Here is a 57,671-nt window from a genome sequence, read left to right on the forward strand (position 1 = left end):
TGCGCATGGCAAACATCTCAACCACATGGAATTGCCGCTTCGCACCGCTGATGATGGTCTTCTTCGGGGGACCTTGGTCCTTGAACTGGCAGAAGACAGCGCCCAGACGCTATCTGAAACGATCAAAAAGAACGGTGCGCGAATGGATGTGATCACCGTCAACCTGGCCAATGCCCTTCGCAGCCACTACCAATCTGCAAGGACCCGCGCACCAGCAGCCCACCAAAACGAAAACTCCGAAGAACGGCCATCATCCCTCATCAAGCTTGGTCGTCTCCCCGGAAATGGCAAATTGTTCGACATGCCTATCGTTGAAGACTGACCCGAATGACCGCAAGTATGGAAGCCCCGGAGATGGCAACCAAGAGGGACATCCCTGACACAGCGACTGCACCTTCAAACTGGGCGTTCGGACCTCTCCTTCTGCTTGCTCTGCTCCTGGAGGTCCCTTTGGGACTTTGGGGTCTCACGACCGACACGCATTTGGCGGGCCCCTTCGCAGTTCATGCAATCATATGCCTTGCTCTCTTCCTGCTCACAGTTCTGCAACACCACCAGACCATCACAAGAATTCCACGCGGTCGCTTTGATCCAATCGGCATGCTCGTTCTTGCCTGTCTCGGACCGGCCGGGGCTCTCGGCTTGCTCATGAGCGCAGGCCTGCTATGGATCAACAGGGGATCGGAAGAAAAAAACAGGGAATGGTTTGAAGATCTCAGCCTCATAGGTGTGCAGCATGACACCAATGACCTCTACCAGAAAATCATAAACAACCGCACACGACCACTGGGTAACAACAATCTCAAATCCTTTGACGAGATTCTGGCCCATGGCAAAATGGATGAGAAACAAGCGATGCTCGGGGTGATCGCGCTCAAATATCACCCCAGTTTCCTCCCGTTTCTGCAAAAGGCCCTGAAAGATCCAGAAGCGGCGATAAGAATCCAGGCGGCGGCCGTTTCAACCAAGTTGCACACAGATATCAAATCGCGCATGGAACGGCTGTTGAAGAGCCGACACAATTCCCCTTCAGTTGACCAGATCCGCACCACCGTTGACGACTATAGCAGGCTCATTCATTCGGGTTTGCTGGAAGAGCATCAGAAAATCCAACTGATGCAGTCTCTGAAGCTTTTCCTCGCAGAACATGCCTCGGACCCTCAGGCCGCTTTCCTGAAGTCCGGAATCGAGCCCGCTTCTTGGGACAATGACCTCCTGCGGTCTCAAACGGAGGCCCGCTCGATCGGCAAGTTCGATCTGACTGATGACAACGCGAGCAAATCAGACAAACCATTAAACGACGTCCCGCCAAACTCACCCTCCGGAAACAATGGATGAGTGTGACATGGCCTTGATGGAAAACAAAAAGAACAAGCAGAAATCGGTCCTTGTCCGCAGATCGCATCAGCGCGCGGCAGATGAGGCCGGGGATCCAAAAATCGCAAAATGGCATGCCATTGCAAACAAGGATGCAAAAGCTGATATCTGCCTGATCGTCGAAGGATGCTACCCCTTCGTTCGAGGTGGCGTTTCCACCTGGCTCGATTGGCTGATGAGAAACCAGCCGGATCTGACTTTTTCCGTCTTTGCAATCTTTCCCTTCTCCGATTTCCGTAAGGCTCATTACGAAGTGCCCGACAATCTGGTTTCATTTCACCAACTCGGACTTCAGGATTTGGGCAAGGAAAGCTCGTTTGGCCACAAGATCGATAACAAGTCCGTTAAACAGCTCCATGAGGAGATGACGACGGACCTGCTGAACCTGTTTGATGTCGGCGGATTGGAAGACTTCTCACGGCTTAATGCTGCAATACAGGATCCCGCTTCGGGCATTCCCAAATCAGGTTTCATGAACAGCCCCTTTGCATGGCATCTGATCAACAGCCTTTATGAAAGGAAAATGCCGCAAGCCTCCTTCCTTCATTTCTTCTGGGCAGCCCGCGTTCTGCTGGGAGGCATGTTTGCTATCATGCAAAGCGATATTCCCCGAGCCGACCTTTATCATACGATCTCAACCGGATATGCCGGTCTTCTGGCTGCCCGGGCAAAACTGGAAATGAAAAATCCGGTGCTCATTTCAGAACATGGCATCTACTCCAATGAGCGCAGGATCGAAATCCTGATGGCAGACTGGATTGCCGACACGGTAGATACGGGATTGTCACTGCAAGACAAACGCTTCGACTTGCGGGATCTATGGCTCCGCGCCTTCGATTCCTATGGCCGGACCTGCTATCAGGCCTGTGATGAAATCACGACTCTCTTTGAGGGAAACCAGCGAATACAGGAATATTTGGGTGCCCCGACCGACAGGATGCATGTCATTGCCAATGGCATCAAATTCGAGAATTTTTCCTCGCTGGAAAAGCAGGAAGGTCATCCTCCAACGATTGCTCTGGTAGGGCGCGTTGTCCCAATCAAGGACATCAAGACCTTTCTTCGCGCCGTTTCCATCGCTCGCAAGTCTATAGATGACTTGTCCGCTCTTATCATGGGCCCGACCGATGAAGATGAAGACTATTTTGAGGAATGCAGACTGCTCGTAGGAGAGCTGGATCTGGAAAGCTGCCTCACTTTCACGGGGAATGTCAAATTGACGGATTATTTCCCGCAAACAGACCTCATTGTCCTGTCCAGTCTTAGCGAGGCACAGCCTCTGGTTCTGCTGGAAGCCGGCGCAGCCGCCATTCCCTGCATTGCCACTGATGTCGGATCCTGCCGCGAAATCATCGAAGGCCGCTCGGATGAGACGCCCGCCATCGGGGCCGGAGGAATAGTCACTGGTCTGGTCGACGCAGTCAGCATCGCGCGCGCCATCGTCGAACTTCTCACGGACAGTGAGAAGCGGATTGCTCTGGGTAAGACCCTCCAAACGCGGGTAGATCGTTATTATCGATCAGAGCAGTCGGCCCAGAATTACAAAGCGCTTTATGCACGACATGGAATAACATCGGCCCAGTCGGATCCAATTGGAGATCCGCGCGAGCAGGACAGGTGAGCGATGGCAGGCATTGGTTTCAAGTTGCAGAAGATCGCGCGTCAGCAGGGACTATTTTCCGGTTTTTCCGCTTACGGGCATGCTGCGGTCATCGTTGCCGGACCCTGGATTTTCACAATCATTGCCGTCGCGCTCATTTCGATCTCGACCGAAAAAAGGCTCGGCATCGAAAGCCTCGCCAATTTCCGCATCGTGCTGATCTATGCCTTTGCATTGTCGATCATAGCAACCGCTCCAGTGGTTATCATTGCGACCCGCATGGTATCAGACATGTTCCATGCCCGATCTTTCGACAGGGTCAGCCATGTTCTGTTTGCCGCCCTTTTCTTTGGCCTCTTGCTGACAGGGCTCGCCTCGTTTCTGGTGCTAGTGGTCTATTTCAATATTGATCGACACTATTTGCCACCAGCCATATTCATCAATTGCCTCATCGCTCTCATCTGGATCGTGCTGGCCTTCAGTGGCGCGATACGCGATTATGCCGCCATCACGATTGGCTTCGCTGTCGGCTTGTCGATTTCAATCATGCTTGCAATATGGTCCGCTGGGCGGGGGGGCCAGCCGATTGATCTTCTTTGGGCATTCTCGGTCGGGCTCTGTTTTACGTTCTTCTGGATTCTGGTCAGGATTCTCAGAACCTTCCAGGACGCCATTCAAGCTCCCTTCTCTGCATTGCGCCTGATGCTGCGCGTTACACGGCAACATTGGATTCTGGCAGTCGGGTCATTGATCTCCATGATCGCCGTATGGGCGGACAAATTCGTCATGTGGATTGCTCCAACCGGAGAAAAGCTTGCCGTCGGGCTGGTTCATGCCCCCATCTATGACAGCGCCATGTTTCTTGCCTATTTGGTGATCATTCCATCACTGGCATCTTTCATGATTCACATCGAAACCAATTTCTTTCTTCGCTTCAAGGTCTTGCACAAGGCAATCGAAAATCACGCCACTCTGAAACAGATTGAAGACCTCACCAGACAATTGGCAACATCGACCCAGAAAGGATTGTGGCAAATTCTGCTTGTTCAGGGACTATTCTGCCTTTTGGCAATATTCATGGCGCCGCTCATCATCGAGCATTTCAATTTTCAATTCCGCCAGATCAGCATCTTCCGGATCGGCATTATCGGGGCCCTGTTTCAGTTTCTGTTTTTGGCATCCTCCTCTACCCTGTTGTTTCTCAACCAGAACAAAGACTATCTGAAGCTGCAACTCTTGTTTTTATTTCTCAATACAGTTTTCACTGTCGTCACCCTTCATTTCGAGTCTATATATTTGGGATATGGATATTTGGGAGCAAGCGTCGTGTCTGGTCTGGTGGCCTATCTATTGCTCGAAAACCGGCTCGATAATTTGCAGTTTCACATATTTCACATGGCTGCAACGCGCAGTGGTGAGAATGACTGGATGAGATAGACAAATGATGACCATTTTGTTTCGAACAATCGTGGCCAGCTTCGTTTTTGCAAGTCTGATCGACGTATCCTTTGCAGATGGGGAACCGGAAAAACGCCCTGATCTGTTTCAAGTCAAGCATTGGGGATATCAACTCCAAGGCCCGGACTTCGAGGAAATCGCCGCAAGTCCCCTCGACCTGATCGTCATTGATGCTTCCCGGGATGGTTCCAGAGAAGGTGCATATCTCCCTGAAGAAATTGACCAGCTGAAAACCAAACCCGATGGCTCAAGACGCCTCGTGATATCCTATTTGTCAATCGGTGAGGCAGAAGACTATCGCGGCTATTGGCAAGAGGAATGGAACGACAATCCACCTGAATGGCTGGGTGAGGAAAATTCGAATTGGCCAGGCAACTATCTCGTTGAATATTGGAATGAGAGTTGGCAGACCATAATCGAAAAGCAGTTCGACCGTGTGATCGATGCCGGATTTGACGGTGTTTATTTTGACCGCGTCGACATCTATTGGGATTACAGAGAAAGACCAACCTCGGAAGAAGACATCATTGCCTTCGTAAAACGATTGGTCGACAGGGCCAGAGACAAAAACCCGTCCTTTCTTATCATGGCGCAGAATGCCGAAGCCCTGTTCATGCACGACGCATATGCCGCCCTACTCGATGGAGAAGGCAAGGAGGACCTGTTTTTCGGCATCAATGGCGATGAAGTGCCCAACTCGGAGGAAGAGATATACTGGAGCCGCAAATATCTTCTGCAAGGCTATGAAAAAGGTGTTCCCATTTTCGTAATCGAATATCTGCAAGACGAAACCTTGCGTCAGCAAGCCAGAGAAAAAATAAGGCAGCTGGGCTTCCTGCCAATCTTCGCAGAGCGGTCTTTGTCGCTGTTGCCGCAAGAATAGAGAAGCCTCAGGGGCTGAATGCCTGAAAAGAAAAGACGCTTGTCTTCTGCCGCACACATATCCTCGACAAAAGTCCAGAGGCATTGCGGCTGCGCACTCTGCCCCTGACGCTTAAACAGAATAATGTCAGCAAAAAGCAAGCGGTTTCAGTTCATCAACTGGTCAAATGGCAGAAAGTCGAGCATGTCTCCTTTGTTGACGAGCGTATCTTCGGGAATTTTCGCCAACCCGTCAGCCCAGCAAACACTATTCATGATCGCGGATCCCTGACGAGAAAAAGAGTGCAGCTCCATCTTGCCATCCTCACCGACAACCGCTTTCACTCGAATATATTCGCGCCGCTTGCCGGGCTTGGAGCGCTCGAACCCCGCTGGCAAACACCAAACCGGTTTGACGGTCTCGGCCTGTCCTTGCAATTTGCGGATTACCGGCCCGGCAATCAGAAGAAAGGTGACATAGGTCGAGACCGGATTGCCCGGCAGCCCCACGAAAATGGTATTCTTGACATGACCATACGCCACCGGCTTGCCCGGCTTGATATTGAGCGACCAGATCTCAAGATCTCCAAGTGCCTCGATGGCAGCCTTGACATGATCCTCCTCGCCCACAGAGACACCACCCGTTGTCAGAATGAGGTCTGCTGCATCAGCTGATTTTTCAAGCTTTTGCTTTATGGTTTCAAGGTCATCCTCTGCCCACCCCATATCGACCACCTCGCAGCCCAGCTGTTCCAGAAGGCCATTCAGTGCGTAGCGATTGGAATTGTAGATTTTTCCCTGCCCCAAGGGCTGACCGGGATCGGTCAACTCATCCCCGGTCGACAGGATCGCAACTTTCACGGGCTTGAAGACCGTCAATGTTCCAACACCGATCGATGCGGCCATGGCAAGATGCGACGGCGCAAGCCGTGTTCCGGCTCGGACAGCCACATCACCAACCGAAATGTCTTCTCCGATGCGCCGGATATTGTCACCCGGCTTGACGGGTGTCTTGAAGGTGACAACGCCATCCTTTTCCTCGCATTTCTCCTGAATGACAACGCTTTGAGCGCCAGCGGGAACCGCAGCTCCGGTAAAAATCCGAGCCGCCGAATTTGGCTCCATCGGCACCCCGACATCACCGGCGGCAATGCGTTGGAGTACCGGCAAGGAGAGCCGGGACGCATCAGACATCAGCGAGTCGCACCGCACCGCGTACCCATCCATGGCGCTATTGTCTTCGGGTGGAGCATTGGTTGTGGCCACCACATCCCGCGCAAGCACCCGGCCCCGCCCGGCCATCAGATCAACAGTTTCAGTCCTATCGAGTGCGGAAAGACCAGCAAGGATCTTGCTGAGGGCATCCTCGACTTCCATCAATGGTTTTTTACCAGTTTTAGGGGCTTTTTTTTGTGTCATGACAAGCTCTCGATATCTGCAATTTTGTAGGAGTTTGGAGAGATTTGCGAAAGCAAACGGGGGACGTTCACTTGGGCAGGTCGCACTCGATGACTCCCTATCTAATCACTATAAAACTCAGGGTCCTATTCGCAATTACACCAATCTGTTTCATCAGATTGCTTTTCTTTGTCGTCATCAAAGACATTGCGTCCTGGCCAAGCTCTCTTTTGCCCAGGCGACGAGGGCTTCAACATCGGCTTCCAGCTCGACGGCAGCCCCTTGCGAAAAATCAAGCCATGCCTCCAGATTGAGGGCATTGACACCAACGATAATGGGCGTGTCCAGCGATATTGCCTGAGCCATGACATCCCGAAAACCACCGCCCTTCGCCTCGCGCTTTCCATATTTGTTGATCACAAGCAGATCAGCATCACCAAGTCGGCTCGCTGCAAGGCCGGCCGCTTTTTCAAGCGCACTGGTGTCCAGATAACAGCTCTTGGATTGACCAGCGAGATTTTGCGAAACACGGATTCTGGGACCATCGGGCAACACACTGATATACATGTCGCACTTTTCAGCCCCCTCCTTCTCGGTTTCTGATTGAATAGTGCCTGTCACCTTGATCCCGTCGGCAATCAGGCGAGATGCCATTTCCGAGAGGATCTGATTGACGTGAACCGTGCCGCTTTCGGACACCACATAAGCAAATTTCATCTTGGCTAATCACTGCATGGATAGGGGAATGGATCAGACGCCTTTTCCGCATTTGACCGGACAACACAACGATAGAACTTTCACATTTTTCTGTCCATATCGCTCACAGACCGAGGCTCGGGAAAATCCGAGCCGATCACAGAACTGGTTGCGAATTATCCGTCAAGGAACAAGCAGCATTCCGCAAAACCAGCGAAATTTGACAACCCGCCAACATCGGCTAGCGAAGACCTACCGTCATGTTGAGCTGATAATGAATGCCGCGACCGATCATTTCGCCAATAAGAACAATCACGACGCCTGCAAGACCAACTGTCAGCGATAGACCGTCCTTTGTCAGCAGAACCCAGATCCACGAAGCCAAGACGGCAAACAGCAACGCAAAGCGTGCCGCCATCCATGTTGCAAAGTGAGGACAGAGATCCGTAGGCCGCTTGATGGCGGTTTCGATTTCCAGCAAGGACGCGGCCTGTTTGAGAGTGACAAAAAGGGATCCGACAAAGGAAAGTGCCATCACGCCAATCGGGCAAAAGAGGGAGAGACCGGTTTGAACCGGCATGGCAGCCGCGAAGAGACAGGACGCCAGCGCGCTGCCACCCAGCAGCGTTGTCACGGTAAAGGCCACCGGTGTCATCCAGTTATACCAGGTAGGAACGGTGCGAATTCTGTAAAGCGCGATCATGCTGGCAAAAAAGGCCAAGCTGAAAAGGAATGTCAGACTTGTGAGCGACATGATCATCCAGTCACCGCTTGTTCCAAGCCAATCCAGTCCGACCCAATCAACAATCCAGCCCAGCAACCCCAGAGCTGCAAATCCGCCGCCAAAGAATACCTCGTTGGAGAAGGCCGAGCGGCCAACCCGAAAGACGGCATTGATTGCCCGTCGCGGCGAGCCCAGATGCAGGGTCGCGATGGCAAAAGAAGCAATCAGCAACAGCCAGACGGCCAGCATTGCATGATCAAGGCGAAGCATTTGTTCCGGAGTTCCTCCGGCAAACAACTTGTTGAAGAGACACCACCAATAGGCCCCGATTGTGCTTTGCGCTATTACGGTGAAAAAGACCAAAGGCCATTCCGCAAATCCCATGTCACACCTCCTCAGCATTCCCAAGACGACCCGTCCGATCCGCGCCCTGTCGCGCGTTTGGATTAGGCCTGACCACAATATTGGGAGCGGTGAAGATTTCGGGCGGCATCGGGGCTATGGTTGCAAAGCGACCGTAGCGCGCACGAAGCTCTTCAATCGGGCCAAAATCGAGCGCCCTGGTCGGGCAGGACTCGACGCAGACCGGTTTCAGCCCCACCGCCAGCCGCTCGTAGCAACCGTTGCATTTGGTCATGTGGCCTTTGTCGGCGTCATATTGAGGCGCATCATAGGGACAAGACATGTGGCAGAGCTGGCAGCCGATGCAAAGATCCTCATCAACCGTGACAATCCCGTCCTCGGGTCGCTGATACATGGCGCCTGACGGACAGACCTCGACGCAAACAGGCTTTGAGCAATGATTGCAGGCGATCGAGAGATAATAGGAAAAAACCGTTTGTTCCCATGTCTCTCCGATCGCCTGCCAGTCACCACCGCTATATTCGTAGACACGCCTGAAATTGATATCTCGGCTCAAATTCTTGTAGTCTTTGCAAGCCAGCTGGCAGGTCTTGCAGCCGGTGCATTTTTCGGCATCGAAATAGAAGCCATATTGCATTGCCATGCCTCAAGCCCTTTCGATTTCGACGAGATTTGTGTGTTGAGGATTGCCCTTTGCCAACGGGCTGGGACGTTGCGAGGTCAGGATATTGGCTGATCCGCCGCTATCCTTGCCAGATACGTCCGGTTTGAACCAGGCCCCCTGCTCCATGGAGACAACACCGGGCATGATGCGGGGCGTCACCTTGGCCGTGGTCTGGGTTTCACCGCGCAGACTTCTGACCCGGACCCTGTCGCCGTCTGAAATTCCCCGCGCCCTGGCATCGATGGGATTGATCCAGACACTGTCCGTTATCGCCTGCCGCAACAGATCGACATTGTGATAGGTGGAATGGGTCCGGCCCTTGGGATGACGAGCATAGAATTGCAAGGGATAGCTCTTGCGGGTTTCCCTGTCTTCATAGCCTTCCCATGTGGCGACATATTGAGGAAGCGGGGTAATGACATCCCCCTCTGGCAAATCCCAACTGGCTGCGATCTCTGCTAGACGGTCTGAATAGATTTCGATTTTTCCTGATGGCGTCTTGAGAGGATGAGCAAGGGGATCGGCGCGGAAGTCAGCAAGCCCCACCCGCATCGCTTCAGGTGCGCGCCTTTTTATCATTCCCATTTGGCGTGCGGTTTCAAGATCCGGCAGGTCGGGATCCGCTTGCCGCATCGTCTCGTGGGCTTCTTTGAGCCAGTCTTCGAAGCTCTTGCCTTCAGTATAGACGTCTTCAACGCCCATATGCCGGGCAAGCAGTGAGCAGATGTCCCATGCCGACTTGCATTCATACATCGGCTCGATGGCGGGCGAGAGATAAATCGGTCCGCCCATTTCACCCACGGCATAACCGTTTGTGATGATGTCGGATCCCTCGAAATTTGTGATGTCGGGCAACAGCACATCCGCAAATTTTGCGCTCGGCGTCAGGTGATTGTCGATCACCAATATGAATTCGCAAAGACTTTCATCCTCAAGGATTGCGGTCGTTTTCGAAATATCCGAATGCTGGTTGATCAGCGTGTTACCGGCATAGTTCCAGATGAATTTGATGGGCTGGTTCAAGCGCTCTGCGCCCTGAATGCCATCGGCTTTTGCGGTCATGTCCTTGCCGCGCGAAATGGCATCGGTCCACAAGAAGACCGGGATTTTGGCAGAGACCTGATTGTCCGGCAACGGCAGGCCCGGCACTGGATAGCTGTAGTTGCCCGGCTCCTCACCCAGATTGGTTCCGGCAAGCCCGATATTACCAGTAAGAATTGAAAGCATTGCGACGGCACGGGCATTCTGCTCGCCATTGGCCTGACGTTGAAGACTCCAGCCCTGCGCAATGAAAACGGGTCTGGCCTGCCCGATTTCCCGCGCCAGCTTGATGATCCGGGAAGCGGGAATGCCTGTGATGGGGGCAGCCCAATCGGGTGTCTTGGCAATGCCGTCACTGCCTGATCCGAGAATATGGGCTTTGTAGGAACCGTTCGCGGGGGCGTGAGCTGGCAAGGTTGTTTCGTCATAGCCGATGCAGTAGCGATCCAGAAAGTCCTGATCGACAAGATCTTCACTGATCAGGACATGCGCGATGGCCGAGACGAGCGCGGCATCCGTGCCGGGGTGGATGGGCAACCATTCGTCTTCTTTACCCAACATGCTGTCCGAATAGCGCGGGTCGACGAAAATTGTGCGTGCGTTGCTGGTCTTTTTCCATTCCTGGAACTGAAATGTTTCGCTGCCGCCACTCATGCGCAGCTCGGAGGGGTTATAACCGAAAAACACGCAAAGCTTTGCGTTGCCGATTTCCGCGCTCAGACTGCGATGCTGCGCATAATCCTCGCCATAGGTGAAGGGAAGCGCAAAGCGGATCTGGCCGTTCGAATAAGTGTTGTAATAGTCGAGATATCCGCCAATGATCCGCAGGAATCTCTGACAGGAACTGCGACCAGCGAAATTGTATCCCGTACAGCCCGATCCATAATGATAGTAGATCGCTTCATTGCCGTAGGTGTGTATGGTGTCTTTGAGCTTGTCACCGATAATGGCAATCGCCTCGTCCCATGAAATGCGCTTGAAGGCACCCTCGCCCCTTTTGCCCACGCGTTTCATCGGATATTTCAGGCGGTCGGGATTATAGACCCGCTGCCGGGCGGAGCGGCCTCGCAAGCAGCCCCGAACTTGATGAGAGCCGAAAATGTCCTCGCCGGATCCGTCATTGTCTTCTTGCGAAATCCAGCGGATTTTGCCGTCAACCACATGGCACTTCAAAGGGCAGCGGCTGGAACAGTTGGTGACGCAGGCATTCATCACCGTCTTTTCCTCAAGTCCCCCGACCACGTCTAGGATCGAGGTCCGAGGATGAGTATGCAGGAACGGGAGGGGAACGGTCCGCGCCAGTCTCGACCGGCTCTTGCGAGCGAAGTCTTTCAAAGACCCTCTTACGAGCTTGTCCCGTTTGGAAGTCGGTCGTTTCGAAGCCATTGTCCCACGCCCCGTTTCCTACATCATTTTATCGCAAAGTGGCGACATCTGTTGGCCTCAGACAAGACCCAGAAGCCTTGGTAACCACAAGGACAGTTCAGGCAACAGACCAACAAGGATCACAACAACCATGTTGATCAGGATGAAGGGAAGCAATTCCCTGCCCAACTCCCATATCCCGACACGACAGATATTCGATATCGCGAACAGGACGTTACCAACCGGAGGCGTCACATAGCCGATGTTGCTGTTGATGATCATCATGATGCCGAACTGCAAGGGATGAAGCCCCGCGTCAAAGGCCATCGGTCCGATGATTGGCCCGAACAGGATGATCGAGGTTGCCGGATCGAGCCATGTTCCGAGGAACAGGAAGAACAGGTTCACACACAGAACCAAAACAAGCATGTTGCCTTTGATCGGAGTGAAGAGCTGATCGACAAATTCTGGAACATTCTCCATCGCAAAGATCCAGCCAACGGCAGCGGCCCCGGCGATGATAACCAGAAGGCGGGCCGTGTCGATTGCCGATACCTTGAAGGTTGCCAGTACGTCACCGCTTTTCAAGGTGCGCAGGATAAACATCCCGACCACGATTGAATAGATAACCGCAGCTGCAGCTGCTTCTGTTGGCGTGAAGATCCCACCCAGAATACCGATGACGATGATCAGCGGCATGATGATGGCCAGAGAGGCATCGCGCAGACCGATGGCAAGAGCCTTCGGCGTTACTGGCGTGTCGAGCGTTGGGAATTTCCGTTTGCGTGCGATCAGATAGACAATCAGCATGTCGGATCCGGCAATGATCAGGCCGGGAATGATCGCAGCAATGAAGATCCCGCCAACCGATACCCCCATGGTCGCCGCATAGAGAACGGCAATCGTCGATGGGGGAATGATCGGCCCGAGAAGAGATGACGCACCAGTGACAGCGCCGGCAAAAGCACGGGAATAGCCCTGCTTTTCCATCGCAGGTACAAAGATCTTGCCAAGCGCGACCACGTCACCGAGCGCAATACCGGTAATCCCTGCAAACAACACGCTCGAGAGCACATTGACTTGCGCCAGACCGCCACGCATGCGACCGACAACGAGGTTGGAGAAGTTGACAAGGCGATCCGAAATGCCGGATCGGTTCATCAATTCCCCTGCCATGAGGAAGAAGGGGATCGCGACCAGAATGAACGAGTCCAGACCACCGAACATGCGATTGGGCAGCATCATGATCAACGGAACATCCGCCAACAGGAAATAGATTGCCGATGTTGACAGCATGGCAAATGCAACGGGCATACCGATTGCGAGAAAAATCATGAAAACAACAATGAATCCAATGATATCCATGACCGCGCCTCCTATTCTTCTTCGACCAAAAGTTGAACCAGCTCATGTCGATCGGCTTCAACTCTTGGATCTTTAGGGCGCTTACCCGTGAACACGACGATCAGTTCAATGATCGCATTGACCGCTGAATAGATAGCCAGAGGGAGGGCACCAAAGAAAATTGCGAAAAACGCCCATGCCATGGAAATCTGAAGACCGGCAGACGTTATGAAACTTGATCCTACGGCGAAGGGATAGCCGTATGCTGCCAACAGAATGGCAACGGCGAAAGTGCATGCAAAGACGACAAAGCGGGAGACTGCGCGCAGGCGGTCTGGCATTGCATCCTGAAAAGCCCGAATACCCAGATGGTCATCCATTCGCGTAAGCAGGCCAATACCCAGCATGACCATCCACACGAGCAGATAACGTGTCGCCTCTTCGGCCCATGGCAAACCTATGGAAAAGAAATAGCGTGCGACAATCTGGGAAACTGTGATCAGCAGCATCACCATAAGCAAGAATTGGCACAAAGCTTGGATCAGACGGGATAGTACCGCAAGCCCTGACAAGAACCAGTCTAGCATTTCGGAATACCTCATATATTGCGGCAAAATAATCGCTGTGGCGGGCGGGAACCTGCCCGCCACATCTCGGCTTATTCTTACTCAGGTTGGTATCCGAATTTTTTTTCTGCCTTGGCAATTTCGGAATAAAGCAGATCGATCAACTCGGCATCTACTTGCTCCTTGATCATGGGCAAAACCGCAGCTTGGCTCAGTTTCTGGAATTTTGCCTTTTCAGCAGCAGGGACCGGATGAATAGTCATGCCTTCTTCCTGAAGGGTTTCGGTGTCACGCTGTTCGGTAGCTACGCTGACGCCGCGCATTGTGACAGCTGCAACCTTGTAGGCCTGCTTCACAATCCCCTTGTCTTCTTCTGACAGGGCCTGATACCACGCATCATTCACAAGATAGAAGTAAACGAGCAGGATGTGACCATCGAGCGTCAGATGATGCTGAACTTCAAAGAGTTTTGGCTGAATGAAGTTGCCGATCGGGTTTTCCTGACCATTCACCACACCGGTCTGCAAGGCGGTGTATAGCTCGTCCCATGCGACAGGTGTCGGATGAGCGCCAAGAGCTTCCACCATTGCCATGTGAACGGGGTTGGTCATGGTGCGGATTTTCATCCCCTTCATGTCCTCGACCTTGGTGATCGCCTGATCTTTGGTGGAGAAGTGGCGATAGCCCAAGTCAGAATAGGCCAGCGGGCGCAGACCCGTCTGTTTTGCCATGCGATCAGCCAATTCATCACCAAATGGGCCGTCCATGACTTCCCAGGCGATTTCACGGTTTTTGAACAGGTAGGGAATGGAAAGGATCTGGATGTCGGAGAACAGCGGAGCCAATGGCCCGTCTGAACAATCGAAACCCTGAATGACACCGGCACGCAACTGGTTGGGCAGGTCTTCCGTTTTGCCCAACTGCCCCTTGGCGAACAGCTTGACGCTGATCCGACCACCCGAACGGGCTTCGATTTCATTTTTCAACTGGGCTTTTGGCAGCCAGTGGATAGAAATCTCTTTGGGGTTATAGATACTTGGTGTTGCGAATTTCATGTTGATTTCGGCTGCATAGGCGGTGCAAACCGAAAGGCCAACCATGAACGCAAGTGTGCTGGTAGTTTTCGCGAAGATACGTTTCATTTTTTCCTCCCATAAAAACGGATCTTAGTGATAAAGCGGGGTGCTCCTTCTTACTTAATGGTCTGTATGTGTGCGGTTTTTTCTCCTGCGGGTGAGAGTTCAATACCAAAGCCAGGACGATCAGGCGCGACAAAAATGCCATTTTCTGGCTGCAAATCGTGATCAACCATTTCCCGGAGACAGTTTTTCAGAGCAAAGCTGTGATGCTCGTGAATTTCAAAGTTGGGAATGGCGGTTTCCAGGTGGAGAGAGATGGCTGTTGCGACGGGTGAGCCACACACATGAGCCTGAACACCAACATCATAGAGATGAGCAAGATCGCAGATTTTCTTACCTTCAGTGATCCCCCCAACAAGACCCAGATCGGGCTGTATCATATCGATGGATCCGGCTTCGAAATATGGCTGGAACCCCCAACGTGTATAGAGGCGTTCACCTGTTGCCAAGGGAATATTTGTCTGCTGTTTTACCCAAACATGAGCATTGGGCGAGTTGTATTGAGTCGGCTCTTCAAGCAGCGTGATATCGAGATCTTCAAACAAACGCGCCAGTTGCAGAGCACCCGGAGCGCTGGTGAAGGAGTGCAACTCGAGAATGATGTCAACCTCGGGCCCAAGAGCGTCCCGAACCGCTTCCATGCGCGCCCGATATAGCTTTTTGTGAGCTGGATCGATGAGACCACGCATATTGAGTTCTCGTTTCCCGTCAGCCGTTATCATGCAAGGGTCAACCTTGACCGCATCATAACCTTCAGCAAGCGCCTTGGCGGCCGACTTACCATAATCCTCTGGCTTGAAAAGCTCATTGACATGATCGGTCCAGTCAAATTGAAGCTGGCTGGCATAGGTACGCAAAGGTTTGGGCTCGGTCGCGCCGAGCAACTTGTAGACCGGCATGCCAAGGGCTTTGCCTTTCAGGTCCCAAAGAGCGGCATCAATGGCGCTCATGGCACCGAAGACAACAGGTCCGCCCCCTTCTGCCCAGAAGGTACGGCGCAGCATTGTCTCCCAGATTCGTTCATTATTGAACGGGTCTTGACCAAGAATAAAACGCTCACAAAGCTCGGCAATCATGGTTGCTCCCGCAGGTGCTCCGATGCCGTAGGCCATACCCAACTCACCAAGGCCGGTGATTCCGTCATCCGTTCCCAAACGGACCAAAACAGGACGCCATAACTCCATTCCGTCCTGGCCGGTTTGGTCATAGGACAACACTTCGATATTCGTGACTTTCATTTTGTCACCTCCCACGATCAGCTTTCAATTGTATACAACATACACCATACACAATACTTGTCTAGTCAAAATTTTTCGGGTACGATACAAACAGACCTTAAGTTTGGAGGCGATATGAAGAAAATCGAACGTCAATCGATGACAGCAAGGGCGATAGAAATCCTGCGGAGTTCGATCATTGCTGGTGACCTGAAAATGGGTGCACCGTTAATGGAAACGGAATTGTCGGAAATGTTGGGCATAAGCCGTACCCCTATCCGCGAAGCGCTTTCCAAGCTTCAGTCAGAGGGGTTGGTCGTCGTCAGACCCTATCGTGGCACAACAGTTTTTACAGTGACCGGAGATGAGCTCGTTGATCTGGTCGACTATCGTGAGGTCATCGAGGTTGCCGCGCTGCGCCGTGCGATGGCATTTCGGCAAAAGGAATTGCTGATTGCGTGCGAAGACGTCATCAAGAGAATGAAAGTGACTGTTGAAAACGAGGATTTGCGAGCATACCTCATCCTCGATCAGGAACTTCACAACACCCTGGTCTGCTCGAGCGGTAGTCGCTGCCTGATGGATGGATACAGTCTTATCGAAGCAAAAATGGCGGCGCTTCGTACCGCGCTTGCCCAGACGACATCGCGCATCCTGGCGTCTTTCGACTCGCACGAAGAGCTTCTTGAACTCATCCGCAAGAAACGCACTGAAGAAGCCTGCGCGCTGCTTCAGCTCCATGTTCAGGATGGCAAGCAACTGTTTTCATCGGGTCCGGGAGTGATCACGGGCATGACCCCCGAACGCAGCGAGGCCGAGGAGGTTTCCGTAACGGGATAAGATAAGCCAGCTCATCATTAGAAAAAGAGGAAATTAGCATTCCAGGTGGCTCCAGAAGCTGCCGGATGGGTGCCTGCTGGTGCCCATGCCCTTTCGTGCGGCCTTTTGAAATCTCAATCCAGAGTGAGGCCGGATGTTCGGGAACAAGGATGTTTCAGATTGGGAGGTCGAAACAAGTCCATGAGCCGAGATGTCATTATCAGCATTGATGCAGGAACAACCGTAATCAAGGCGGTCGCTTTCACACTTGATGGCCAGCAAATTGGCATGGCCGGGCTGCCAAATCACTACACCAACACCGCCGATGGCAAAGCTGAGCAGGACATGCTGCAAACGTGGAAAACCGTCGTTGACGTGCTGCAAACGCTTATCGGCTCAATCCCCAATTTGGCCACCCGCGTCGCCGCATTGGCCGTCACCGCTCAGGGTGATGGGACATGGCTGATCGACGAAAACGGAACCCCGACCGCTCCCGCTCTCTTGTGGCTGGATTCACGTGCCAGAGACATCGTGCAAGAGGTTGTCACACGAGAGACCTATCCCGAAATTTTCTCCATCAACGGTACCGGCACCAATTCCTGCCAACAAAGCGCGCAACTGGCATGGTTCAAGCGCAACAGGCCGGACATTCTGGCGCGCTCGGCAACGGCCCTGCACTGCAAGGACTGGCTCTATTTCAAGCTGACCGATGTCCGCACAACCGATGCATCGGAAGGAACTTTCACTTTTGGTGATTTTCGTACCCGGCAATATGACCGCGCCCTGCTCGAAGCCTTTGACATTGCAGATCTGGCCCCTTTGCTCCCCCCCATCATGGACGGAGTAAAGCAGTCCCATCGCCTTAGCGCCAAGGCCGCGCAAGAAACAGGCCTTGAGGAAGGCATTCCGGTTGTTCTGGGCTATATCGACGTTGTCTGCTCCAGTCTCGGCGGAGGTCTGTTCGATCCCGAAGGCCGGGCGGGCTGTTCGGTGCTCGGATCAACCGGGGTTCACATGCGACTCGCTCTGACACCTGACGACGTGCGGCTGAATGGTGAATGCAGCGGCTACACCATTCCCTTCCCCCATGAGAAAGCCTGCATACAGATGCAATCCAACATGGCCGCAGCAATCAATATCGACTGGATTGTCGATGTCGCACGCGACGTGTTGGCAACCCGGGGCATCAGGCCTTCCCGAAGCGAGTTCCTTGAATCTGCCGACGAGATCATCAGGGAACAGTCGTCAGGAGGCCTCCTTTACCATCCCTATATTTCTCCATCGGGAGAAAGAGGCCCCTTCATGGAGCCATTTGCCCGAGCCGGTTTCATTGGCATTGACAGCTCAAACGGCTTTTTCACCATGATGAGAGCTGTGTATGAAGGCTTGGCCTTTGCCGCCAGAGATTGCTATTCCGCAATGGGCCCCCTGCCCTCGGAAGTCATACTGACAGGGGGAGCTGCCCGCTCGAAAGCATTGCGCAGCATCCTGGGAGATGTGCTTGGAGCAAAAATCCGGTGTAGCCAGCGCGAAGAAACAGGCGCAGCCGGTGCTGCCATGATTGCAGCGGTCCAGATCGGCCGCTACGCGGATCTCAAAACCTGTTCCGAAGAGTGGGTCGCCCCCTATCTTGGTGACCCGGAAACAACCAATTCAATCCCCGCAGACCACTTCACTTCCCTCTTCCATGCCTACCAGACGAGCCGCGAAGCCTTGCGACCCGTCTGGAAAGACATGGCAGCCTCAGCAAAAGGAGCGCCGCAATGACTTTGAAAATTGCCGTAATTGGCGATCAATTCATGTTAGCGAGTACGTTCGAACAGGCAATCAAAAACAGTTGCTCTGTTCCCACGAAAATTCGCACACTCAATCTCGATTTTCCCGATGTACCGATGCGTCAGGGACGTGAAGAGGACGGAACCGCAGGACTGAAGGAATTCCTCGGAGATCCGGATCCGATTGCCGATTTCATCGGTGATGCGGAATTGCTGGTCACTCATCTTGCCCCGCTTTCAGCAGACATGTTGAAACGGTTACCGAACATCAAAATGGTTGCCGTGGCACGTGGCGGCCCTGTCAATGTCGACATCAATGCCGTGCGTGAACGCAATATCCGCATTGTCAATACACCGGGCCGGAACGCCAGCGCCGTTGCCGAGTTCACAATCGGGGCGATCCTGAGCCAGACCCATAATATCGTGCGCGGACATGATGGCCTGCGCAAGGGCAACTGGCGCGGCGAACTCTATCGAGCCGACATCACAGGTGACGAGCTATGCGACATGACCGTTGGCGTCATTGGCTACAGTGAGATTGGTCGCCTTGTCGTCAAATTCCTGCGCGCCTTCGGGTGCAAGATCCTCATTTCCGATCCTTATGTGGACGTGCTGCCTGAAGATGCCGACTATGGAGTGCGCAAAACCGATCTTGATGAGCTTCTGGAGGCTTCCGACGTCGTCACCCTGCATGCACGACTGACACCGGAAACCAAGGAATTCATCAATGCCGATGCCTTCGCCCGCATGAAAAAGGGAGCGGTTCTCGTCAATACCGCCCGCGGCCAACTGGTTGATCAGGACGCCCTCATCGCAGCCCTGTCATCGGGGCATCTGCATGGTGCGGCCCTCGACACCTTTGCCGTCGAGCCACCGGAAGCCGACTCGCCCCTGCTCTCGCTTGAAAATGTAACCCTCACCCCACATGTCGCCGGCGCATCCCTGCGTACAGTCCGGGTCACAGCCAACAAAATTGCCGAAGAAGTGCGTCGCTACATCGCCAATGAATCACCCGTCAATCCCTGCTAACCAATGGAAACCAGACAATGAATCCAAGAGAACGCGCATTGCGCTCCGAAATCATCGACAAAGCAAACTGGATGAATGACAGCGGCCTCAATCAAGGCACGTCGGGCAACATCTCTGCCCGGTTTGAAGACCGGATGCTGATCACTCCAAGCGGCATCCCTTACGATACGCTGGAACCGGAGTCCATTTGCTCCATGCCACTGGAAGGCGAATATGGCGCATGGGACGGCCCGTTCAAACCATCCACCGAATGGCGCTTCCATCTCGACATCACAAAAGAACGGCCAGATGTCGGTGCCATCATCCACACCCATTCAACCTATGCCGCGACCCTCGCCATGGCGCGCAAAAGCATCCCCGCCGCTCACTATATGGTCGCCATCTTTGGCGGCGACAGCGTCCGCTGCTCGGGCTATGCAACCTATGGCACAAAAAAACTGTCAGAGATGGCCCTTGAAGCGCTCGAAGGGCGCTGTGCATGCCTTCTCGCCAACCATGGTTTGCTCGTTGCCGGATCCAGTCTCGATAAGTCCGCCTGGCTGGCTGTGGAACTGGAAACCCTGTGCCGCCAATATTATCAGACCCTGACAATTGGCGGTCCGGTCATCCTGACAAAGGAAGACATCGACGATGTCATGAAGTCGATTGCGACCTATGGACTGCAAGACAAGGAATAGGAAAGGCACACAAGAAAAAGTGCCAAAAAAAACGAAAAGCCTGGCAGATTGTCAGGCTTTTTCTTTGCAGTTTGAAACCATAGGCCGAAAAGGCATGGTTCCACCTTATTCGACAAGCGGCGATCGATCAGGGAGCAGGTGGCGATAAACGCCACCCGCAAAACCGGATCAGTATTCCATGCGCCACATGTAGCGACGAACACTCAGCGGATGACCGCGGGAGTCGCTGAGAGCCACAGCATAAGTGCGCAGCAGGGCAGTAAACATGATCGGAACCAGATATTCCGCAGCATCGCCCGCAACCTCTTCTACGCCGAATTCCTTGGCGTCCAGAACCAGCAGACGTTTGGAATATTTCTCGGCAAATGCCAATGCGCGTTCATCCATCTTGCGCGTATTCGCAAGGGTTTTCAGAACAATGAATGGCGTATCGAAATCGGTGATTTCAAACGGACCATGGAAATACTCGCCAGAATGGATTGCGGCAGAGTTGACCCACTGCATTTCCTGCAAGAGGCAGATCGCGAAAGAATAGGCGATGGAATAGCAAGAACCGGAACTCATCGTATAAATGACAGGTTCGCGTTTGTAGGATTCGGCCCAGGCTTTTGCCTTTTCCGCATGAGCGGCTTTGACTTTTTCGGCTTTTTCATAGAGCGACGGGATTGCAGCTTTTGCCAGATCGATCTTGGTATTGCCTTCCAGTTCCTTCAGACAGCCCAGAACGAGTTGAACCAGCAGAATGGCATTGTGTTTTTCGCCAACAGTCAGCGGATCAAATTCATAATAGATCGACTGCTCGGCAGCTTCATCAAGCTCGGATTCCGGCTTGTGCGTAAAAGCGATGGTCAGGGCACCGGCTTCGCGGGCATAACGGGTTGCTGCGATGGTTTCCGGTGTGTTGCCTGAATGAGAGCAGGTTACAACAACCGAGTTTTTGCCAAGGCGAACCGGAGCACGCGCGATGAACTCGGCGGAGCTATAGGAATAGGCCGCAATGCCTTTCGCTTCGCGATCCATGACATATTGCCCCTGCATCAGCAGAGCATTGGAACCGCCGCAAGCGACAAAATAAAATTCGGTGACACTTTCGCGCGCTGCAACAGCGGCAATGGCCTCTTCAAGACCAGTTTTTTTTACTTGATCATTCATGGCTAGATCCTTATGACGTTATATGACGTCATATTATTTATTCTGTCGTCGAAGCCAGAGTCAACACTGGTTTTGCAATTGTCGCCTTAAAATACCGAAAAATGCGCCGACAACTCCCCGGCTGGCGTCTGGTATGGGTCTATTTACCCTCGGCTTGTTCGCGAATTTGCCTTTATTGCGCGAACGGCTTGATTTTCTGCACTGCGCGATCCTAAGTTGCTGCATCTGGACCAGAGCTCGTTGATTCAGCGTCTCGACTTCAAGAAACTCGAAATGAGAGTTAAGCGATTGTCTGAAAAATCGAATCCACTTGCGAAAAATGCCGCAGTCCCGCTTTATGAACAGCTCAAATTTGCGCTCAAGGAGATGATTGCGACCTGTGCCCTGGGCCCGGGTGATGCAATCCCCACAGAGTCCGAATTGTGCAAACAGTATGACGTGAGCAGGATCACCGTCCGCCGTGCCATCACGGAACTTGAAGCAGAAGGCATTCTTGAAAAGAGACACGGAAAGGGCACCTTTGTAACCCTGCCCAAGATGGAGACGAGCCTTCTGCATCTTGGCGGATTTTCCGAAAGCTTCGCGTTCCGCCGCTATCATGTCGAGAAGACAATTCTTGAAATGAATGAAGAAGAAGCCGACGAGGATTTGAGCGATCAGCTGGCCATCGACATTGGCGCCCGGCTTATGCATATCAGTCGGCTGATCTCGGCCGACAGCACACCGATCACGATTGAAAGCTCGTATTTTTCGCTTGATATGTTTCCTGGCCTGATGTGCGAAATCCATGATGACACATCGCTCTACAATTTGTTGCAGACCAAATATGGTCGCAAGGTGGAACATGCCAAGCGCGTCATCAATTGCCGTGTGGCAACGCCAAGGGAATGCGAGATCTTTCGGTGCAACAGTGGCGATATCATGTTCGAAGTTGAAAAGACCGTATATGGCGAGGACCGCTCCGCGCCCTTGCAATATTCAAAATTGCTGACACCGAGCGCCCGGATGAATCTGGTCATTGAAATCTGATTTTCAAAAAGACCGGCCAACGGACCAACCAGTGCGCTTTTTCGTGACGTGCGCCCGATCCTCCTTGCCAGCTTTGTGAAAGGTCTCATTTTTCACCCCGTCGAATGGTTGCCAGGCTTCAAACAGATGCGACAGGCATCCACGCCCGCCGCATCAATGAATGTTGAGTTGCAAAAAAAGGGGATCTCCGGCCAGGACCAGAGATCCCGAGGCTGCTGCTTAAAACGAGTAGCTGTAAACTTCTTTTGCATAATCCCGAGTGATGCGATCTTCTGCGAGATCGCGCTCGACCGCTTCTCTGGTCCGCTTGGTCGGGTCGCCATAGCCGCCACCACCCGGTGTCACGATTTCCACGATCTGGCCCGGTTTGAGATCGGCCATGCCTTTGAACTCCGTGCGACCGTCGCCGAAATCGAGATGGGTCATCTCGCCCGGCTTGCCACCTTCCAGTCCCCAGGCACATGAGCTGACACGGGAGGCTTCGACCGAGAAACGGCAGGGCTGTTCGACGCGATAAACACGCCGAATGCCCATGCCGCCTCGGTACTGCCCACCACCGGCAGAGCCATCAACAAGTTCATAACGCATCAGGGTAAGCGGATATTCCAGTTCCAGCGCTTCAACCGGCAGGTTTGAGGTATTGGTCAAATGTACCTGAATACCGGAAAGGCCATCCTTGGTCGGACGCGCTCCGCCACCACCGCCAATGGTTTCGAGATAAACCCAGATAGAGCCATCTTCGCGCTGACCGTTGAAAATGGCACCCGTACAACAGCCATTGCCGGCTGCGGGCACCTTGCTCGGAATAGCCTTTGCAAGTGCCCCTTCGATGATATCGGCAACCCGCTGACAGGCAGCAATACGCCCCTCAACAGCGGCAGGGTGTTTGCAATTGAGGATCGAGCCTTCCGGTGCGGTGACCGTCAGTGGGCGGGCAAGACCCGCATTGGGAAGGATCGTCGGATCAACAACTGCCTTGACAGCGTAATAGCAAGACGCCAGCAGTGAGGTATAGATCATGTTAAGGCCACTACGCACCTGCGGCGGTCCATCAAAGGCAAGCGTCATCTCGTCTCCGGCGACTGTAATGTCGACAGAGAATTCCATGCGTTCCTTCCACTGGTTACTGTCAAAGATGTCCGAGAAAGAATAGGTTCCATCCGGGATTGCGGCGATGCCCGCACGCATCTTCCGCTCGGCATAATCCTGAAGTTGTTCGCCAGCCGCCAGCACCTTGTCCACGCCATATTTGGAGCAAAGATCCTGCATCCGCTGAACGCAAAGGCGGTTGGCCGACATCTGGGCTCGTAAGTCCGACACACGCTCATGAGGGACCTGACAGTTGAGCAGGAACAGATTCTGAATATCCTGCTGCAACTCTCCTGCCTGATAGAGGCGAATCGGCGGGATGCGTATCCCTTCCTGATAGATATGTTCGTGACCAAGATCGGCAAAATCGGAATGGTGGGCAGTGTTCACGGCCCATGCGATCAGTTTGCCATCGACAAAGATAGGCTCCGCCATGACGATATCGGGCAGATGGGTCGCACCGCCTTCATAGGCATCATTGCCGATAAATACGTCACCGGGCTTGATGTCTTCAAGGGCAAACCGTTTCATGATGTTTGGCAGAATGCCGATAAAACTGCCAAGATGCATCGGAATATGCTCCGCCTGACAAAGCGTATTGCCCTTGTTGTCAAACAATGCGGTAGAACAGTCACGACGCTCCTTGATGTTGGTTGAGTAGGAAGCCCTGACGAGGGCTTCTCCCATCTCTTCAACGATGGATGAAAGCGCTGAACCGATGACTTCTACGGTAATGGGATCGATCGTCGTCATTGGGAGATCTCCACAATTAGATTGAGATAGGCATCCACGGAAGCCGTCATGCCGGGCAGGATGACGCTGGTCGTGTCCATCTGCTCGATGATTGCTGGGCCTGCGATCTGATTGCCATGTTTGAGGCCCTTGCGGTCATAGACCGGGCAGGAGACGAAATCGCCCAACTCCTTGAGCCAGACATCCCTTTGATCGATCTTGGCTGCGTCTGCCGATGCACCTTCCTTCGGATAGGACTGAAGTTGAGCCTTCTTGACCTCACCGATTGCTTCCAGACGCAAGGTGACGAGCTGGATCTTTTCGCCCTTGGCGACAAAGCCGAAGCGTTGTTTGTGGACAGCTTCAAAACCTTCTTCGAGCTTCTTGAAGGTATCCAGCGTAACAGGTCCTGCGGGGACTGATACTGACAGCTCGTAATTCTGACCGGCATAGCGCATGTCAACAGTTCGAACCTCCTTGCGGCGGTCCTCTGCAATATTGTCACTGGTGAACCAGTCAAGCGCCTGAAGGGACAATTCCGAGAACCCCGCCTCGACGGCGTCCAGCGAGTCGGCCGTCAGTTCTGCAAGACGGGATATCGCAAAATCGGCGCGAAGATCGGTGAGCAGCAATCCAAGGGCACAAAGAGCACCCGGTGTGAGCGGAATGATCATGCGGGAAATGTCGAGTTCCTTGGCAAGGCGGGCTGCGTGAAGCGGACCGGCGCCACCAAAGGCCATCAGGGTATAGTCGCGCGGGTCATGGCCACGCTGCACGGAAATCACGCGAATGGCCTTGGCCATATTGGCCGTCACGACCTGCAAGATGCCATCTGCGGTTTCCATGACGCCAAGACCAAGCTGATCGGCAAGCTTTTGAACCGCTTCCAGAGCCAGATCACGGCGAACCTTCATGCGGCCGCCCAGAATCTCGACCGGGTTGAGCGTCTGCAACACGATGTTGGCATCGGTCACGGTCGGCTCTTCGTTGCCGTTGCCATAACAGACAGGACCCGGATAGGCCCCCGCCGAACGCGGCCCCACCTTGAGCAACCCGCCTGTATCGACATGAGCGATCGAGCCGCCGCCTGCTCCCACCGTATGGATGTCAAGCATCGGAGCCTTGATCGGATAGCCGTGAACATCGGCCTCACCAGTGAGATTGCAAATGCCGTTCTGCAACAGGGCAACGTCAGAGGACGTGCCGCCAACATCAAAGGTGATGATGTTCGGAAAACCGGCCATTTTGCCGATTTCCTGCGCTGCGACAACGCCGGTGGAGGGGCCGGAAAGCACGGTACGCACCGGCAGATTGGCTGCCGCATCAAACCCGATCACCCCACCATTGGATTGCGTCAACTGCGGTGCAACCTTGAGACCGATTTCATAAAGGCGAGCACGAAGCCGCTCGATATAGCGCTTCATGACAGGGCCAAGATAGGCATTGACCACGGTGGTAGACAGGCGCTCGAATTCACGGAATTCCGGAGCCACCTCATGGCTTGTGGAGACGAAAACCTCCGGCAGCATCTCCGCGACCACCTTTTTGGCCAGCTCTTCATGCTCGGTATTGAGAAAGCCATAAAGGAAACAGATGGCGACGGACTTGACATCCTGCTCGCCGAGCAACTGAACTTCCCTTTTGAGTGCTTCAACATCAAGAGGCAGATCGACAGTCCCGTCTGACTTGAGACGCTCGGGAACCTGGCGGCGCAAATCACGGGTTACAAGCTGCTCAGGCTTGTCGACATCCATGTCATAAAGGCTCGGACGCTTCTGACGCCCCAGTTCGAGCAAGTCACGGAAACCATCAGAAATGAGAAGACCGGTCTTGACGCCGCGCAGCTCAATAAGCGCATTTGTGGCAACAGTCGTACCATGTCCCAGAAAACCCAGCTCACCGGCCGTTGTATCAACCTGTTCCAACCCTTCGACAACGCCTTGCGTGATAGCGCGCGACGGATCGTCGGGAGAAGACGACACTTTCCAGATTTCCAAACGTCCGGTTTCTTCTTCAAACAAGCAGATGTCGGTGAAAGTTCCACCAGAATCCACTCCAATTCTCCAAGCCATTATTTTCTCTTTCTTAATTGGGACTAAGCTGACATTTGCAGCTTCGGTGATTGAGTTTTTCCAAACCGATCGAAGCGAAATGGTGTCGGGTCCACCGTAGGTTTCACTCCCCTCACGATTTGAGAAATGAGTTCACCCGCTCCTGGACCAATACCAAAGCCATGCCCGGAAAAACCGGAGGCGATATGAAGACCGGGGATTTGTTCGATTGGGCCGATAGCTGGCACCGCATCGGGTGTTGTATCGATAATACCCGCCCAATTATGGGTGATGCGGGCCGATGCAAACTTCGGAAAAGCAACGCGCAGGGTCTCAAGCGCTCTGAGATTGTAGGGCATATGGGGATCAGGATCGAGAATGCGCACCTTCTCAAACGGGCTTTCTTCAGAAAACGACCAGGATCGCGGAACCTTCAACTCTGAGAAAAACATTTTTGTGAAGCGCAGATTCAATTCGCGCCAGGTCTTTGCCAGCGCAGGCAGATAATCGAAGAAAAGACGGAAATGATCCGGGGTCAAAGGGGCGATATTGTAGTTGCGCAAGGCAACATAATAGCCACCCTCAGTGGTCTCGCGAAAGGCAAAGTCGCCGCCACCGACGGGCATCGTCGGCACATCGATCACATTCTCTACCCGCGCCGCTGTACCAAGCACCTTGAGTTGGGGGAAATTGAGACCAAGATTACCAAGGAACAACCGGCTCCACGCACCTGCCGACACGATGGCTGCCGAGGTCTTGATCGCGCCATGTTCGGTGACAATTGCCGAAAGCTTGCCAGCGGTTGTTTCAATGCCGCGCACTGCACAATTCTCGAGAAAAGTTGCCCCGAATTTTTGCGCCGCGCGAGCAATTGCGGGGGCTGCCTTTCCAGGCTCCGCCCGACCATCACCCGCAGTATATAATCCCATCCGGAAGCGGGGGGCAATTCCGGGCAGCAAACGGTCCAATTCACTGGCGCTCACCACCCGACTGTCGAGATCGGCCGCCTGCCCTATCTTGCTCCAGTTTGTCAACTCCCGCTCCTCGACGCGGGTTCTGGCGACATAAGTGATACCGGTCTCACAAAAGCCCGTAAAAATGCCGTATCGGGCGTCCAATTGACGCCACAGGCGAAGCGATTGCATCGTCAGAGGCAACTCTGCCTCGTCGCGCCCCATCTGGCGAACCCAGCCCCAGTTTCGACTGGATTGCTCAGCGCCAACCAATCCCTTCTCACAAACAACGACCTTGAGACCCGCCTCGGCCAGGTTGAGAGCCGCTGACACACCTGCAATCCCGGCGCCGATAACGACGACATCAGCGCTTTCCGGTTGGATTTCATCGGCAACTATGCGTTCAAGTAGGGGGACAGGCATCATCAACTCCTCTCTAGAGCGTGTCTTCCAGGCGACAATTGACGAGCATCTCGGCCATTGCAGCATTGTTTGGAAGCTCGATCGCGGTCTTGACAAGGTGAGCAATGGTTTCGGGCTGCGTCATCTCTTCAGGCGTGACTTTTGAGGTGTAAGCGCTCATTTCTGTCTTCACGAAACTGGGACAAAGAGCGGTCACCCTTATCCCCTGATCCCATGTGACATGTCTGGTCGTATGGGTCAGCCCCATCGCTGCAAATTTGGAAATGTTGTATCCGACATGTTCGTTGCGCACCCGCTTGCCGGACATGGAAACGATATTGACAATCCGCCCGTGACCGGTCTTTGCCAGATGAGGCAGACATAAACGCGTCAGGCGCAGCGGCGCCTTGACATTCACTTCCAGCAATTCATCAAGAGCATCTTCATCATCATCCAGTAAACCGAGACGATTTCCATTGCCCGCATTGTTCACGAGCGCATCAATTCGGCCGAAATGTTCGACGGCAGATTGCACCCACTCCTTGGCACTATTTCTATCATATGCATCAAATCTACCAAAATGCATCGTAGAACTCTGCGCCCCATGCTCCTTTTCGAGCATCGAAATATCACGCGCACCAAGAGACAAATAGTAACCATGGCGACGAAGATAGCGCGCAACTTCCGCTCCTATCCCACGATTTGCGCCACTAATTAGAGCAACTTTGGTATTTTCGCGCTGACCGATCATGATTGCGCCCCGTGATAGAATTGAGTTTCAGTGATAGGATATATCTAGAAATTATGATCAGTAAACCAAAATTCGTTCAATTTCTATCGTAACCCACCACGAAAACGTGCAAACACTGCGTAATATTTGAGCAGTAGGGATGTTTTTTTAGCAATTAGTCGATTTTTGATACCGGTGTCAATTCTGCATCTTGACAATATTTGAAATTTTATGGCTGCATGTGGGAGAAATGGGGACACACCTTTCATTTCGCTCTTAAAGAGCCGGAAGCGGAACCACTGGATCGAATGCCGACTGGAGGATAAAATGACGATTTCAAGACGCGACCTTCTAAAATATTCAACCATTCTTGGCGCAGCCACCCTGGTTGGAACACCCGCCTTTTCTGCCGGTGTAAAATGGGACCTGGCTGACGAATATGGCAGCCAGTCCCTGACTGGTCAGGCCTGCAAATTCTTTATCGATGAATTGAAAAAGAAAGTCGGAGATGCCCTGCAAATCACCTATCAGGGTGGCGGAGCACTCGGCTACAAGTCTGCCGACCATTTTGACGCCGTAGAAGATGGGGCCGTTCAGATTGCGATCACCCTGATGACGCAGCTGGGTGGCATCGACCCGCTCTTCAATCTGACGTCCCTTCCCTTCATGGCGCGTTCTCCTGAAGAAGCCATGTTGCTCTGGAAAACAGCGAAACCTGAATATTCGAAAATCTTCGAAGACCATGACATGAAGCTGCTCTGGGCAATGCCAAACGCTCCATCAGGCATTCATGCCAAAATGCCGATCACCTCTGTTGACGCCATCAAGGGCCTGCGCATCCGCACCTATGACGTGAACGGCACCCAGACTTTGGTGAATGCCGGTGCATCTCCGCTTCAGATTGCCTGGGGTGACCTCATCCCTCAGCTTTCCACCGGCGGCATTGACGCAGTCCTGACATCTGCCGATGGCGGCATGCAGCTTTCTATCTGGGACTATGTCTCCGACTTCACCGAAATCAACTATGCAATGGGTCTGTTTGTCTGCCATGTCAACAAACCGGCCTATGACGCGCTGCCTGCCGATGTTCAGACCGCAATCATGGATATCTGTGACGCATGTGACGCCTTCGCATGGAAAATTGTCGTGGATTCCATCGAGAAATCCTACAAGGTCATGAGCGAACACGGCATGACCATCACGCATGATGAAGATGTACCCAATGAAGTCTTTGACCTGCTTCAGGGTGCTGGCAAGAAAGTCCGCGACGAATGGCTTGAACAGGCAGGCGAGAAAGGCAAAACGGTTCTCGACGCCTTCGAAGCCCAGAAATCTAGCTAAGTTGTTACCCGGTGCCCGACATTGTCGGGTGCCGGGCCTGTTTAAGGTCACCAATAAATGTCCACCAACACAGCATTTGACTCATCGGACGAAGAGATGTCTTCCGCAGAGTCACCCTTCAAATTCCCGCCTCATCCAGATGATCCGGCCTGGCTGGCTGTACTGAGCCGCGTGTCCAGCAGCCTGAATTTGTTTTGCGCCCTGATCTCGGCCGTCATTGTTTCTCTCATGACGCTGTTGATCATTGTTGAGATATGCCTGCGCTTTTTCTCTCTCTCCACCTTTATGGCTGACACGCTGGTTGGATATGGGGTTGCGGCAACGACATTTCTCTCGGCCGCCTGGGCATTGGAACATGGTGCGATGATCCGCGTCACAGCCCTGACCAATGTTCTGCCGTCTGCTTTTCAATGGCTGGCGGAAATGTTCTGCCTGGTTGCGACCGAAGCCATTTTTGTCTTTCTGATCAACTATCAATGGCACTCCGTCTATAAATTCTGGGTCCGCGGCACCGTTGGTCAGCACTATATCAAGATCCCGCTCTGGATACCTGAAAGCTTCTTCCTCATCGGCCTGACACTGCTGGGCCTACAGGTGCTTGTAAGACTGCTTCGCGTTCTTGCTGTTGGGCACAAATCTGAAGGGTCGCTCAAGATCTGAGCGATGAAAGGGTAAAAAAATGTCTGTTGCTCTGGCTTCAGTTCTGCTTTTGGCGCTTCTGGCCCTGTTCCTGGGCCTGGGAAACTGGATCTTCGCCGGTCTCCTGCTTTCAGGTGCCGGTGCCATGTGGCTCATCCTCGATTTCCCCTGGGTTCGGATCGGAGCGATTGCCACAAAAGTCATCTCTTCTTCCGCCGTTTCTTGGGAACTGGCAGCCATCCCGATTTTCATCTGGATGGGAGACATCATCTTCCGAACCGATATCTCCGAGCGCCTGTTCCGTGGCCTCGCTCCAATCGTTGCCAAAATTCCGGGTGGCCTTTTGCACACGAACGTCTTTGGCTGCACCCTTTTTGCCGCAATCTCCGGCTCCTCGACAGCAACAACAGCGACCGTGGGCAAGATCACCGTACCGGAGCTCAAGAAGCGCGACTACAGCATGTCCCTCGCAGCGGGCTCGCTTGCCGGTGCAGGCAGTTTCGGGCTATTGATCCCTCCATCCATTGCGATGATCATCTACGGGGTTCTCGCCGAGGTTTCCATTGCCAAGCTCTTTATTGCCGGTATTCTTCCCGGCATCATGATGGCGGCCCTCTATTCGGGATATATCGCGATCATGTCCATTGCCTTCCCGAACATGGCTCCCAGATATGACGGAGACATTTCCCTGCGTGCCATCTTGAAGGGACTGGGAGAGCTGGTCCCCATTGGAGCCCTGATGTTCGTGGTTCTGGGCTCGATCTACTCAGGGCTGGCAACCCCATCCGAAGCGGCCGCCGTTGGTGTTTTCTGCGCCATCGTCATCACGATCCTGACCCGGCAGTTCAGTGTCAAGCTGCTGGTTGAAAGCCTGATGAACACGCTCAGAATCTCCTCGATGATCTGCATGCTGATCGCGTCATCAGCATTTCTGTCAGCTGCAATTGCCTATATGCACCTGCCAACCATGATCACGGAAATGATTGCCAACCTCAATCTGCCACCATATGGCGTTCTGCTAATCCTGGCGGTTCTCTATATCGTGCTTGGCATGTTCCTGGACGGCACATCCATGACCGTGATGACGGTTCCGATCGCCGTTCCCCTGATCATTCAAGCAGGGTATGAACCCCTCTGGTTTGGCATCTATCTCGTTATCATGATCGAGATGAGCACCATCACGCCTCCAGTTGGTTTGAATCTGTATATCCTTCAGGCGCTGACAGAGCGAAGTCTGGGAGCCACAATTCTGGCGGCAGCCCCCTTCTTCCTGTTGCTTTGCATCGGAACGGCCTTGCTGGCGGCATTCCCTCAGATCGTTCTCTGGCTTCCATCAGCTTTATAGTCGGATCGGGCATGTACCAAATGCAATCATCCATTTCCGATTGCCAATTTTGAAAATAGATTCGAGTCAGGGTTGTTTAGCGGTAACTTCCAGGTAATCTACCACTATCAGTCCTGACTCGTCCGCAATAACTGGAGTTTATCTTGGTGGAAGCACCTGTATCCCAAGCAGAAGAGCTGTTACCTGCTGAGCGACGCCAACAACTGATTCAGTGGTTTCAAACCAATGTCTCCGGCACGAACCAGGAGCTGGCACGCAGGTTCAACATCTCGGTTTCAACCGTGAGACGAGATCTGGACTCGCTAGCTGCCGAGGGTATCGTCCGCCGAACCCATGGTGGCGCTGTCTGTATTCGCTCACGGACGAATTTCGAACCCTCGACTGACCTCGCTCGCCGCACTGCGGTTGAAGAAAAAAATTCAATCGTGAGGCACACATTGCAGATGATCGAGCCCAAGCAGAGCATCATCATCGATTCAGGCGCTGTCATCGCCCATATCCTGGCCGAAGAACTCGCCGCCAAGACCATCCCGCTCACCGTCATTACCAATGACCTGTTTGTGGCAACAACACTGGCCTACAAGGAGCATATCAAGCTGATTGTTCCGGGAGGCTCCTGTCGTTTCGGATCATTTGGGCTTCTGGGGCAACCCGGACTCGATTTTCTGGTCGACATTCGGTGCGATTGCTTCTTCATGTCGGCTCAGGCACTCGACATGGAATGTGCATCCGAGACATTGCTCGATGTCATGCTCATGAAACGGGCCATGATCGAGGCGGCAGAGCGAACAATCCTGATGCTCGACAGCAGTCGCTTCTTTGACCGGGCTCTTTATCGAACGGTGCCAATCGAAACATTTGACACCATCATCACCGATGAAGGCCTGAGCGAAGAGGCAATCGAGAAAATCCGTTTGCGTGGTATTAATCTCGAAATCGCAAGATTTTGAAACCGGACAACAAGACAAGATCAGCCCCTCCCCCCTTGCTGTGACATGACATCTCGAAGCTCGGCGGCCCAGTTGACATGAACTCTCCCTTCACCCGAAATTGGCGGCTCTTGCACATGCCCCTTTCCATCAGGTGTCGGGACTGTTCCGCTGGAAAGCATTTCAGATAGACTTAAGGCAAATGCCCCTAAAAGGTGGAGAAGGAAATTATTTTCCATATAGCTGAAAAATGCCTGTTTTTCGATATTGACACCGGTCTCAATAGCAGATTATCTACGAGTCATCATAGTATGTCATAGAGGATCTCAATATGAATGAACAAGTCAAAGCCTACGGATTGGAGGAAGCTATCGCCGCGGTAGCTGCGCATGGCTCCATTACCGAAATCTACTTTGTTGCATGTGGTGGATCCTACGCCCTCTTGCAGGAAGGGCAGTATGTCGTGGACCGGGAAGCGAAATCCATCGCTTCGTTTGGTTACAGCTCTGCGGAGTTTCTGGCCCGCACGCCAGCACGCCTTGGCAAGAACTCGCTGGTTATCACATGTTCCCATTCGGGCAACACACCTGAAACCGTGGCCGCCACATCCTATGCCCGCAAGGCTGGCGCACTGACGATCTCACTGACCAATCTGGCCGGCTCACCACTTGATGAGGCGACCGAAAACACGGTCTTTTATGAATGGGATCCGGTAGCCGTCACCGATAAGCACAATTCCGTCATGCTGTTGCTACTGGTCCTGGGCATTCTGCAAAAACTCGAAGGCAACGACAAGATCGAGCTTGTGAAAAAGGCTGTCCCGGCGCTGCACGAAATGGGAGAAACCCTGAAACAGAAATACGCAGCAGCAGCCGCCGAATTCGGAGAATCCCATAAACGCGAGCCGGTCATTTACACGATGGCTTCAGGCGCCAACCATTCAACAGCCTATGCTTTTGCCATTTGCCTCTTGCAGGAAATGCAATGGGTCCATTCGGCCTGCATCCATTCAGGCGAATATTTCCATGGCCCGTTTGAGATCACTGATTTCGACACGCCGATCATCATTCTCAAAGGCCTCGGGAACGCTCGGAAAATGGACGAAAGAGCCCTCGCCTTTGCAGAGAAATATTCCAAGCGCCTGTCCGTTCTCGATGCCGAGGACTTCGGTCTTGAAGCCGTAGCGGGAGAAGCAGCCGAATATATCACACCAATCATGTTCAATCTGGTTCTACGCCTGTATGCCATCGAACTTGGCGACAGGCGAGGCCATCCGTTGACCGTTCGCCGCTATATGTGGCGCATGGAATACTGATCACTCTAGGGCGGGGGCACCCCCTCTGGCTCCTGCCCACCCCTATCTTCTCACAGCCTTCAGAAAAGGCGAAGCATGTGCAGTTCTGACCCTTTTCGCAAAGTACGTGGTTCACTAGAATACCAACTACATAACAAGAATTGAAAGCCCACTAAATGACCCTCTCCAAGAACAAGGCATCCCTGCTCGGCATCGGCGACAATGTTGTCGATTTCTACAAAGACAGAAGCGAGTTTTTCCCTGGTGGGAATGCTCTCAATGTTGCTGTTCTGGCCAAACGGTTTGGCCTCGAGAAAGCCGGCTATATCGGCCTTGTTGGCAATGATATCGAAGGTGAGCACGTTCTGAACAGTCTCAGGGCCGAAGGAATCTGGATTGATCGCATGCGTCAGGCATGTGGCGAAAATGGCAAGGCAGTCGTGCATCTCGATGAAAAGGGAGATCGTGTCTTCCTTGGCTCCAACAAGGGTGGCATCCAACGCCAACTGATCCTTCGCATGGAAGAAGACGATCTGAAAGCCATTGAAGACTACGGCTGTGTTCACAGTTCGGTTTTCAGCTATCTGGAAAATGAACTGCCCAAAATTCGCGAACGCGCCAACGCCGTGTCGTTTGACTTCTCTTCGAACCTCGACATGACCTACATCAAGCGCGTTGCTCCCTATATCACGATGGCCTTTTTCTCAGGCTCTTCGCTGGATGAAAAAGGAGTCGACGACCTGATTGCAGGCGTTGCCGCATTGGGCGTCGAAACGATTGGCATCACCCGCGGGTCTGATGGTGCCTACTGGCAGGTAGGCGGACAACGCTATCGCCAGGGCATCAAAGCAGTGGAGGTAACCGACACGCTTGGTGCCGGAGACTCCTTCATCGCCGCCTATATCAGCGGCGTTCTCTTGGGACATTCGGTAGAACAAGCCCTGGATGAAGCAGCAAGCTTTGCAGCAGATACCTGCACACGCTTTGGTGCCTTCGGGCACCCTTACAAAGTCTCGTAAAAACCGGTGGGAAGCCATCCCGATCTTGCGATCAGGCATGCATGACAGGCTTCACGGGAAAACAGGATCTAAGGGCGACGACCACACGTCGCCCTTCGTCATTTTGGAGACGTAACCGACTGTCTGTTTATGACTTTCATCTTCATGACATGATGCAGCGCAGGCTCGGCACTGCCTTCAATTCTCTTGATCAGCTGCTCGGCACTCCAGCGCCCCATTTCAGAAACCGGCTGATCGATCACAGTGACCGTAGGCCTCGTCACCTCTGTCCAGTCGGCATTGTGAAAGGCGATGAGAGACAACGCATCGGGCATTTCGATATCCCGCTTCTGAGCCTGTTTGAAGATTTCCAACGCAACAATGCTGTCCGATGCGAGAATTGCCGTTGGTCTCTCCGGCTGGTCCAGCAACTTGCTGATCGAAGCGCCCAAACCAAGATCGGGATCTGAGTTCAAAACGACAAGACTGTTTTCTTCTGCAATTCCCGCCTCCTTACAAGCCGACAGGAACCCATCAATACGACGACCGACCGAGGAAGTCGGAATTCGCCATTTGCCATTGTCCTCCCGGCCTCCTTCGATCGTTGCTGTCACGAAAGCCAGTCGCCGATGGCCAGCCGCAATGAACGCCTCTGTCGCGTTGCGCGCAGCATCAGCATCATCACTGATAACCGTATCAACATCCATGGAAGGGATTTCGCGGTCGAACAGAACAACAGCACAATTGAGTGTCTTGAGATTTTCCAGATGTGCCGTTTCATATCGATTGGCCGGAGCGACGATCAAACCATCCACCTGTTTGCCAACAAGAACATTCACAGCATCCCGTTCCACATCGAAATTTTCGTCAGAATTGGCAAGGATGACATTGAACCCGTTGGCATTCAAAACATCGGTAATGCTTCTCACTGCGATCCCGAAAAACGAGTTCTCGATATCGCCAACAACGACTCCGATGGTCTTCGACTTACCCGTCGTCATCGATCGTGCAAGCTCATTTGCCCTATATTTCAATGCCTTTGCGGATGCATGAACACGCTCGCGTACCTTTTCGCTCGTCACGCCATAACCTCCAAGCACGCGAGCGGCGGTGGACTTGGAAACATTCGCGTGCCGTGCAACGTCGGCCACGGTAACGGATGAGGACTGAAGATTCGTTTTTTTCATAAGTTAAATGCCTACAGACGAGTTGACGTACAGTCAAGTTCGTCATAATCTTTCAATGAGACCGGTCTCAAAATAAAGATCGGCCTAAAAATGCAAAACTCGCAACACTTTTCGACTTTGCCGGTTCCCCGCTTAACCTCCAGGTTCCCGACAAAGTTTTCACGGAGAACAGCATGAAGCTCGTCAATCTATTCGATAAAATTAGCCGCCGTTCATGCCTGACTTTGATGTCTGGTCTGGTTGTTTCCTTTCTTGCAGCTCCTGCCAATGCAGCTGATGATAATCCATACGGTTTTATAGATCCATCTTCTATCATGGTTGGCACCATGTCGGACGCCAAACCATATGCATTTGTCACCGCAGATGGAACCTTCTCAGGCTTTGATGTGGAATTTTTCCAAGACATTGCCAAACGCCTGGGATTTGAAAAAGATCAGGTGACCTTTGTTGGCCAGGACTTTGCAGCTCTTATCCCCTCTGTTGCCAATGGTCGCTTTGACGTGGCAGTCGGCGCAATCGGCACCACCGCAAAACGCAAGAAAGTTGCAGATTTCACAGATGGCTATCTTGCCGGTTTCCTCTCTGTCCTCAGTGCAGACGAAACACTGACCACCATCGAAAGCCTCAAAGACAAACGCCTCGGCATTGTTCAGGGTACCCTTCAGGACGATTATGCCCAGAAACACTTCCCTGACGCTCAGTTGGTTCGCTTCCCGGACAACAACAGCGCTGTCGCCGCTCTGAACAACGGCATGGTCGACGCTCACTTCCTCGACTATGAAGCAGCAAAGCAGTTCGGCGTTAACTTCCCGAGCCTGAAAGTCATGCAGAACTTCGCTTCATTCGACGCACCGGCTGGTTTTGTCGTGCGCAAGGGCAATGAAAAACTTCTCAACGCCCTGAACGAGAAAATTCACGAAGCCATGCAGGACGGCACATGGAAAGAACTGCATACGAAATGGTTCCCCGGCAGCCCAATGCCTGAACAGTATCTGCCGAAAAACTGATACTCAGGCATCAACATAACCAGCTTACCGGTACGCACCGGGGGCAGCATGCTGCCCCCGAAAGCGGCAAAACTATGGGAGAAAGTGGCGGTTCCAAAAACACCACACCCGATTGCCTCCCAACCATGGAGCCCAAATCTTCCTCCGATCTATTGAGGCTTTCTCGCCAAACGGTAACAAACGGGATAATTTATAAATGGATTGGTTAGAAACCTTACGGCGTAGCTTTCTGGACTTTGATGCTATGGCCTCCGTTCTCCCCAACATGTTTTACATCGGGTTGAAGAACACACTTATCCTCGCAGCCTTCTCAACATTATTCGGTGTGCTTATTGGCATCGTGCTTGCGGTCATGGGGATTTCCCGCTCACCCTGGCTCAAATTGCCAGCCCGGATCTATACGGATATTTTCCGCGGTCTTCCCGCAACAGTGACAATCCTGCTGATTGGTCAGGGCTTTGCCCGCATCGGTCGGGAGCTGTTTGGTCCCTCTCCCTTCCCGCTCGGGATCGCCGCACTTAGCCTCATTGCAGGGGCTTATATCGGCGAGATTTTTCGCTCTGGCATCCAGAGCGTTGACAAAGGACAGATGGAAGCCTGTCGAGCCCTCTCGATGAGTTACGGTCAGGGCATGCGCCTCATTGTCGTACCGCAAGGCATTCGGCGTATCTTGCCCGCTCTGGTCAACCAGTTCATCGGCAACGTCAAGGATTCGAGCCTTGTCTATTTTCTCGGTCTGCTCACCTATCAGCGCGACCTTTTCCGTGTTGGTCAGGATCAGGCCGTTGTTACGGGCAACCTGTCACCGTTGCTCCTTGCCGGTATCTTCTACCTGATCATCACCGTGCCACTCACCCACTTTGTCAACTATATCGATGATCGCTTGCGGACAGGCAAGATCACGAAGCAGGCTCCGGTATCAGGGCTTGAGGAAGTGTCAGAGCAGGCTGATGTCTCGGATCGCCAAACCACCCGCAAAGAGAATTTCAAAGGCGGCAGCCTGACGATATCCAACATGTTCATGGCTTATGGCGATGTCGAGGTGCTCAAGGATGTTTCCCTTGAATTTCCTTCCGGCTCCGTCACCTGTATCATCGGGCCGTCCGGGTCTGGCAAATCCACATTGCTGCGCGGCCTCAACCGCTTGGTTGAACCCAAGTCCGGTGCGGTCACCCTTGATGGCAGCGATGTGCTGACCATGCACCCAGAGACATTGCGGCGACGCATAGGCATGGTTTTCCAGCAGTTCAACCTGTTCCCGGACCATACTGCCTTGCAGAATGTCAGCTTGGCCCTCAACAAGGTCAAAAAACTGCCTGTCGCTGAAGCCCGTTCTCTGGCTGAAGAGCGCCTTGCCGATGTGGGTCTTGCCTCGCGCATGAACCACCGCCCCGCCAACCTCTCTGGCGGTCAGCAGCAGCGCGTTGCCATCGCTCGCACATTGGCCATGGAGCCGGAGGTTATTCTGTTCGACGAAGTGACAAGTGCACTCGACCCTGAACTGGTCAAGGGCGTTCTCGAACTGATGACCGAGCTTGGCAGACGTGGCATGACAATGATCGTGGTCACCCACGAAATGGGTTTTGCCCGCAAGGTCGCCGATCAGGTCGTGTTCATGGATGAAGGACGTATTGTCGAGGCTGGTACACCGGAGCAAATCTTCGATAATCCGAAAAATGACCGCCTCAAACGCTTCCTTCAGGAAGTCCTTTAGCCACGGGTTTCTCCGTCCGACCATCTTGCCGACAGGTGCGGTCACGGACAGAAATGGCGCAGACAGACGCTAGAAAACAGAGAAAAGCAACCCACCGGTGTTGCTTTTCTTTTTTTGTGCCTCCATCAGGCGCAGTCTCGCCACCTTGGATCAGACCAGCACAGCTGCCATTACCCTCTGCCTGTTGGCACCACGTCAAGCAAAGCGCACTTCACTGCGATCCAGGTACCGGATCTGTTGTCATGCGCTCCCGCCATTTGCGTTCAGGGGGCAAATGCCAGCCCTCAAAATACGCCATCCGGCTTACGTTCTTCTATGTATTTTGCCGCAATATCCGCACAATTTCACAATTGAAACCATTTTGAAAAATGAATTAACTATATGTTTTTAAATAATAAAATGGACCTATCTGTATTATTGTAGGAAAATTGATCCTGAAATTCCTTCTCCTGTAGGAAGACGGAAGTCTAGTCCCCCGATACTATTCAAACAAGCAGTGATCGCTGCTTCTGTTTCGAAAATCAACCAAAGAGGGAACACCTGACCACTCTCGTTCAAGAGAGCGGTAACGCTACCTCTTTGCCAGAGGAGAATGGTATGAAGATTGGGATAAAATCGTTTGGCGTATATGTGCCAAATTACTATTTGTCCCGTGAGACAATTGGCTTGGCGTGGGAGGCAAAAGGATCAAAAGGCAAGAAAAGCATTGCAAACGTGGACGAAGACACGCTCACGATGGCCGTAGAGGCCGCAATGGATTGCTTTCGGTTCGTCAGTCGGGAAGAGATCAGCTCGCTTTACTTTGCTTCTACGACAGCTCCTTACGCAGAAAAGGCACACAGCGCATTGATTTCCGTTGCGTGCGATCTGGAAAACAACTCTGTTTTTACAAGTGACTTTGCAAATAGCACGCGCGCCGGAACAAGCGCCCTGCTTGCTGCTTGTGACGCAGTAAAAGCGGACGAAGCCAAGAACTCACTGGTTGTCGCCTCGGATATGAGAAAATCATATCCGAAATCCCCCGAAGAAATGACACTTGGAGATGCCGCCGCTGCAATGGTTGTCGGCACCGGCGACGTGTTTGCAACAATTGATGGCACATTCTCGTTCAATGATGAGATCGTCGATATCTGGCGTAATGCCGGGGATCAATACATCAGCGTTGGCGAAAGCCGTTTCGTCGTCGACGAAGGCTATCTGCGTGTCATGAAAGCTGCGGTGGCAGGCATTCTGGAAAAATACTCTCTGGAACCAAAGCATATCGCCAAGGTCGTTTTCTCGGGCGCAAACGCACGCAATGTTGCAAAGCTGGCGAAAAAATGCGGTTTCAGCGCCGATCAGATACAGGACACACTTCTGAATTCAGTAGGCGACAGCGGTACAGCGCAGGCATTTCTGGGCATCGTCAGCGCCCTTGAAGCAGCCGAACCTGGCGAGAAAATTCTCCTTGCGGATTATGGCAGTGGTGCAAACACCTTCATTCTGACAGCGACGGAAAATGTCCGCAAGGTTCACAGAGCCGATACGCTGAAGCGCTTTTTGGAGAACCGGAAAGAATTCGGATCCTATGCGCGTTACCTTTCCTTCCGCGAAATTGCACCTGCAAAACCGGGATCTCCGTTCAAGCTTCCTGCGTCATCATCCATGACCTGGCGTGAACAGAAACTCAATCTCCGCCTGCATGGCAGCCGTTGCACAGAATGTGGAGCTGCGATCTTCCCGATCAACAGGGTCTGTCACAAGTGTGGTGCGGTAGACAAATTCGAAGAATTCCGGGCATCCGATCTGGTGACGAAGATCTTCACATTCTCAGTGGATCAGTATGCCGGCCGCAGCGACGATCCGGTCCTGGTACAGACAGTTACCGAGGGCGAAAATGGTGAGCGTTATTATACAATTATGACGGACTTCAACGTCGAAGACGTCCGTATTGGCATGGAGATGGAATTCACATTCCGCAAGATGCACGCCCTCGGTAACTTCCCCAACTATTACTGGAAAGTCAGGCCCCTGCGCAGGGAGAAAAGGACAAAGCTATGATCAAGGATAAACTTGCCATTGTCGGCATGGGCTGCGCAAAGTTTGGCGAGCGCTGGAACTGCGGCATTCCTGACCTGATGATAGAAGCGGCCTACGAAGCCTTCGAAGATGCTGGCATTGGCCCGCAAGACATCGAAATGTGCTTCTTTTCGAACACCAACGCACCGAACAACTGCTCGGGAACACCGGTAGCCGATACCCTCAAGATGCATGGCATTCCCATTGTCCGGAACGAAAATTTCTGCGCATCCGGTCATATCGCACTCATCGAAGCCTGCATGGCGGTTGCCAGTGGTGTTTGCAATGTGGCGATGGCAATCGGCGTTGAAAAGCTCAAGGACACCGGTTTCGGCGGCCTTGGTACGGGGCGTGGGTTGAGCACCGTTCGTGAAGCAAGACGAACAGCTCCGGGATCCTTCGCACTCGGTGCCGCGCAATATTTCGAAAAATACGGCCTCAGCTACGACGAGGGGCGCCGGATGCTTGCAAGCATTGCGGTCAAGAACCACTCCAACGGCATGCTTGCTCCGCGGGCACATTTCCATAAGGAAATCACCATCGACGATTGCCTCAATGCCCCGATCATCGCAACACCGCTGGGACTTTATGACTGTTGCGGCAACAGCGATGGTGCGGCCTGCGCAATCATCACCCGCACCGATATGGCCAAAAGCTTCCGCGATGACCCGATCTATGTGAAAGGGTTCGGCATCTCGACGGATTCCATACTGCCCCACTATCGCCCAGACTTCAGCTGGACCAGCTTTGAAGCCCTGCGTGTTTCCTCGTCCAAGGCCTATGAAATGGCAGGCATCAAGAATCCACGCGAAGAAATCGATCTTGCCGAGGTTCATGATTGCTTCAGCATTACAGAACTTCTCATCTATGAGGATTTCGGCTTCAGCCCTCGCGGCAAGGCGCGTGAAGACATCGAAGCAGGTTTCTTCACTCGTGATGGCGGTCTTCCGGTCAATGTCGACGGTGGCCTCAAATGCTTCGGCCATCCGGTCGGTGCCAGTGGCATCCGCATGACTTACGAGCTCTACAAACAGCTTCAGCACAAGGTCGACAATCCCAAACGCCAGCTCAACGATGTCCATATTGGTTTGTCCCATACCTTCGGCGGCCCTCCTCAGATCAGCGCAGTCATGATTGTGGGCAACGAGAAGTGACATCTCGAATTACTGAAATATCTATAAATAACTAGGAGTTATACCATGACAACTGGCGCATTGGAGGGCCTGAGAGTACTCGACCTCGGCCGTGTGCTGTCAGCTCCATTTTGCACGGCAATGCTGGGCGACATGGGAGCGGACGTCATAAAGATCGAGCAGCCCGGAAGGGGCGACGACAGTCGCGGTTTCATGCCGCGCAAAGACGACATCAGCACCTATTTCATCAACTTCAACCGCAGCAAGCGCGGCATCACCCTGAACCTGAAAACGGGCAAGGACGTGTTCCTCGAACTGGTCAAGAATGTTGACGTGGTGGTTGAGAATTTTCGCCCCGGCGTGATGAAAAAGTTGGGGCTGGATTATGATGAGCTGAAAAAGGTCAATCCCCGCTTGATCTATGCCGCGATCTCTGGTTTCGGCCAGACAGGTCCATATTCCAGCCGAGCCGGTTACGACACGATGGCGCAAGCTATGGCAGGCATCATGAGCGTAACCGGCTTCCCCGGCAGCGAGCCAACCCGATGCGGAGCCTCTGTTGCCGACATCATGGGAGGTCTGCAAGCCGTCATCGGTATTCTTGCAGCGCTTCGCCATCGTGAAAAATCAGGCGAAGGCCAGATGGTTGACGTTGCTCTGGTCGATGTCTCAGTCGTCGGTCTGTCCAGTGTGAACCAGGTTTACCTCACCACCGGTCGTGTTCCTCAGCGCAATGGCAACAGCTACGAGTCATCCGCACCTGGTGGCGGCTACTCCACCAAGGATGGCTATTTCGTCATGAATGGCAGCGCGCCGAAATTCTGGGCAATTCTCTGCAACGCCATGAACAAGCCTGAATTGATCGAAGACGAGCGCTTCAAGACAAATTCACTGCGCGTGACAAACAAGCATGAACTGGATGCCATCATCACGGAATGGACCAAAACCATGACAACAGATGAGCTCATGGATCTCTTGCTCCCGCTCGGCTTTGCGGTAGCACCTGTCATGACGCTCGATAAGGTTGCCGCTGATCCCCACATTGCCGGAGTTCGACACATGTTCGGTGAAGTGGAACACCCGCAAGTCGGGAAAATTCGGGTGACCAATCAGGCAGTTAAGATGTCTGCTACCAATCCCGAAATCAAACGCTCTTCACCTCTTCTTGGAGAGCATAACAAAGAAATTTATCTGGAAGAGTTGGGTTTCAGCGAAGAGCGCTTTGAGGAAATGCAGCGTGAGGAGATTGTCTAAAGAACCTACGTCTTTAGCACTATAAACCAGATAAATATGTTAGACACGTTCTGAAGGGAGATCGGAATGTCAACAACAGTAGAAAGCCAGGCAGGGACTGGCAAGACTGCGACCAAATCATTGGTTCCAACCTATATGACAAGTCAATCATATGCGGTTGTTGCAGTATGCTTCCTGAGCTGGATGTTCGCTACAATCGGCAACGGTGTTTACTCCGTTGCCAGTCCGATGCTGAAAGAAATGTTCAGCATGGACAATGCTACGGCCGGTATGGTTGTCAGCATCTTTTCTCTTGGGGGCTGGGTCAGTACCCTGTTCATCCCCAAAATCGCCGATAAACATGGCAGACGCATTGGTCTGGCCATCTGCATTCTCATCGTCGTGCTGTGTAACGGTAGCTATGCTCTTATCGGAAGCCTTGGCATGCTGTTTGTCGTTCGCTTCTTCGCAAACTGGGGGAACACGTGTATTTGGGCGATCAACGCATCCTACATTTCGGAAATCGTCCCTGCGCCCAAACGGGGATTTGCAACGGGTATCATGCAAAGTGGTACGCCAATTGGTAACTTCACATCGTCCTTCCTGATCGGCTTGCTGGTCGCGGCGGGCTATGCTTGGCAAACCGCATCTTACGTGTTTCCGATTGCGATCATTCTTCTTGTGCCAATCTTCTTTGTCCTCAAGGAAACACCGACCTGGCTGCGCAACAGAAGTGAGCTACAGCGTGCCAAACAGGAAGCGGCACAGAATGCGGAAGCAGCTGCCGCCGTTGGAAAGACACAGAGCTATGGTGAGCTGTTCAAACCGCAATATCGGAAAAATGTGTTGATCGGCATCGCGATGGCAATGGTTTCCGCCATTCTGGCCTGGGGTAACTCGGCATATTTCGTGCTCAGTCTTGCTGACATGGGCTTCGACGCAGCAACCCGAGTGACGATGCACATGACCCTTTGGGGCGTGGCTATCATTGGGTATGCAACATCTGGCATCATCTCGGACAAGATTGGCCGAAAACACGCAATGTTGCTGTTCCGCACGCCAATGGTTATCGCTCTGGGTGTCATGTATTACATGTATGTGTCCCAGAACATCAACGTACCCGTTGTCTATGCAATGCTTGCCATCGCCGGTCTTGGAATGGGCGGTGTTACCATTCAGATCACCTATACCAACGAAATGATGCCATCTCATGTTCGTACCATGGGCACCGGTTTCGCGATCGGTATCGGTCGCATCACGGCCATGATCGGAGTTCCCATGCTCGGCGTTCTCGCCGACTGGACATCTCTGCCATTCGCCTGGTGGATGGCCTCCATCATTGGCTGGCTGATGGTTCCACTGATCTACTTCGGCGCAGAAACGGCAGGCAAGGATATCGACGCCCTTTCCGAACAGGCCTCGTCGTAACGGTCGGCTTCCATGCGAAGCCGGGATCCTCGCCCCGCAGCGACGGATCCGGACACAAGCTCTCTGCCGAACCGGTTATCCCCGCAAAATCGGTTCGGTGAAGTTCAGCAAGATAGTTTTCGTGACGCGACTGCGACTTTCGTGACAGGAATAGATCTCATGAATTGGCGAGCTGACCAGAATACAAACGGGAGTTGAGCAACGAAATTCTACTCACTTGAGTTTAGAATACTCTTATCCCACTGAAGATCTTCTCGAATAGACTGATTTTTGCTTTAGTCAAGCCAATGGATAATAGAATTTCTATTACCAGCATTCAGTTGTACTCGGAAGACTCTCGCCAAATGCGCGTCTACAGGCAAGTAGCCAAAGAAAACATATCGATCAATTAAGGAGAACGCCAGGATGGGCGACATCAACACAAAATTGCAGCAGTTCGAAAAGGTAAAAGAACTGATCAATGGACCGGAAGCGGAGCTTTTCAAAACCCGTTATCTGGCCCGCTATTTCAGCGGCAACATCACTTTCATTATGGGTGATGCCCCCTTCACTCTCAACTTCCACAAGGGAGAAATGGTTTCAGTGGAATTGGGCAAGCCAATCAATGGCATCCATATCGGACTGGGAGGAAGTGACGAGCAATGGACAGACTTCTTCAGGCACAAGAACTTCCAGCTTGCCACCTCCCCCAAGCACAATCCTCTGTGCTTTGAAATTCTGGGAAGCCCGCTTGCTTATCGGCAAAACAACAACACGATGGCCCAGCTGATGCGCGTTATGGCCAAAGTAATGCAGTAGAACCATCACCCTTCAGGAGAGTACAAAATGGCTATAAGCGGTGGTTATATCACGGTAAACGGCATCAAGACCTATTACGAAACAAACAACGGACCAAAAGACAAACCAACGATTGTCTGTCTGCATACCGCTGGACGCGAGTGTCGCCAATATCACTGGATGATGGACATCTTCGAAGATCGCTACAATATGGTTGCGTTCGACATGCCAGCCCACGGCAAGAGCTGGCCATTGCCTGGCAACAAGGCGATCAACAATCACAAGGACTATTGTGAATTTGCATGGGCATTTATTCAGGCCATGGAAATTGAGAACCCACTGGTCATCGGCTGCTCGGTTGGTGGCAACATGGTCTATTATATTGCCGAACATTATCCGGTCGCCGGCATCGTTTCCATGCAGGGTTCAACCTTCATCAAGGCCCTCTCCGGCTCCTATGGCACCGTCGTGGACCTGCTTGATCATCCCTATATCAGCGTTCAGCATTCCCACTTCGATTTTTCCGAAAGCCTGATCGGTCAGAAATGTCCCGAGGAAGCAAAAGACTTCATCCTGTGGGGCGTGGCCCAAGAGTGCGGCGTAGCCAAAAAGGGCGATCTGTCCATCTACAACAACTACGATGTACGCGGCGATCTGGACAAGATCTCCTGCCCTGTCATGGTCATCCGCGGTGAAGATGACTGGAACGTACCAGAGCATTACTGCCAGGAAGCCATGAAAGGCATGGTCAATTCCAAGAAAGTGGTTTGGAAACCAATACCGGGCTATGGGCACTTCATCATCGTCGAAGCGCCTGAGATCATCTGTGAAGCGATTGATGACTTCATGCAATATGTGGATCCGGCCAGCACCCCGGATTGCGCCTAGAGCCTGGTGCTCCTGATGCTCGCCTCCTCCCCATTCTTGGCGAGCATCAGGTCCTTTTTCTCCAAATTCCCCGCAAGGGAGGAACATAATGAAAATCAAGGATATCGAGCTTTTTCCGCTCCAGATGCCGCAATTCAAGACCACAAAATGGGCCAATGGCAACGTCAGTGTCACAGAACACATCATCGTCAAGATCATTGCAGAGGATGGCACCTATGGCGTGACCGAAGCCATTCCGCGCCCCGGTATTTATGGTGAAACACCGGCTTCGATCTACTATGCACTGACAAAGATCATCATTCCCAAGCTTATCGGATTGGATTCCTTCAATTTCGAAGCCATTTGGCAACAGATGAACGATTTGCCGTTCAACTATGCCACCAAAGGGGCGATTGATGTTGCGCTCCACGATCTCAATGGCAAGCTGCTTGGCATTTCCTGCGCCCAGATGATGGGAGGCCCCTACAGAACGGAAGTGCCCTTGAGTTGGGTCTCCGGTGGCACATGGTTCGATCGTGACATGATCATCGAAGAAACCAAACAACGTGTGGCCGAAGGCTACAAGATGTTCAAGGTCAAGGCTGGTCATGTCAATGAAGATATCGACCTCATGATCGAGCTTCGCAAGGCTTGCCCGGACGACGTGAAATTCCTGATCGATCCAAACCAGCTCTATTCCCGCGAGGATCTCTACCGCGTGGGTGAAGCCTTGACAGATGTAATCGATAGTATCGAGGAGCCAGTTCCTGCATGGGATGACGTCAGCCGGAAGCTCTTCACCGAGCGCTTCCCCAAGATCATGCTGTTGTCTGATGAAAGCACTTTCACTTTCGCCGATACCCAGCGTCAGATGAATCTGGGCGCAATCCAGCGCCTTGGAATCAAGATCCCCAGAACCGGCTACACCATTTCTCGCAAACTGGTGCATTTGGCCGAAGCCAACAATATGCCGGTGCAAGTCAGCACGCAGGCAGAATCCGATTTGGGCAGCGCTGCATGTGTCCAGTTTGCCTCGGCGTTCCGCCAAATTGATTTGCCCTGTGAGATTGGCTACTATAAAAAGGGAATTCAGGAAAGTCTCTTGCTTGACGGGGGCTTAACCGTCAAAGACGGCAAGATGCTGTTGCCGGACGGCCCTGGCATGGGCGTCAAGGTCAACTGGGATCTAGTCAAGAAATACACCGTTTCGATGTAAACAATGGCTCTCTGTCGGCCCCGACGCCGCCAGAGGGCTTTTCTTACTTCGCCATACCGAAAAAAGTCATCCTGTTTGCGGAGAGATCATGAGTGCCACGGTTTCCAAGCTAAGTTCCCTACCCATTCTGGGAAAAGAATGCACCCTTCTGGCTGGCGAGGAAGGGTTGGGCAATATCGTCCGATATGTCACGGTCATGGAAGCACCGGATTTCAACATTCAGACTCTGACCGACAGCGTATTTGTCCTCACCACATTATCGAGCTACTACACCAGCACAGAAAGCATCAACAAGATCATCACTGCGCTCTGTGAGCAGAATGTCTCGGCCATCTGCATCAAACTCGGCCGCTTCATCGAAGAGGTCGATGAGAGCACGATTGAAATCGCCAGAAAATACCACACGCCCCTCTTCACCGTTACGAAAAACGTTCTTTTCCGTGAAGTCATAAGCGAAATCCTGACGGCGATCATCTTCGAGCAACAAAGCACCATCAGCGAGCCTAACGCCCTTAACGAAGACCTCCTGAGCGCCATTCTGCACAATCGGGACATGAAGCAAATTCTGTTGCTCTTGACAGACAAAATCCCTTGCAATTGCTGCTGCCTGAACCATCGTGGCGAAATACTGGCCACGAACTCAACTGACGAAACGGAAATTGACAAAGAAATCATCGATCAATTGCTTCTGAGAATTCAGAAGAGCAAGAAAAAGAACTACGTTTCTTTCCGGGATCACTTCATTTTCCCCTGTGCTGCACATGGACAGATCGTGGGATATCTTGTTGTTTGCGACACGCACAAGATCGTCAAAAGCCGCTTTATTTTCATCAGTCAGGTCGTCTCGTTCCTTGCCATCAAATTCCTGGAAGAATATCTCAGGATCGAAGCGGAACAGAGGATGACAGCCAGGATTCTCGACGAAATCCTGTTTGTTGATCAACCGGATGAAACAGTCATCGCCGAAAAACTGCAATTGCTCGGCATCACGCCAAAAGACCTGCATATCGTCATGTTGTTGTCGGTACGGGACAAGAAAAACAAAATTCAAGCAGACAGCTACCTCGACTACTGGGTCAATTGGCTACGTTACAAATATGATCAGGTCGTTGTTTTCATAAAGGGGTCTGACCTCGTCATTCTGATTTCCTATTCGAAAAAGAAGAAAGTCGACTTCGCCAAACTGGCGCAGCAAATGCGCAAGGAAGTATGCCAGGGGGCCCTGGAAGATCTTGATATCGGTTTCAGCCTGCCTGCCGATGACTTGAGAAAGCTGCCACAATGCTACAGCCAGGCAATTCGCGCGGTTGACTATGGTCGCGCAGTCGAGAGCGAAAACCACATTTATCCCTATCAGAACTATGTCGGCATAGGACTTGTCTCCCACGGTGTCATTTCTGGTGACGGCGAGGTCATAAGAGCAACCATCATCGACCCGATACAACAGTATGACGAAAGATGTAACACCAAGCTCTGGTCTTCACTGGAAGCATGTCTTGAGGAAGACAGTCTTGATCTTGCAGCCAAAAAACTCTGCATTCATATCAGCACCTTGAGATACCGCTTGCAGAAAATCGAACAGCTCACGAATGTGAATTTCTTCATTCCCAAAGGCAGGCAAGCCCTGTATATCGCCTATATTCTGAATATCTCGTATCGTGCCTAAGATCGTCTGAAATGGATCATGGTTCAGCGCGTTTCAATCCGAACACTCCGCCGGGGATATGCGGCCCAAAGCCCGTGGGTCGAGGCAAAAGGATGGATGCCATTGCTTGCATGACCGATGACCAACGTCTCTTCCATGAGAGGCGCACACCGGTGGAGCAATGGACCCCGGACATCACGTAGAGCCCTCAGCAAGCAAGACGTCCTATTTTCTCACGAAAAACACTCCCGAAATTCCCGCTTTTCTAGGATGCCCGTTCCGCAACAAGGGGATATGCTCCAATTATATGAAAAAGTTGGATTTTTAGCGATAGAGAGCCGGTAGAGACAGCATGACATGGCCTGTCTTGCCAACGAGTGGCCAATGCATCATCGCTTGAAACCCGCAAGAGAATTGTCGGAGGAAAATGCTATGCCCTTTCTCGATCTGGACAGGATTGCTCTACGCTATGCTGATGAAGGAGATGGCGAAAAAACACTGTTGTTGATTCACGAAATGGGAGGCTCGCTGGAAAGTTGGGATTATCTGGTTCCACTTCTGACGCCGCACTATCGCGTGATACGTTATGACTGTCGCGGTGCCGGATTGTCCGAGAAGCCACGCAGCCCCTTCACTATTTTCGATTTCACGGCAGACGCAATCGGGCTGCTCGATGCTCTTGGCATTGAAGGACCGGTCATTCCTGTCGGATGCGCTGTTGGGGCTGCGACGGCCCTTCACATGGCTGCAATCCACCCGGATCGGTTCGAGAGAATTGTCTCCATATCACCATCCACCGGGATCTCGGAAGAAAGGCAACAGGCGGTACTTGCTCGTGCAGATCTGCTTGAAAACGATGGCTCTCGCGCCGGTGTAGATGTTGGACTTGATCGCGGCTACCCTTCGGCTTATCGCAAAGACAGGAACCGGTTTACCTCAACGCGCGCACAGCGCATCGGTGCCGACCCTTATGGCTTCGCAGCTACCATGCGAATGCTCGCAGGCCTGTCTCTGGATGAAGACATTGCCAAGGTTTCCTGTCCGTGTCTTTTCATAGCTGGCGAGATCGATGCCGACCGTCCTCCGGCAGCCGTAGAAGCCATCGCCAGTACAGTCAGCAATTCCACATTCCGGGTAATTGAAGGCGGGCATTTCATGGCCATGCACTCGCCCGACCTTCTTGCAGCGGAAATTTTCGATTTCTTGCGTCAATAGACAAGGAAACCAGACGTGCCGCTCTCGGGGTCACGACAACTCCAGCTCCTTCTGAAGAAAAGTGGTAACCGCTTCCACAGAGGGAGCCGATTTGAGGGATGCCCTGAATTCCTCATTCATGATCTTGCGTGCAAGCCTTGAGAAAATATTGAGGTGCAAATCGCCCGCGGTATATTTGTTCAGCGTCAGCATGATGACGATATCGACCTCGTCATCCCCCCAGATGACGGGTTTTGGCAGCTTGGCCACGGAAATGGAAGACTGCTCGATATGCTCCGACTTGGCATGGGGAATGGCGAAGCCGAAGCCAAGAGCGGTCGAGAAGACATCCTCACGTGCCCAGACATCATCAGCCAGACGAGCAGGATAGCGACAACGCCCAGCCACCATCAGCTGATCGGTCATGCGTTTGACAATCTCGTTCTTGCTCCTGAGATCTTCACCGATGACGACACAATCTTGCGAGACCATCGGCGCATCGCCAACCCCCATGCGAAACTCTGCCAGCATCTGATCAACTTCGATCGCTGTGCGGCAGGCTTTGGCCTTCTCTACGACGTCCCGGCACTCGGATAGGCTCAGCTTGGCCATCCGGGCCTTGGCGGCTGCAATTCCGGGCGCACTCATCGAGATTTCATCAAGGCCCAGTCCAACCAACAGAGGAAGGACCGAGCCCTTGCCACCCAACTCACCACATAAACCAATCCAGCAGTCATTGGCATGAGCATCTTGCACAATCCTGTCAAGTGCCCTGATGAAGGCAGGATTGAGACTGTTATAATGCTTGGATACCTTGTCATTGTCCCGATCAACCGCCAGCAGATACTGGGTGAGATCGTTCGATCCGATGGAGAAGAAATCCACTTCCTGAGCACATTGATCAATGATATAGGCAATGGAAGGCACCTCGAGCATGATGCCGAACGGGATCTTCTCATTGAAGACAATCCCGCTGTCGCGCAGGTCTCTCTTCACCTCGCCAAGAACTTCCTTGACCCAAAGAATTTCCTCAAAAGAGGAAATCATCGGGATCATGATCTTAAGAGGACCATGAGCAGAAGCCCGCAGGATCGAGCGCAACTGACCGCGGAAAAGGTCGATGAATTCCGCATAGATCCGAACCGCCCGATAACCGAGAAACGGGTTATGCTCCTCGGGAATCTCCAGATAGTCGACAGGCTTGTCACCCCCAACATCAATGGTACGAACAATGATCGGACGTCCTTTCGCCGCTTCAATTGCCTCGACATAGGCATTGTAGAGTTCGTCCTCGGTTGGAGGGGAAACCCGATCCATATAGAGCATTTCCGTGCGGAAAAGGCCAATTCCCTCGGCACCAGCAGCAAAAGCCGGCTTGGCTTCGATTGGCAAGGCGATGTTGGCGGCAATTTCCACCTTGTGACCGTCTTCGGTAACTGCGGGCTGGCTGCGGTAATGGACCAGTTGCCCATCCAGTGTGCTGCGCAACGCAAATTCCAGATCATAGTAACGACAGATCGGCTCGCTCGGCTGCTTGATGACAAGACCGAGGGTTGCATCGACAATCACGGTCTCCCCGGCAACAACCAGAACCTTGTCACGCGGTACAGCCACAAGGGTCGGGATGCCAAAAGACCGGGCCAGTATCACCGTATGGGACGTCGTGCCGCCACTTCCCAGCAGCAAGGCTTTCAAATGCGTGCGATCAAGCTCGAGAAAGCGGCTCGGTGTCAGGTCGTCTGCAAAACAGACCGAATCTTCACTCAGCTCAATACGCGCTCCATAGACCGCCTCTCCATAAATATGATCGAGAATCTGAAAGGAAAGATCGCGAATATCGAGCTCTCTTTCGCGAATGAGGGCGCTTGATGAGGCACGCATCTGCTCACAATAGCGCAGCCCCGTAGCCTTGATCGCCCCGACAGCACCAAGCCCCTTCTGGATGCCTTCGGCAAGATCGGCCTGAAACTCGCAATCACCGATCAGGGAAAGGTGGGCAGACAGAATGTCTGCTGCGGGGCCGGTTGCCGTCGCCTGTTGGGCCAGCATGCCCTTGGACAATACGGAGACAGCCTCATCCAGACGCTTCTGCTCCGTTGCGTTATCCAATAGGTCAAAGTCGGGCACGGCATCAAAGTCAAGCCCGCCAAGAGCAACCAGCTTGCCCACCCCTATGCCTTCGGAAACAATCGAGCCGCGAGCAAAATCAGGTTCAAGATTGGAAAGCGATCGCGGAATGGGATTGTCGTCCGGCGACACCGACACCGTCGGCAAGGCTTCATCACAATGGGGAAATTCTTCGACAAAGAACCGCTCCATGGTTTCAAACGCTTCAAGCTCGTCATCCCCTTCGATGATCAGCATGCAGTCGTCATTTACCAGAGTGTCGGTTCCGATGAGCGATAGAGCACTTTTTGCATTGCCTGTGCGTCCGGTGCGGGCATTTTCCCAGGCCATTGTCGCACTGAACGCATTGCAAAGCTCTTCAATTCTGCTGGCAGGGCGAGCATGCAGGCCATTTGGCAAGAGGCATTTGACAGCCAGTGATTTCGTCATGTGTTCTCCTCCATCAATCAGCCAGCAGGCCAATTGTCATTCTTCACCGGTTCCTGCCAGGAGCCAAGACCGATCATATCCATTTGCCCCAAAATAGGACTGAAGACTGTTGATTGCAGAGAGGAGATACCTGCTTTTTTCTGGATGAGACTACGCAATCAACGCCCCGGACAAACACCGCTTGTCCTATTTGTCTCTGTTGCCCCCGAAGAGGGCCCGCAGAAGCACGTCCGGCTCCCATTCCCATCATTGTTTGGAATAAAGACTATCGGCAACCCCCTGCCTCTTCGGGATTTTTCCTAACCGACCGCAGGCCCCCTCATGTCAACATGCAAAGGCAACGAGGTCTCTCCGACAAATAGTCTTTTCCTCCACAACCAGACAATGACGATGTGTAGTCTGGTCCAGAAAAAAGCAGCAATCTCCTCTCTCAAAATCTTTCCAAAACAATCAAGATTTCCCCCACAGACAGCAAGCTCCCCAGCTCAACTGAATAGAGTTGAAAGCATGGGAGCAAGAGGAATGCAATTTCACTCAAGGGAGGAAGATATGACCAATATTGTAGCTGTAACCGCTTGCCCGTCCGGTGTTGCCCATACCTATATGGCAGCGGAGTCGATCGCCAATGCCGCAAAGGCCAATGGCTGGAATGTAAAGGTCGAAACGCAAGGGTCAATCGGCATCGAAAACGAACTGACGAGCGAAGATGTTGCCGCCGCTGACATGGTGATCCTGACCAAGGATATCGGCATCAAGTTCGAAGAACGCTTCAAGGACAAGCCTGTGGTTCGTATCGGCGTATCCGATGCGGTACGTCGTGCACCTCAGGTCATGGAAAAGGTGGCCGCCTATCTTGCCAAGACCTCAGCCTGATCACGCGAGATCTTGACTGGCAAAGAGAGGGCCCAGCCCTCTCTTTTTGACGACTTTCTAAATGACCCACTCGGCAAGCCTGATGGAGGAAACCCATGTCGGCAGATCGTATCGCTCGTCTCAAAGTGGCGCTCTTTGCAAAGCCGCGCCCGATATCACTGGAGCGCGCGCGCCTTTTCACAGAAAGCCACAGGCAAAGCGATGGCCATCCTGTCATGATCCGTCGCGCCCTGGCCGTCGCCCATATTCTCGACAATGTCGAGATTTCGATCAGGGAAGACGAATTGATTGCGGGAAACCGTACCGTCAAACCACGCTCGGGTATCCTTTCGCCCGAGATGGACCCATATTGGTTCGCCAAGGAAATTGATACGATCCACAGCCGCCCGCAAGACAAATTCATCATCTCGGATGAGGACAAACAGTATTTCCAGGAGGAATTGCTGCCTTACTGGACCGGCCGTTCGATGAAGGATTTCATCAACAGGCAGTTTCCAAGGGAAGTGCATGATGGTGTTGATGCGAAGATCTTTTCCATCAACCAGACTGACAAGGGACAGGGGCACATCATTGCCGACTTCCCGGCTCTCTTGAGCAAGGGTCTTGGACAATTGCTCGCTGAAGCAAAAGCCAAGCAGCAAGAGAACCCGGACAATCTCTTCTTCCGTTCGGTTGTAATCCTGCTCGAAGCCTCACAGCGGCACATCATTCGCTATCGCGATCTCGCAAAGGAACTCGCAACCAGCGAACAAAATGATCAGAGACGCACCGAGCTTGAACATATTGCCAGCCTGTCCGACCGAGCGATTGCAGACGCGCCGTCCGACTTCCGGGAAGCCGTGCAGCTCTTCTGGTTCATGAATGTCATTCTGCAATATGAATCCAACGCCTCGTCCCTCTCCCTTGGCCGGTTTGATCAATATATGTGGCCCTTCTACAAGGCCTCGCTCGACAAGGGCGAAGACCCCCAAGCCCTGGCGGAACTCCTCGGCTCGCTCTGGATCAAGACAAACGATGTTGTTCTGTTGCGCTCGGAAAGCAGCGCTCGTTTCTTTGCCGGCTTCCCAACCGGCTACACGATCCTGCTTGGTGGCCTGAGCGAAGATGGACGCAGCGCCGAAACGCCGCTCTCCACTCTCTGTCTTGACACCTATCAGGATATCCAATTGCCGCAACCCAATCTCGGGGTTCGCGTCAATGAGCTGATCAGCCGCGAGCTTCTGCTCAAGACAGCACAGACCATTCGGATCGGAACCGGCATTCCTCAGATCTTCAATGATGAAGTGATCGTACCAGCCTTTTTGAACCGGGGTGTCAGTCTGGAGGATGCCCGCGACTATTCCGTCGTCGGCTGCGTCGAGCTTTCCATCCCGGGCAAGACCTATGGCCTGCATGACATCGCCATGTTCAACCTGCTCAAGGTCATGGAAATCGTGCTTATAGACCTCAAGGACGAAGAGAATGTCACCTTCGAGCAGGTCATTGCCGCGATTGAGGACAAGATCAGGATCAATATCGGACATATGATCGAAGGATCAAACATCTGCGATGTCGGACATCGGGATTTCGCACCGGTTCCCCTGCTTTCCTCCCTGATCGCTGATTGCATGGAAGCGGGCAAAGACATCACTTATGGTGGCGCACGCTACAATTTCTCAGGCGTTCAGGGGATTGGCATCGCCAATCTCTCGGACTCGCTCTATGCCCTCAAGGAATTTGTCTTTGAGGAAAAACGCATGCCCTTCAAGGCCTTTGTCGAAATGCTTGAGGCTGACTACGACGTGCCGGAAGGAGAGAAAATCAGAACATGGCTCATCAGCAATTGCCGTAAATATGGCAATGATGACGATAGGGTCGACATGATGGGATCTCGCCTGTTGCGGCTTTATTGCAAGGAAGTCGAAAAGGGCAGAAACCCGCGCGGTGGTATCTTCTCGCCCGGCTCCTACACTGTCTCGGCCCATGTGCCACTTGGTGCAGGCGTCGGCGCAACACCCGATGGTCGAAAGGCTGGCGAGCAACTGGCCGATGGGGGCCTTTCGCCGATGGGGGGACGCGACCAGCTCGGACCAACCGCCGTTCTGCAATCGGTCAGCAAACTCGATAATTATCTCTTGTCGAACGGCAGCCTTCTCAATGTCAAGTTCCTGCCCTCGACACTTGAAGGCCAATCAGGGCTCAACAAGCTGGCTGACTTCCTGATGGCTTTCGCAAAGCTGAAAATCGAGCATATCCAGTTCAACGTCATCGACGTCGCCACCTTGCGCAAGGCTCAGGAACATCCTGAAGACTTTGCCGGTCTGGTCGTCCGCGTTGCCGGATACAGCGCCTTCTTTATCGAGCTTTCCAAAGAGATCCAAGATGACATCATCAGGCGCACAGAACACCGTCTCTAGTTTCCCCCGAGAGGCACTGACGGGGCGGATTTTTGACATTCAGCGCTGGTCGCTGAATGACGGATCAGGAATCCGCACCGTCGTGTTCTTCAAAGGTTGTCCGCTTTTCTGCCCTTGGTGTTCCAACCCCGAATCCCGCTCTGGGGACATCGTGCGGATTCCCCGCGATGATCTGACGACAGGAGAAGCGAGGTCCGAGGCCGGTTGCTGGCTCAAGGCCGAGGATACTTATCGCACCATCGGTCGAGATGTAACCCTTGATGAGCTGATGAAGGAAATATCCCGTGACTCGGTCTTTCACCGGGTATCGGGCGGCGGCGTTACGCTTTCAGGCGGCGAGATTCTGGCTCAACCCCATTTCGCCCTAGCATTGCTCAACCGTCTCCATGCGATGGGCGTGCCCTGCGCAATCGAGACGACCGGACATGGCAATCACGACCTGCTCCTGAAAATGGGGCTGCTGTGCGATGAAGTTCTGTTCGATTTCAAAATCATGGATGAAAAACGGGCAAAAGCGATATTGGGCATCAATCTCTCGCTGGTCCTTGAAAATTTCAAGACTCTCGTTGAGGCAGGCGTGCGGGTCATTCCCCGCCTGCCACTCATTCCGAACTATACGATGAGCGAAGAAAATCTCTCGGCCATCCTTGCCTTCCTAGCCCCTTTCTCTTTGACCGACCTGCACCTGTTACCACTGCATCACTATGGCTCATCCAAATATGACATGCTCGGCATGCCTTACCCGGCAGCCAGCCTGCCGGTCCCGGAGGCCGCCGAGGTCGACGCCTGGCAAGAGCGATGTGAAGCGGCAGGTTACTCCGTCACGGTAGGTGGTTAGCTGAAAACACACAGCCACCTGCAACCGAACTTACAGCATCCTATTCGAAAGGTTTTTTTGGATGATATATTTTCTTGATACGGCCGATGTGAAGGCAATTGCCCGTTGCGTTGACCTTTATCCAGTTTCCGGCGTCACGACCAACCCAAGCCTGATTGCCCGCGAAAATCGCCCTTTGGGTGACATTCTCAAAGACATCAGAAACGTGATCGGGCCTGACAAGATGATCCACGCGCAAGTGCTTGGAGCAGACGCAGAGACCATGATCGATGAAGCCCAACGCCTGCGTGACGCAGTCGGCAACGGCTTCCACGTCAAGATTCCAGTGACTGCGCAGGGCATGAAAGCGATCCAGACGGTTGCAAGCCTCGGCATTCCGGTAACGGCCACGGCAATCGTCACCGCAGAACAGGCCCTGATGGCGGCCATCGCCGGAGCGAGCTTCACCGCACCCTATGTCAACCGGCTCGACAACATATGTGGTGATGGTGTCAAGGTGGTGAGCGAGATTGCCCATTTGTTCAAAAGCTACACTCTCGATGCCAAACTCTTGACCGCATCTTTCAAAAATGTTCAGCAAATCCATGATGTCGCAATGGCAGGCGCGCACTCGGCAACCTTACCGCCTGAACTGCTTGAGCTGTTGATTGTTCATCCTTTGACGGATTCGGGAGTTTCTCGCTTTGTCAGCGACTGGGAAGGCGTCTATGGTAAGGGGGCAACCATTTTGGACCTGATCTGACAAGGCGCCA

47 protein-coding genes (1 of these 47 only partly in view) are annotated in these 57,671 nt (G+C 52.9%); 31 read left to right on the plus strand and 16 right to left on the minus strand.

Features of this window, described 5'->3' with window-relative positions:
* The 5 genes in view from ACHZB8_RS10290 to ACHZB8_RS10310 are tightly spaced (at most 7 nt apart) and all read left to right on the plus strand, a layout consistent with a single transcriptional unit that may run on beyond the window.
* A protein-coding gene (locus tag ACHZB8_RS10290; protein ID WP_316860172.1) for a hypothetical protein crosses the window boundary here: on the plus strand, positions 1-322 show its 3' portion. It extends 797 nt beyond the left edge of the window; 322 of the gene's 1,119 nt are visible here — the last part of the coding sequence; its start codon lies beyond the left edge, outside the window; the stop codon is at positions 320-322.
* Positions 323-327: 5 nt separating this feature from the next.
* Positions 328-1,338: a hypothetical protein gene (locus tag ACHZB8_RS10295; RefSeq protein WP_316860173.1), complete on the plus strand. Its 1,011-nt coding sequence runs from the start codon at positions 328-330 to the stop codon at positions 1,336-1,338.
* Between the two features lie 7 nt (positions 1,339-1,345).
* Positions 1,346-2,998, plus strand: coding sequence for a GT4 family glycosyltransferase PelF (gene pelF, locus ACHZB8_RS10300; protein ID WP_316860174.1), 1,653 nt, complete (start codon positions 1,346-1,348; stop codon positions 2,996-2,998).
* A 3-nt stretch (positions 2,999-3,001) separates the two neighbouring features.
* Positions 3,002-4,414 (plus strand): exopolysaccharide Pel transporter PelG, encoded by a 1,413-nt coding sequence (gene pelG / locus ACHZB8_RS10305; RefSeq protein WP_316860175.1) that lies wholly within the window; start codon positions 3,002-3,004, stop codon positions 4,412-4,414.
* Between the two features lie 4 nt (positions 4,415-4,418).
* Positions 4,419-5,318, plus strand: a complete 900-nt coding sequence (locus ACHZB8_RS10310; protein WP_316860176.1) for an MJ1477/TM1410 family putative glycoside hydrolase — start codon at positions 4,419-4,421, stop codon at positions 5,316-5,318.
* A 146-nt stretch (positions 5,319-5,464) separates the two neighbouring features.
* Here ACHZB8_RS10310 and glp read toward each other — a convergent pair whose 3' ends face one another.
* The 9 genes from glp to ACHZB8_RS10355 form a co-directional block, all read right to left on the minus strand.
* Positions 5,465-6,715 (minus strand): gephyrin-like molybdotransferase Glp, encoded by a 1,251-nt coding sequence (gene glp / locus ACHZB8_RS10315; protein ID WP_316860177.1) that lies wholly within the window; start codon positions 6,713-6,715, stop codon positions 5,465-5,467.
* Between the two features lie 177 nt (positions 6,716-6,892).
* On the minus strand, positions 6,893-7,411 hold the full coding sequence (locus ACHZB8_RS10320; RefSeq protein WP_316860178.1) for a DUF2478 domain-containing protein: 519 nt from the start codon (positions 7,409-7,411) through the stop codon (positions 6,893-6,895).
* A 220-nt stretch (positions 7,412-7,631) separates the two neighbouring features.
* Positions 7,632-8,498, minus strand: a complete 867-nt coding sequence (locus ACHZB8_RS10325) for a DmsC/YnfH family molybdoenzyme membrane anchor subunit (protein ID WP_316860179.1) — start codon at positions 8,496-8,498, stop codon at positions 7,632-7,634.
* A 1-nt stretch (position 8,499) separates the two neighbouring features.
* A complete protein-coding gene (locus ACHZB8_RS10330; protein ID WP_316860180.1) occupies positions 8,500-9,120 on the minus strand; it encodes a DMSO/selenate family reductase complex B subunit in 621 nt (206 codons plus the stop codon).
* Positions 9,121-9,123: 3 nt separating this feature from the next.
* Positions 9,124-11,568 (minus strand): DMSO/selenate family reductase complex A subunit, encoded by a 2,445-nt coding sequence (locus ACHZB8_RS10335; protein WP_316860181.1) that lies wholly within the window; start codon positions 11,566-11,568, stop codon positions 9,124-9,126.
* Between the two features lie 57 nt (positions 11,569-11,625).
* A complete protein-coding gene (locus ACHZB8_RS10340; protein ID WP_316860182.1) occupies positions 11,626-12,912 on the minus strand; it encodes a TRAP transporter large permease in 1,287 nt (428 codons plus the stop codon).
* Between the two features lie 11 nt (positions 12,913-12,923).
* Complete coding sequence (locus ACHZB8_RS10345) at positions 12,924-13,478, minus strand: TRAP transporter small permease (protein ID WP_316860183.1); 555 nt, start codon at positions 13,476-13,478, stop codon at positions 12,924-12,926.
* A gap of 77 nt (positions 13,479-13,555) precedes the next feature.
* Positions 13,556-14,599 (minus strand): DctP family TRAP transporter solute-binding subunit, encoded by a 1,044-nt coding sequence (locus ACHZB8_RS10350; RefSeq protein WP_316860184.1) that lies wholly within the window; start codon positions 14,597-14,599, stop codon positions 13,556-13,558.
* 50 nt (positions 14,600-14,649) lie between these two features.
* Positions 14,650-15,834 (minus strand): mandelate racemase/muconate lactonizing enzyme family protein, encoded by a 1,185-nt coding sequence (locus tag ACHZB8_RS10355; protein ID WP_316860185.1) that lies wholly within the window; start codon positions 15,832-15,834, stop codon positions 14,650-14,652.
* 114 nt (positions 15,835-15,948) lie between these two features.
* Here ACHZB8_RS10355 and ACHZB8_RS10360 point away from each other — a divergent pair, with 114 nt between their 5' ends.
* The 4 genes from ACHZB8_RS10360 (at position 15,949) to ACHZB8_RS10375 (ending at position 20,113) form a co-directional block, all read left to right on the plus strand.
* Positions 15,949-16,653, plus strand: a complete 705-nt coding sequence (locus ACHZB8_RS10360; RefSeq protein ID WP_316860186.1) for a GntR family transcriptional regulator — start codon at positions 15,949-15,951, stop codon at positions 16,651-16,653.
* Positions 16,654-16,833: 180 nt separating this feature from the next.
* A complete protein-coding gene (locus ACHZB8_RS10365) occupies positions 16,834-18,399 on the plus strand; it encodes an FGGY-family carbohydrate kinase (RefSeq protein WP_316860187.1) in 1,566 nt (521 codons plus the stop codon).
* Positions 18,396-19,436 (plus strand): 2-hydroxyacid dehydrogenase, encoded by a 1,041-nt coding sequence (locus tag ACHZB8_RS10370; protein WP_316860188.1) that lies wholly within the window; start codon positions 18,396-18,398, stop codon positions 19,434-19,436. Before ACHZB8_RS10365 ends, ACHZB8_RS10370 begins: the two co-directional genes overlap by 4 nt.
* A gap of 17 nt (positions 19,437-19,453) precedes the next feature.
* Positions 19,454-20,113 carry a class II aldolase/adducin family protein gene (locus ACHZB8_RS10375; RefSeq protein ID WP_316860189.1) on the plus strand — a complete coding sequence of 220 codons (660 nt, stop codon included), beginning with the start codon at positions 19,454-19,456 and terminating at the stop codon, positions 20,111-20,113.
* A gap of 168 nt (positions 20,114-20,281) precedes the next feature.
* Here ACHZB8_RS10375 and ACHZB8_RS10380 read toward each other — a convergent pair whose 3' ends face one another.
* A complete protein-coding gene (locus tag ACHZB8_RS10380) occupies positions 20,282-21,265 on the minus strand; it encodes an SIS domain-containing protein (RefSeq protein WP_316860190.1) in 984 nt (327 codons plus the stop codon).
* Positions 21,266-21,553: 288 nt separating this feature from the next.
* Between ACHZB8_RS10380 and ACHZB8_RS10385 the strand changes: the two genes are divergently transcribed.
* Positions 21,554-22,294, plus strand: a complete 741-nt coding sequence (locus ACHZB8_RS10385) for a GntR family transcriptional regulator (RefSeq protein ID WP_316860191.1) — start codon at positions 21,554-21,556, stop codon at positions 22,292-22,294.
* A gap of 219 nt (positions 22,295-22,513) precedes the next feature.
* Here the strand turns inward: ACHZB8_RS10385 and ACHZB8_RS10390 are convergent, their stop codons facing one another.
* The 4 genes from ACHZB8_RS10390 to ACHZB8_RS10405 are packed head-to-tail and all read right to left on the minus strand — an operon-like array spanning position 22,514 to position 28,272.
* The gene (locus ACHZB8_RS10390; protein ID WP_316860192.1) at positions 22,514-24,136 is read right to left on the minus strand and encodes a hydantoinase B/oxoprolinase family protein; all 1,623 of its coding nucleotides are present in this window, start codon (positions 24,134-24,136) and stop codon (positions 22,514-22,516) included.
* Complete coding sequence (locus tag ACHZB8_RS10395) at positions 24,133-26,187, minus strand: hydantoinase/oxoprolinase family protein (protein WP_316860193.1); 2,055 nt, start codon at positions 26,185-26,187, stop codon at positions 24,133-24,135. The genes ACHZB8_RS10390 and ACHZB8_RS10395 overlap by 4 nt, the downstream gene beginning before the upstream one ends.
* A 23-nt stretch (positions 26,188-26,210) precedes the next feature.
* Entirely contained in the window at positions 26,211-27,545 is a 1,335-nt protein-coding gene (locus ACHZB8_RS10400; protein WP_316860194.1) for an FAD-binding oxidoreductase, read from the minus strand.
* A gap of 10 nt (positions 27,546-27,555) precedes the next feature.
* Positions 27,556-28,272: an SDR family NAD(P)-dependent oxidoreductase gene (locus ACHZB8_RS10405; protein WP_316860195.1), complete on the minus strand. Its 717-nt coding sequence runs from the start codon at positions 28,270-28,272 to the stop codon at positions 27,556-27,558.
* Between the two features lie 306 nt (positions 28,273-28,578).
* On the opposite strand from ACHZB8_RS10405, the gene ACHZB8_RS10410 reads away from it, so the two are divergent.
* The 6 genes from ACHZB8_RS10410 (at position 28,579) to ACHZB8_RS10435 (ending at position 34,818) form a co-directional block, all read left to right on the plus strand.
* Positions 28,579-29,592: a TRAP transporter substrate-binding protein gene (locus ACHZB8_RS10410; RefSeq protein WP_316860196.1), complete on the plus strand. Its 1,014-nt coding sequence runs from the start codon at positions 28,579-28,581 to the stop codon at positions 29,590-29,592.
* A 57-nt stretch (positions 29,593-29,649) separates the two neighbouring features.
* A complete protein-coding gene (locus ACHZB8_RS10415) occupies positions 29,650-30,252 on the plus strand; it encodes a TRAP transporter small permease (protein ID WP_316860197.1) in 603 nt (200 codons plus the stop codon).
* A gap of 19 nt (positions 30,253-30,271) precedes the next feature.
* Entirely contained in the window at positions 30,272-31,576 is a 1,305-nt protein-coding gene (locus ACHZB8_RS10420; RefSeq protein ID WP_316860198.1) for a TRAP transporter large permease subunit, read from the plus strand.
* Between the two features lie 146 nt (positions 31,577-31,722).
* On the plus strand, positions 31,723-32,526 hold the full coding sequence (locus tag ACHZB8_RS10425) for a DeoR/GlpR family DNA-binding transcription regulator (protein ID WP_316860749.1): 804 nt from the start codon (positions 31,723-31,725) through the stop codon (positions 32,524-32,526).
* A 310-nt stretch (positions 32,527-32,836) separates the two neighbouring features.
* On the plus strand, positions 32,837-33,820 hold the full coding sequence (locus ACHZB8_RS10430; RefSeq protein ID WP_316860199.1) for an SIS domain-containing protein: 984 nt from the start codon (positions 32,837-32,839) through the stop codon (positions 33,818-33,820).
* Positions 33,821-33,975: 155 nt separating this feature from the next.
* Positions 33,976-34,818 carry a PfkB family carbohydrate kinase gene (locus tag ACHZB8_RS10435; protein WP_316860200.1) on the plus strand — a complete coding sequence of 281 codons (843 nt, stop codon included), beginning with the start codon at positions 33,976-33,978 and terminating at the stop codon, positions 34,816-34,818.
* Positions 34,819-34,916: 98 nt separating this feature from the next.
* On the opposite strand, the gene ACHZB8_RS10440 is transcribed toward ACHZB8_RS10435, so the two are convergent.
* On the minus strand, positions 34,917-35,984 hold the full coding sequence (locus ACHZB8_RS10440) for a LacI family DNA-binding transcriptional regulator (protein WP_316860201.1): 1,068 nt from the start codon (positions 35,982-35,984) through the stop codon (positions 34,917-34,919).
* Positions 35,985-36,211: 227 nt separating this feature from the next.
* Between ACHZB8_RS10440 and ACHZB8_RS10445 the strand changes: the two genes are divergently transcribed.
* The 11 genes from ACHZB8_RS10445 (at position 36,212) to ACHZB8_RS10495 (ending at position 50,277) form a co-directional block, all read left to right on the plus strand.
* Complete coding sequence (locus ACHZB8_RS10445; RefSeq protein ID WP_316860750.1) at positions 36,212-36,991, plus strand: ABC transporter substrate-binding protein; 780 nt, start codon at positions 36,212-36,214, stop codon at positions 36,989-36,991.
* A 196-nt stretch (positions 36,992-37,187) separates the two neighbouring features.
* A complete protein-coding gene (locus ACHZB8_RS10450) occupies positions 37,188-38,705 on the plus strand; it encodes an amino acid ABC transporter permease/ATP-binding protein (protein ID WP_316860202.1) in 1,518 nt (505 codons plus the stop codon).
* 597 nt (positions 38,706-39,302) lie between these two features.
* The gene (locus ACHZB8_RS10455) at positions 39,303-40,745 is read left to right on the plus strand and encodes a 3-oxoacyl-[acyl-carrier-protein] synthase III C-terminal domain-containing protein (RefSeq protein WP_316860203.1); all 1,443 of its coding nucleotides are present in this window, start codon (positions 39,303-39,305) and stop codon (positions 40,743-40,745) included.
* Positions 40,742-41,917, plus strand: coding sequence for an acetyl-CoA acetyltransferase (locus ACHZB8_RS10460; RefSeq protein ID WP_316860204.1), 1,176 nt, complete (start codon positions 40,742-40,744; stop codon positions 41,915-41,917). Before ACHZB8_RS10455 ends, ACHZB8_RS10460 begins: the two co-directional genes overlap by 4 nt.
* A 45-nt stretch (positions 41,918-41,962) precedes the next feature.
* Positions 41,963-43,150: a CaiB/BaiF CoA-transferase family protein gene (locus tag ACHZB8_RS10465; RefSeq protein WP_316860205.1), complete on the plus strand. Its 1,188-nt coding sequence runs from the start codon at positions 41,963-41,965 to the stop codon at positions 43,148-43,150.
* A gap of 66 nt (positions 43,151-43,216) precedes the next feature.
* On the plus strand, positions 43,217-44,557 hold the full coding sequence (locus ACHZB8_RS10470; RefSeq protein WP_316860206.1) for an MFS transporter: 1,341 nt from the start codon (positions 43,217-43,219) through the stop codon (positions 44,555-44,557).
* 405 nt (positions 44,558-44,962) lie between these two features.
* Complete coding sequence (locus tag ACHZB8_RS10475) at positions 44,963-45,355, plus strand: hypothetical protein (RefSeq protein WP_316860207.1); 393 nt, start codon at positions 44,963-44,965, stop codon at positions 45,353-45,355.
* Positions 45,356-45,382: 27 nt separating this feature from the next.
* Positions 45,383-46,222 carry an alpha/beta hydrolase gene (locus ACHZB8_RS10480; protein WP_316860208.1) on the plus strand — a complete coding sequence of 280 codons (840 nt, stop codon included), beginning with the start codon at positions 45,383-45,385 and terminating at the stop codon, positions 46,220-46,222.
* Positions 46,223-46,310: 88 nt separating this feature from the next.
* Positions 46,311-47,417 (plus strand): mandelate racemase/muconate lactonizing enzyme family protein, encoded by a 1,107-nt coding sequence (locus tag ACHZB8_RS10485; RefSeq protein ID WP_316860209.1) that lies wholly within the window; start codon positions 46,311-46,313, stop codon positions 47,415-47,417.
* Between the two features lie 88 nt (positions 47,418-47,505).
* Positions 47,506-49,083, plus strand: coding sequence for a PucR family transcriptional regulator ligand-binding domain-containing protein (locus ACHZB8_RS10490; RefSeq protein WP_316860210.1), 1,578 nt, complete (start codon positions 47,506-47,508; stop codon positions 49,081-49,083).
* Positions 49,084-49,494: 411 nt separating this feature from the next.
* The gene (locus ACHZB8_RS10495; RefSeq protein WP_316860211.1) at positions 49,495-50,277 is read left to right on the plus strand and encodes an alpha/beta hydrolase; all 783 of its coding nucleotides are present in this window, start codon (positions 49,495-49,497) and stop codon (positions 50,275-50,277) included.
* Between the two features lie 30 nt (positions 50,278-50,307).
* Here ACHZB8_RS10495 and ptsP read toward each other — a convergent pair whose 3' ends face one another.
* Positions 50,308-52,812 (minus strand): phosphoenolpyruvate--protein phosphotransferase, encoded by a 2,505-nt coding sequence (gene ptsP, locus ACHZB8_RS10500; RefSeq protein ID WP_316860212.1) that lies wholly within the window; start codon positions 52,810-52,812, stop codon positions 50,308-50,310.
* Between the two features lie 549 nt (positions 52,813-53,361).
* Here ptsP and ACHZB8_RS10505 point away from each other — a divergent pair.
* The 4 genes from ACHZB8_RS10505 (at position 53,362) to ACHZB8_RS10520 (ending at position 57,661) form a co-directional block, all read left to right on the plus strand.
* Positions 53,362-53,685, plus strand: coding sequence for a PTS fructose-like transporter subunit IIB (locus ACHZB8_RS10505; protein ID WP_316860213.1), 324 nt, complete (start codon positions 53,362-53,364; stop codon positions 53,683-53,685).
* Positions 53,686-53,780: 95 nt separating this feature from the next.
* Positions 53,781-56,081: a formate C-acetyltransferase gene (locus tag ACHZB8_RS10510; RefSeq protein ID WP_316860214.1), complete on the plus strand. Its 2,301-nt coding sequence runs from the start codon at positions 53,781-53,783 to the stop codon at positions 56,079-56,081.
* On the plus strand, positions 56,047-56,919 hold the full coding sequence (locus tag ACHZB8_RS10515; protein ID WP_316860215.1) for a [formate-C-acetyltransferase]-activating enzyme: 873 nt from the start codon (positions 56,047-56,049) through the stop codon (positions 56,917-56,919). The genes ACHZB8_RS10510 and ACHZB8_RS10515 overlap by 35 nt, the downstream gene beginning before the upstream one ends.
* 61 nt (positions 56,920-56,980) lie before the next feature.
* Entirely contained in the window at positions 56,981-57,661 is a 681-nt protein-coding gene (locus ACHZB8_RS10520) for a transaldolase family protein (RefSeq protein ID WP_316860216.1), read from the plus strand.
* Positions 57,662-57,671: the final 10 nt, after the last annotated feature.

It is taken from the genome of uncultured Cohaesibacter sp. (assembly GCF_963556055.3).
Lineage (GTDB): Bacteria > Pseudomonadota > Alphaproteobacteria > Rhizobiales > Cohaesibacteraceae > Cohaesibacter.

Excerpts from the sequence above, each read along its gene's own strand:
- ACHZB8_RS10360 (WP_316860186.1), top strand. The coding sequence starts at position 15,949 with ATGAAGAAAATCGAACGTCAATCGATGACAGCAAGGGCGATAGAAATC.
- ACHZB8_RS10505 (WP_316860213.1), top strand. The coding sequence starts at position 53,362 with ATGACCAATATTGTAGCTGTAACCGCTTGCCCGTCCGGTGTTGCCCAT.
- ACHZB8_RS10455 (WP_316860203.1), top strand. The coding sequence starts at position 39,303 with ATGAAGATTGGGATAAAATCGTTTGGCGTATATGTGCCAAATTACTAT.
- ACHZB8_RS10430 (WP_316860199.1), top strand. The coding sequence starts at position 32,837 with ATGAATGAACAAGTCAAAGCCTACGGATTGGAGGAAGCTATCGCCGCG.
- ACHZB8_RS10350 (WP_316860184.1), bottom strand. The coding sequence starts at position 14,599 with ATGAAACGTATCTTCGCGAAAACTACCAGCACACTTGCGTTCATGGTT.
- ACHZB8_RS10510 (WP_316860214.1), top strand. The coding sequence starts at position 53,781 with ATGTCGGCAGATCGTATCGCTCGTCTCAAAGTGGCGCTCTTTGCAAAG.
- ACHZB8_RS10485 (WP_316860209.1), top strand. The coding sequence starts at position 46,311 with ATGAAAATCAAGGATATCGAGCTTTTTCCGCTCCAGATGCCGCAATTC.
- ACHZB8_RS10405 (WP_316860195.1), bottom strand. The coding sequence starts at position 28,272 with ATGATCGGTCAGCGCGAAAATACCAAAGTTGCTCTAATTAGTGGCGCA.
- ACHZB8_RS10310 (WP_316860176.1), top strand. The coding sequence starts at position 4,419 with ATGATGACCATTTTGTTTCGAACAATCGTGGCCAGCTTCGTTTTTGCA.
- ACHZB8_RS10445 (WP_316860750.1), top strand. The coding sequence starts at position 36,212 with ATGTCTGGTCTGGTTGTTTCCTTTCTTGCAGCTCCTGCCAATGCAGCT.
- ACHZB8_RS10420 (WP_316860198.1), top strand. The coding sequence starts at position 30,272 with ATGTCTGTTGCTCTGGCTTCAGTTCTGCTTTTGGCGCTTCTGGCCCTG.
- ACHZB8_RS10375 (WP_316860189.1), top strand. The coding sequence starts at position 19,454 with ATGAATCCAAGAGAACGCGCATTGCGCTCCGAAATCATCGACAAAGCA.
- pelG (WP_316860175.1), top strand. The coding sequence starts at position 3,002 with ATGGCAGGCATTGGTTTCAAGTTGCAGAAGATCGCGCGTCAGCAGGGA.
- ptsP (WP_316860212.1), bottom strand. The coding sequence starts at position 52,812 with ATGACGAAATCACTGGCTGTCAAATGCCTCTTGCCAAATGGCCTGCAT.
- ACHZB8_RS10440 (WP_316860201.1), bottom strand. The coding sequence starts at position 35,984 with ATGAAAAAAACGAATCTTCAGTCCTCATCCGTTACCGTGGCCGACGTT.
- ACHZB8_RS10380 (WP_316860190.1), bottom strand. The coding sequence starts at position 21,265 with ATGAATGATCAAGTAAAAAAAACTGGTCTTGAAGAGGCCATTGCCGCT.
- glp (WP_316860177.1), bottom strand. The coding sequence starts at position 6,715 with ATGACACAAAAAAAAGCCCCTAAAACTGGTAAAAAACCATTGATGGAA.
- ACHZB8_RS10480 (WP_316860208.1), top strand. The coding sequence starts at position 45,383 with ATGGCTATAAGCGGTGGTTATATCACGGTAAACGGCATCAAGACCTAT.
- pelF (WP_316860174.1), top strand. The coding sequence starts at position 1,346 with ATGGCCTTGATGGAAAACAAAAAGAACAAGCAGAAATCGGTCCTTGTC.
- ACHZB8_RS10460 (WP_316860204.1), top strand. The coding sequence starts at position 40,742 with ATGATCAAGGATAAACTTGCCATTGTCGGCATGGGCTGCGCAAAGTTT.
- ACHZB8_RS10465 (WP_316860205.1), top strand. The coding sequence starts at position 41,963 with ATGACAACTGGCGCATTGGAGGGCCTGAGAGTACTCGACCTCGGCCGT.
- ACHZB8_RS10495 (WP_316860211.1), top strand. The coding sequence starts at position 49,495 with ATGCCCTTTCTCGATCTGGACAGGATTGCTCTACGCTATGCTGATGAA.
- ACHZB8_RS10355 (WP_316860185.1), bottom strand. The coding sequence starts at position 15,834 with ATGAAAGTCACGAATATCGAAGTGTTGTCCTATGACCAAACCGGCCAG.
- ACHZB8_RS10520 (WP_316860216.1), top strand. The coding sequence starts at position 56,981 with ATGATATATTTTCTTGATACGGCCGATGTGAAGGCAATTGCCCGTTGC.
- ACHZB8_RS10340 (WP_316860182.1), bottom strand. The coding sequence starts at position 12,912 with ATGGATATCATTGGATTCATTGTTGTTTTCATGATTTTTCTCGCAATC.
- ACHZB8_RS10330 (WP_316860180.1), bottom strand. The coding sequence starts at position 9,120 with ATGGCAATGCAATATGGCTTCTATTTCGATGCCGAAAAATGCACCGGC.
- ACHZB8_RS10325 (WP_316860179.1), bottom strand. The coding sequence starts at position 8,498 with ATGGGATTTGCGGAATGGCCTTTGGTCTTTTTCACCGTAATAGCGCAA.
- ACHZB8_RS10345 (WP_316860183.1), bottom strand. The coding sequence starts at position 13,478 with ATGCTAGACTGGTTCTTGTCAGGGCTTGCGGTACTATCCCGTCTGATC.
- ACHZB8_RS10370 (WP_316860188.1), top strand. The coding sequence starts at position 18,396 with ATGACTTTGAAAATTGCCGTAATTGGCGATCAATTCATGTTAGCGAGT.
- ACHZB8_RS10320 (WP_316860178.1), bottom strand. The coding sequence starts at position 7,411 with ATGAAATTTGCTTATGTGGTGTCCGAAAGCGGCACGGTTCACGTCAAT.
- ACHZB8_RS10475 (WP_316860207.1), top strand. The coding sequence starts at position 44,963 with ATGGGCGACATCAACACAAAATTGCAGCAGTTCGAAAAGGTAAAAGAA.
- ACHZB8_RS10450 (WP_316860202.1), top strand. The coding sequence starts at position 37,188 with ATGGATTGGTTAGAAACCTTACGGCGTAGCTTTCTGGACTTTGATGCT.
- ACHZB8_RS10490 (WP_316860210.1), top strand. The coding sequence starts at position 47,506 with ATGAGTGCCACGGTTTCCAAGCTAAGTTCCCTACCCATTCTGGGAAAA.
- ACHZB8_RS10515 (WP_316860215.1), top strand. The coding sequence starts at position 56,047 with ATGACATCATCAGGCGCACAGAACACCGTCTCTAGTTTCCCCCGAGAG.
- ACHZB8_RS10295 (WP_316860173.1), top strand. The coding sequence starts at position 328 with ATGACCGCAAGTATGGAAGCCCCGGAGATGGCAACCAAGAGGGACATC.
- ACHZB8_RS10395 (WP_316860193.1), bottom strand. The coding sequence starts at position 26,187 with ATGGCTTGGAGAATTGGAGTGGATTCTGGTGGAACTTTCACCGACATC.
- ACHZB8_RS10410 (WP_316860196.1), top strand. The coding sequence starts at position 28,579 with ATGACGATTTCAAGACGCGACCTTCTAAAATATTCAACCATTCTTGGC.
- ACHZB8_RS10400 (WP_316860194.1), bottom strand. The coding sequence starts at position 27,545 with ATGATGCCTGTCCCCCTACTTGAACGCATAGTTGCCGATGAAATCCAA.
- ACHZB8_RS10470 (WP_316860206.1), top strand. The coding sequence starts at position 43,217 with ATGTCAACAACAGTAGAAAGCCAGGCAGGGACTGGCAAGACTGCGACC.
- ACHZB8_RS10415 (WP_316860197.1), top strand. The coding sequence starts at position 29,650 with ATGTCCACCAACACAGCATTTGACTCATCGGACGAAGAGATGTCTTCC.
- ACHZB8_RS10390 (WP_316860192.1), bottom strand. The coding sequence starts at position 24,136 with ATGACGACGATCGATCCCATTACCGTAGAAGTCATCGGTTCAGCGCTT.
- ACHZB8_RS10435 (WP_316860200.1), top strand. The coding sequence starts at position 33,976 with ATGACCCTCTCCAAGAACAAGGCATCCCTGCTCGGCATCGGCGACAAT.
- ACHZB8_RS10335 (WP_316860181.1), bottom strand. The coding sequence starts at position 11,568 with ATGGCTTCGAAACGACCGACTTCCAAACGGGACAAGCTCGTAAGAGGG.
- ACHZB8_RS10365 (WP_316860187.1), top strand. The coding sequence starts at position 16,834 with ATGAGCCGAGATGTCATTATCAGCATTGATGCAGGAACAACCGTAATC.